Source organism: Streptomyces sp. NPDC030809 (genome assembly GCF_055572195.1).
Window position 1 is genome coordinate 1 of sequence record NZ_JBVIDV010000027.1, and the last position, 56433, is coordinate 56433.

Below are 56433 nucleotides of genomic sequence, written 5' to 3' on the forward strand. Positions count from 1 at the left end.
GCCCCCCCCCCCCCTCCTTGGTGTGGTGTACCCTCCCCCCCACCCCCCAACTCCCTCCGACCTGGGCGGGGCTGGACGTGCCCTCGCCCGGGGCGGAAGCGGAAGGCCCGGCGGCGGGGCCGGTTGTGCCGCCGCCGCCCTGGGCGTGCGGGCCCGCGCCCGATCGCTGGGCCGCGTCGATGTCGGTCAGCATCGCCTCGGCCAAGTCGCGTTCGGCGGTGTAGTAGCGCTCCGCCCAGCGGAGGGTGAGGGCCGGGCCGGACCAGGCGGGGTCGGCGGCGGCGCGGGCCGCGTCCTCGCGGGCGCGGGTGCGCATGCCCTCGGCGAAGTCGCGGTGCCCGGTGAGGACGGCGCGCATCTCGGACGGGTCCAGGAGGTGGGCCAGCCAGAGCCGGAGCATCGGGCCGTGCTTGAGGACCGGCGGGTCCACCGGGCTCTCGCGGGCCCAGGCCCGGACCGCCGCCAGGCCCTCGTCCGTGATCCGGTACGTGCGCTTGCCGCGGCTGCCGGACTCCGGCGCCACCAGCCGGGAACGCGCGTACCCGGCCCGCTCCAGGCGGCGCAGTTCCCCGTAGATCTGGCTGAAGGACGGGCTCCAGTAGAAGAACCCGAGGGAGGCGTCCGCCCACTTCTTCAGGTCGTAGCCGGACAGTTCCCGGCCGAAGGAGAGCAGTCCGAGGACCGCCCAGCTGGTGGCGGGCAGCCCCGCCCCGTCGGCTGCACCCGCCCCGCCCGCCGCACCCGCCCCGCCCGCCGTGTCTGCCACGCGCGCAGTCTACGGCCGGGCCCCGGGCCGGGCACGGGCCTTCCCCTCGTACGCGCGGACTGCTACCTCTATGCCGATTCGGCATACCGGAGGGGGCAGTTGTGGACTCGCTCGACGGCAAGGTCGTGGTCGTCACCGGCGCGGCGCGCGGGCAGGGCGCGGCGGAGGCCCGGGCGTGCGCAGCCGCCGGCGCGCGCGTGGTCGTCACCGACGTGCGCGAGGCGGAGGGGCGGGCGGTCGCGGACGGACTCGGCGGGCAGGGCCTGTTCGTACCCCACGACGTCACCGACCCTGCCGCCTGGCAGACCGTCGTACGGGCCGCCGCCGCGGCCTTCGGCACCGTCTCGGCGCTGGTCAACAACGCGGCCCTGTGGCGCACCGCGCACGTGGAGGAGCAGGACCCCGCCGGGTTCGAGGAACTGCTGCGGGTGAACCTGATCGGCCCCTTCCTCGGCATCCGCGCCGTGGCCCCGCTGCTGCGCGCCGCGGGCGGCGGGTCGATCGTCAACATCTCCTCCACCGCCGGGCTCGTCGGCATCCCCCGCCATGCCGCCTACGGCTCCACGAAGTTCGCCCTCCGCGGGCTGACCCGCTCCGCCGCCCTGGACCTCGCCCCCGACGGCATCCGCGTGAACTCGGTGCACCCCGGGGCCGTGGACACCCCGATGGTGGCCGCGGCGGTGGCCGGCCGGGACTGGTCGCACGTCCCGCTCGGACGGATGGGCCGGCCCCGGGAGGTCGCAGAACTCGTCCGCTTCCTCTGCTCCGACGCCTCCTCGTACATCACCGGCGCGGAGTTCACGGTGGACGGCGGCAGCACAGCGGGGTGACCGGGGGCGGGGGGCCGGGGGTGGGCCCGGGCCCCAGGACGGCCGGGGCCGGGCCGGGGCTCCGGCCCGCGCCGGAGGCCGAGCGCCGCGAGCCGGAGGCGTGCGCCGCGGGCCAGGGCCGGGACGTCGGCCGGAGACCAGGGGGGTGCCGCGACACCGCGGCGGGGCCGGGGAACTAGGCGGAGGCCGACGCCGGGCGCCGGAGGCCGAGCACCGCGAGCCGAAGGCCGAGCACCGCGGGCCGAAGGCCGAGCACCGCGAGCCAGGGCCGGGACGACGGCCGGAGACCTGGGAGGTGCCCGGACACCGCGGCGGGAGCCGGGGGACGAGGTGGAGGCCGGGGCCCCGGGCCGGGGGCCAGGCGCCAGGCGCCACGGGCCAGGCGCCGGGCGCCGGGGAAGGGGGGCCAGGCGCCGGGGAACAGGGGGGCGCCCGGAGACCGGGGCTGGGGTCACGTTACGGCGGCCCGCCCCGGCGGGTAGAAATCCCCTGGCACAGCGATCCGGGGGGCACGCCATGCAGCACCACGTCCTGTCGCAGCTACCACCCATCCCGTGCCCGTTCCCCTCGCTCGTGCATCCGGCGGCGGACCTCGCCGAGGCCCATGTCCGCTACTACGGGCGGCGGTTCGGGCTGGTCACCACGCACGCGTCCGGCGAGCGCTTCGACCGCGCCGGCTACGGCCTGTTCGCCGCCCGCACCTCGCCCACGGCCTGCGACATCGAACTGCTCGCCGAATGGGCGGCCTGGCTGTTCCTCTTCGGCGACGAGTTCGACGAGTCGGGCCGCCCGCACGAGCGCGCCCTGCTCGTCGACGGGGTGGTCGACGAGGTCCGCGCCATCCTCACCCCCGACCTCGGCCCGCCCCCGCTCCGCCCGGCCAACCCCCTCACCGCGGCCCTCGCCGACATGTGGCCGCGCACCGCCCGCCGGATGAGCCACGCCTGGCGGCGCCGGTTCGCCCGGCACCTGTGCGCGTACGTGGGCATCTACCGCACCGAGATCGCGCACCGGCGGTTCGGGGACCCGCCCTCCTTCGAGGACTACCTGCCGTTCCGGCGGGTGGTCAGCGCCGTGGACACCTGCTGGGACATGATCGAAGCGGCCCAGGGGGAGAGCCTGCCCGAGGAGGTCGTGGGCCATCCGCTCTGCCAGGCCGTGCGGACCGCCGCCAACGACGTGACCTGCTGGACCAACGACATCATCTCCCTCAACAAGGAGCACGCCCGCGGGGACATGAACAACATCGTGGCCGTGCTGCGGCACGCCCACAGCCTCGGCTGGCCGGAGGCGGCCGAGCGGGCCGCGGGCATGGTCGCCGTCCGCACCCAGGACTACCTCGCCGCCCGCCGCGCCCTCGCGGAGTCCCCGGTCTCCACCGCGTACCTGGAACGCTGCCTGGACGCCATGTCCCACTGGATGGCCGGCAGCCGCGCCTGGCACCTGTGGTCCCACCGCTACCGCGACATCGAACACGGCCCGCCGCTGGAGGACCCGAGCTACTACGACCCGCTGCTGTGACCTCCTTCCGGGCCTGCCGGACGGTCCAGGAGAACGGCGAGCGAGGCGGCGAGGGCGTCGGCCGCACGGTCCGTGACCCGCTCGGCCAAGGGGCGCCGCAACAGCCCGAAGACCAGCGGCCCGCGGTACTCGGCGGGCTGGTCCGGCATCCGGGGCACCACGTGGAAGTGGACGTGCGCGAAGCCCTCCGCCTCCGCGAACTGCACCACGTACGTCTTCGCGCAGCCGGTCAGCTCCCGCAGCGCCCGCGACAGCCGCACCTGCCAGTGGCCGAGCGCGGCCGCCTCCGCGTCGGTGAGCTCGTGGACGGCGGTCACGTGGCGGCGCGGCAGCAGCACCAGCCAGCCCGGGAGGGCGGTGCCGGTCGCGTGGGCCACGCGCCAATGGGCGTCGAGGGCGATGCGCTCGCGCGGCGGGACGGCGGGGAGGCGGGCTTCCTGGGCGCAGGTGTAGCAGGGGGTGGCCGGAGGCGCGGCCCCGGCTCCCGGCCGGGCTCCGGTGGCGGTCACCGTACGGCCGTCCGGAGGGTCACCGTGTAGTGCTCCTCTACCTCGCCGCGCGGGAACTCCCTGGACAGCAGGGCGTGTTCCGCGATGAGGAAGTCGCGTGCGGCCTCCTGGCCCGGGAGCAGGAACAGGGAATGCGTGGCCAGCTTGGCGAGGTGGACGTCCACCGAGACGCGGCGGGACCAGCGCAGCCGGTGTTCGGTGAACTCCGGCCCGCCGGGCGGCAGGGTGTGGTCGGAGACGTACCAGCCGGGGCCGAAGCGGGCGTGCAGGCGGGCGTCCTGGGCGGCGATCCACGGCACCGCGGTGTCGGGCTCGTTCCAGAACAGGGCGAGGGTCCCGCCCGGGCGCAGCACCCGCAGCGCCTCGGGGACCGAGCGGGCCGGATCGGTCCAGTGGAAGGACTGGGCGTACGTGACGAACTCGGCGGAGCCGGTGGCCAGCGGCAGCCGGTTGCCGTCCCCGCGGACCACCGGCACGCCGGGCAGCCGGCGCCGGAACTCCGCCGCCATGCCGTCACCGGGCTCCACGCCGAGCACGTGCGCGCCGCGGGCGTGCAGGAGGGCCGTGGCGATGCCGGTGCCGGCGCCGATGTCGGCCACGCGGGCACCGCGGAGGGGGCGGGCCGCCTGCTGCTCCAGGGCGTCGAAGAGGGCGGGCGGGTAGGTGGGGCGGTACGCGCCGTACTGTTCGGCGGCGCGGTCGAAGGCGCGGGCGCGGGCGGGGTTCGTCATCCGCCCATCCTGGCGGGCGGGGGCACGCGGGGTGGCCGGATGCGGCCGCACGACCGGATTCCGCTGCGCGTTGCCCTGCGGGGAGGCTCCTCCCCCACCCCGCCCCTCCCCGAACCGGGGCTCCGCCCCGGACCCCGGTCCTCAAACGCCGGACGGGCTGGAATTCGCCGGAGCCGACACACCAACAGAGCCGGACCCCGCGGGGCACCTCAAGCCCCGCCGCCCCTTGAGGCGCGGGGCCCGGGGCGGAGCCCCGAACCCCTCCCAGCCCCGCCGCCCCCTGAAACGCATGGCCCAGGGCAGAACCCCGCACCCCTCCCAGCCCCGCCGACGTTCGAGGCGCGGGGTCCGGGGCGGAGCCCCGAATCTTTCCAGCCCCGCCGGCGCTTGAGGCGCGGGCCCAGGGCAGAACCCCGAACCCCTCCCAGCCCCGCCGACGTTCGAGGCGCGGGCCCAGGGCAGAACCCCGAACCCCTCCCAGCCCCGCCGGCGCTTGAGGCGCGGGGTCCGGGGCGGAGCCCCGAATCTTTCCAGCCCCGCCGGCGTTTGAGGCGCGGGGTCCGGGGCGGAGCCCCGGTTCGGGAAGGGGTGGGTCGGGGAGAGCCCCGCAGGGTCCCGGCCGCGCAGCACGCCCCGCCCCCTCCGGTCGGGTCCAGGTCACCCCCTGGGCGGTATCCGGGCAGCTCATTGCCCGTACACCCACCCCCTGGCCACGCTGAAGCGAACCCGCTCCCGACCGAAGGGAAACCCCATGCGCCTCCGCCTGGCCGCCACCCTCGCGGCCACCACCGCCCTGGCAGCCGCCACTGCCGCCCTCCCCGCCCAGGCCGCGGGCACCGCCCCGCCGCGCCCCACCCGGGACGCAACGGTCGCCGCCCCCGCCCCCCGCCCCGGCGTCCCCCTGGCCAAGAACGCCGTACGCGCCAAGCCGGACGCGCGTCTCGACCGCGAGGCGGCAGAGGCGGCGGATGCGGCGGCCGCCGCCGTCTACGGCTGGGTCCCCAACAACAGCTCCGGCCAGTGCCTCGCCGTACCGGGCGCCAGCCGGGTCCGCGGCACCGGCCTCATCCAGTGGCCCTGCCTCCCGGCCGACAAGGCCCGCGACCACTTCTGGACCGTGGAGCCGTGGGACGTCAACGGCAACCGCGTCTACCGCCTGGTCAACCTGAACCTCGGCGAAGGCAACATCCCGCAGTGCCTGGCGATCCCCGGCGGCAGCGGGTCCTGGGGGGTCCAGGCCATCCAGTGGGACTGCGGCCTCTGGCGGGACCACTTCTGGTGGAAGGTCCCCCGCCCGGGCGGCCAGCGCCTCGTGAACTACAACAGCGGCCTGTGCCTCGGAGTCGAGGGCAACAGCCAGACGCCGGGCGCCAAGGTCATCCAGTGGGGCTGCAAGGGCCCGAACGAGGACTGGCCGGACCACGTCTGGTGGTAGGTGTCCCTCACCCCTGAACCCGCCGCCCCGCGCTTTCATGGGGGCATGACGAGGACGAACAACTGGGCGGCGTTCGAGGCGGCGGAGCCGGAGTTCGCGGCGGTGGTGCGGAAGCGGTTCGGGCTGTACCCGCACCACGTCCTGGCCACCCTGCGCAAGGACGGCTCCCCGCGGGTGAGCGGCCTGAACGTGGAGATCCGCGGCGGCGAACTCTGGCTCGGCATGATGGCCGGCTCCCTGAAGGCCCGCGACCTCCGCCACGACCCCCGCTTCGCCATCCACTCCAACCCCGGCCCCGACGACACCATGCCCGACGGCGACGTCCGCATCTCCGGCACCGCCGTCGAACTCACCGACCCGCCCGAACTCCACCGCCTCGCCGAGGAGTCCCCGGAAAACGCCGACACCCACCCCTCCCACCTCTTCCGCGCCGAGCTCACAGAGGTCGTCCACACCACGGTCGACGGCGACACCCTGCTCATCACCACCTGGCACCCCGGCACCCGCCCCAAAACCCTCCGCCGCGGCAACGACGACGAACCGCCCCAGGAGGCCTGAGGTCCCGGCCGCACACCCGAGGCCGCGCGGCGGGCGGGAACGGGCCGGGCGCCCGCCCTCCCGGCCCGCCGCCCGGCCGTACGCCGCGGCCCGTACCGTGTGCGGAGACGCGGAGGAGCACGGGCACGGGCACGGGCAGGGCACGGGCAGGACACGGGCACGGGACGCGCACGGACACGGGACGCGCACGGCGAACCGCAGCGGACGGCGAGGAGTACTGCATGAGCGGCGAGGGATGGGTCAGCACCTCGGTCCCCTACGTGAAGCCGCAGGCGGAGGGAGCCTCCGACGCCTGGACGCAGGAAGCGGCGGCGCAGGGCCGGCGGGGCGGCCAGCGGATCGTGCGGGCCGGTGAGGAGAACGCCTCGGCGGAAGCCGCCGCGCTGCTCGGACTGGCGGTCGGCGAACCGGTCGTCGCGCGCCGCCGGATCATCGAACTCGACGGCGTGCCGGTCGAGTTGACCGACACGTACTATCCGGCTCGCATCGCCTCCGGGACCCGGCTGGCCGGGACGGCGAAGATCCCCGGCGGTGCCGTCACCCTCCTCGCCGAGCTCGGCCACACCGGTGTCCGCATCACCGAGGAGGTCACGGCCCTCCTCCCCACCGCCGAACAGTGCGAGCACCTGCGGATCGCGGAGACCGAGCCGGTCCTCCGCATCGGCCGCACCACCTCGGACGCCGAAGGCCGTCCGATCCAGGCGGACATCATGATCATGCCCGCCCACCGCCAGCGCCTGCGCTACGAGATGACGATCGGATGATCGCCACCCCGACCCGTGCCGACCACCTCCCCGACACCCACTGCGCCTCGACCCCCGCCTGACCCGAAACGCCACAGCGCCCGCTCCCTGGTCGGGGACAGCGGGCGCTGTGTCGAGTGCCGCACTTCGTTGTGCGGACCGTATGAGGGGTCCTCCCCCGACGGGGAGGGGTGTTGCCTCACGGCGGCGGGGCCACCCACCGACGGCCGGAGGCCGGCGCAGCCGGGCGAAGCCCGGGAGGCCGCCAGCGGCCGAGCGGTGCGAGCACGGCGTCCGGAAATGGTCCAGCGGGCGCTGTGTCGAGTGCCGCACTTCGTTGTGCGGACCGTATGAGGGGTCCTCCCCCGGAGGGGAGGGGTCCTGCGAAGGCCCAGCGGTCGGGCCGGCCGGAGTCAGACCGTCAGGGCGCGGTCCGTCGGCTTGACCGGGTACGGGAGGGTGCTCGCGCCCGTCAGGTAGCGGTCGACGCCGCGGGCCGCGGAGCGGCCTTCGGCGATCGCCCACACGATCAGGGACTGGCCGCGGCCCGCGTCGCCGGCGACGAAGACGCCGTCCACGTTGGTCGCGTACGACGCGTCGCGGGCGATGTTGCCGCGCTCGTCGAGCTCCAGGCCGAACTGCTCGACCAGGCCGTTGGAGCGGTCCGTACCGGTGAAGCCCATCGCCAGGGTGACCAGCTGCGCCGGGATCTTCCGCTCGGTGCCCGCCTGCTGGACCAGCTTGCCGTCCACGAACTCGACCTCGACGAGGTGCAGCCACTGGACGTTGCCGTCCTCGTCGCCCTCGAAGTGGGTGGTGGAGACGGAGTAGATCCGCTCGCCGCCCTCCTCGTGGGCCGAGGTGACCTTGTACAGCATCGGGAAGGTCGGCCAGGGCTGGGAGACCGCGTTCCGCTCCTCGTTCGGGCGGGGCATGATCTCCAGCTGGGTGACCGACAGGGCGCCCTGGCGGTGGGCGGTGCCGACGCAGTCCGCGCCGGTGTCGCCGCCGCCGATGACGACCACGTGCTTGCCCTCGGCCGTGATGGGGGGCGCCACGAAGTCGCCCTCCTGGACCTTGTTCGCGAGCGGCAGGTACTCCATCGCGAAGTGGACGCCGTTCAGCTCGCGGCCGGGGACCGGCAGGTCGCGGGAGACGGTCGCGCCCGCGGCGATGACCACCGCGTCGTACCGCTTGCGCAGCTGCGCGGCGTCGAGGTCGCGGCCGATCTCGACCCCGGTGCGGAACTTGGTGCCCTCCGCGCGCATCTGCTCGATGCGGCGGTTGATGTGCACCTTCTCCATCTTGAACTCGGGGATGCCGTACCGCAGCAGCCCACCGACGCGGTCCGCGCGCTCGAACACCGCCACGGTGTGGCCGGCCCGGGTCAGCTGCTGGGCGGCGGCCAGGCCGGCCGGGCCCGAGCCGATGACGGCGACGGTCTTGCCGGAGAGGCGGTCCGGGGGCTGCGGGGTGACGTTCCCCGAGTCCCAGGCCTTGTCGATGATCGAGACCTCGACGTTCTTGATGGTCACGGCGGGCTGGTTGATGCCCAGCACGCACGCGGACTCGCACGGGGCCGGGCAGAGCCGGCCGGTGAACTCCGGGAAGTTGTTCGTCGCGTGCAGCCGCTCCGACGCCGCGTTCCAGTCCTCGCGGTACGCGTAGTCGTTCCACTCGGGGATCAGGTTCCCCAGCGGACAGCCGTTGTGGCAGAACGGGATGCCGCAGTCCATGCAGCGTCCGGCCTGCTTGCTGATGATCGGCAGGAGGGAGCCGGGGACGTAGACCTCGTTCCAGTCCTTGAGGCGCTCGGCCACGGGACGGGAGCAGGCGGTCTCGCGCGGGGTGGTGAGGAAGCCCTTCGGGTCAGCCATGGGTCGCCGCCTCCATCATCTTCTCGGTGGTCTCGGACTCCGAGAGTCCGGCCCGCTCAGCGGCGTCCTTGGCGGCGAGCACTGCCTTGTACGTGGTCGGAATGATCTTGCTGAAGCGGGCCACCGCGGTGTCCCACTCCGCGAGGAGGGCCCGGGCAACGGTGGATCCGGTCTCCTCGTGGTGGCGGCGCACGACGTCGTGCAGCCACTCCTTGTCCGTGTCGGACAGCCCCTCGATCGCGTCCAGGTTGCCGACGTTGACGTGATCGCGGTTGAGGTCGATCACGTACGCGGTGCCGCCCGACATGCCGGCCGCGAAGTTGCGCCCGGTCTCGCCGAGGACGACCGCCTGGCCGCCGGTCATGTACTCGCAGCCGTGGTCGCCCACACCCTCCGAGACGACCAGCGCACCGGAGTTGCGGACGCAGAAGCGCTCGCCGGTGCGGCCGCGCAGGAACATCTCGCCGCCGGTCGCGCCGTAGCCGATGGTGTTGCCCGCGATGACCGAGTACTCGGCCAGGTGGTCGGCGGCCCGGTCCGGGCGGACGATCACGCGGCCGCCGGAGAGGCCCTTGCCGACGTAGTCGTTGGCGTCGCCCTCCAGGCGGAGGGTGATGCCGCGCGGCAGGAAGGCGCCGAAGGACTGGCCGGCCGAGCCGGTGAAGGTGAGGTCGATGGTGTCGGCGGGCAGGCCCGCACCGCCGAACTTCTTGGTGACCTCGTGGCCGAGCATGGTGCCGACGGTCCGGTTGATGTTCCGGATGGCGACCTGCGCCCGGACCGGCTGCGCCTCCTCGGCGGTCGCCGCGGCGAGCGCGTCGGCGGCCAGCTCGATGAGCTCGTTGTCGAGCGCCTTCTCCAGGCCGTGGTCCTGGGCGACGAGCGCGTGGCGGACCGCGCCCTGGGGCAGGTCCGGCACGTGGAAGAGGGGTTCGAGGTCGAGCCCCTGGGCCTTCCAGTGCGTGACGGCCTTGCTGGTGTCGAGCAGCTCGGCGTGGCCGACGGCCTCCTCGATGGAGCGGAAGCCCAGCTCGGCGAGGAGCTCGCGCACCTCCTCCGCGATGAACTCGAAGAAGTTGACGACGTACTCGGCCTTGCCGGAGAAGCGGTCGCGCAGGACCGGGTTCTGGGTGGCGATGCCGACCGGGCAGGTGTCGAGGTGGCAGACGCGCATCATGACGCAGCCGGAGACGACGAGCGGCGCGGTCGCGAAACCGAACTCCTCGGCGCCGAGCAGTGCGGCGATGACCACGTCGCGGCCGGTCTTGAGCTGGCCGTCGGTCTGGACGACGATCCGGTCGCGCAGGCCGTTGAGCAGCAGGGTCTGCTGGGTCTCGGCGAGGCCGAGCTCCCAGGGGCCGCCCGCGTGCTTGAGCGAGGTGAGCGGGGAGGCGCCGGTACCGCCGTCGTGGCCGGAGATGAGGACCACGTCCGCGTGCGCCTTGGAGACGCCCGCGGCGACCGTGCCGACACCGACCTCGGACACCAGCTTCACGTGGATGCGGGCGGCCGGGTTGGCGTTCTTGAGGTCGTGGATCAGCTGGGCCAGGTCCTCGATGGAGTAGATGTCGTGGTGCGGCGGCGGGGAGATCAGGCCGACGCCCGGGGTGGAGTGCCGGGTCTTGGCGACCCAGGGGTAGACCTTGTGGCCGGGCAGCTGGCCGCCCTCGCCGGGCTTGGCGCCCTGGGCCATCTTGATCTGGATGTCGTCCGCGTTGACCAGGTACTCGCTGGTGACGCCGAAGCGGCCGGAGGCGACCTGCTTGATCGCGGAGCGGCGCTCCGGGTCGTAGAGGCGCTCGGGGTCCTCGCCGCCCTCGCCGGTGTTGGACTTGGCGCCCAGCCGGTTCATGGCGATGGCGAGGGTCTCGTGCGCCTCCTGCGAGATGGAGCCGTACGACATGGCGCCGGTGGAGAAGCGCTTGACGATCTCGGAGACGGGCTCGACCTCGTCCACGGAGATGGCGGGGCGGTCGCTCCTGAAGCCGAACAGGCCGCGGAGCGTCATCAGGCGCTCGGACTGCTCGTTCACCCGGTCGGTGTACTTCTTGAAGATGTCGTACCGGCGGTTGCGGGTGGCGTGCTGGAGGCGGAAGACCGTCTCCGGGTCGAAGAGGTGCGGCTCGCCCTCGCGGCGCCACTGGTACTCGCCGCCGATCTCCAGCGCGCGGTGCGCCGGGGCGATGCCGGAGGCCGGGTACGCCTTGGCGTGGCGGGCGGCCACCTCCTTGGCGACGACCTCCAGGCCGGCGCCGCCGATCTTGGTGGCGGTGCCGTTGAAGTACGTGTCGACGAAGGCCTGGTCGAGGCCGACGGCCTCGAAGACCTGGGCGCCGCGGTAGGAGGCGACGGTCGAGATGCCCATCTTGGACATGACCTTCAGGACGCCCTTGCCGAGGGCGTAGATCAGGTTGCGGATGGCCTGCTCGGGCTCGATGTCCGACAGGAAGGTGCCGGCGCGCAGCAGGTCCTCGACGGACTCCATGGCCAGGTACGGGTTGACCGCGGCCGCGCCGTAGCCGATGAGCAGGGCGACGTGGTGGACCTCGCGGACGTCGCCGGCCTCGACCAGCAGGCCCACGTGGGTGCGCTGCTTGGTGCGGATGAGGTGGTGGTGGACCGCGGAGGTGAGCAGCAGCGAGGGGATCGGCGCGTGCTCGGCGTCCGAGTGGCGGTCGGAGAGGACGATGAGGCGGGCGCCGCCCTCGATGGCGGCGTCGGCCTCGGCGCGGATCTCCTCCAGCCGGGCGGCCAGGGCCTCGGCGCCGCCGCCGACCCGGTACAGGCCGGAGAGGGTGACGGCCTTCATGCCCGGCATGTCGCCGTCGGCGTTGATGTGGATGAGCTTGGCCAGCTCGTCGTTGTCGATCACCGGGAACGGCAGCATGATGTTGCGGCACGCGGCGGCGGCGGACTCCAGCAGGTTGGCCTGGGGGCCGATGTGGGAGCGCAGCGAGGTGACGAGCTCCTCGCGGATGGCGTCCAGCGGCGGATTGGTGACCTGCGCGAAGAGCTGGGTGAAGTAGTCGAAGAGCAGCCGGGGGCGCTCGGACAGGGCCGCGATCGGCGAGTCCGTGCCCATGGAGCCGATCGGCTCGGCGCCGGTGCGGGCCATCGGCGCGAGGATGACCTTGAGCTCTTCCTCGGTGTAGCCGAAGGTCTGCTGGCGGCGGGTGACCGAGGCGTGGGTGTGGACGATGTGCTCGCGCTCGGGCAGGTCCTCCAGCTCGATCTCGCCGCTCTCCAGCCACTCCGCGTACGGGGCGGCGGCGGCCAGCTCGGCCTTGATCTCGTCGTCCTCGATGATCCGCTTCTGGGCGGTGTCGACGAGGAACATCTTGCCGGGCTGCAGGCGGCCCTTGCGGACCACCTTGGCCGGGTCGATGTCGAGGACGCCGACCTCGGAGCCGAGGACGACGAGGCCGTCGTCGGTGACCCAGTAGCGGCCGGGGCGCAGACCGTTGCGGTCGAGGACCGCGCCGACCTGGGTGCCGTCGGTGAAGGTGACGCAGGCCGGGCCGTCCCAGGGCTCCATCATCGTGGAGTGGAACTGGTAGAAGGCCTTGCGGGCCGGGTCCATCGAGGTGTGGTTCTCCCACGCCTCGGGGATCATCATCAGCACCGCGTGGGGCAGCGAGCGGCCGCCGAGGTGCAGCAGCTCCAGCACCTCGTCGAAGGAGGCCGAGTCGGAGGCGTCCGGGGTGCAGATCGGGAAGATCCGCTCCAGCTTCTCCGCCGGGCCGAAGAGGTCCGAGGCGAGCTGGGACTCGCGGGCGCGCATCCAGTTGCGGTTGCCCTTGACCGTGTTGATCTCGCCGTTGTGCGCGACGAAGCGGTACGGGTGGGCGAGCGGCCAGCTCGGGAAGGTGTTGGTGGAGAACCGGGAGTGGACCAGGGCGACCGCGGAGGCGAAGCGGCGGTCGGAGAGGTCCGGGAAGAAGGGCTCCAGCTGGCCGGTGGTCAGCATGCCCTTGTAGACGATGGTGCGCGCCGACAGCGAGGGGAAGTAGACGCCGGCCTCGCGCTCGGAGCGCTTGCGCAGGACGAAGGCCTTGCGGTCCAGCTCGATCCCGGCGCTCCCGCCCCCGGCGACGAAGATCTGGGAGAACGCCGGCATGGTGGCGCGGGCGCCGTTGCCGAGGAGGTCGGGGGTGACGGGGACCTCGCGCCAGCCGAGGACCGTGAGGCCCTCCTCGGCGGCGATCGCCTCGATCTGCGCGACGGCCTGTGCGGAGCCGTCGGCGGGCAGGAAGGCGATGCCGACGGCGTAGGCGCCGGCCTCGGGGAGCTCGAATCCGGCGACCTCGCGGAGGAAGGCGTCCGGGACCTGGGACAGGATGCCGGCGCCGTCGCCCGAGTCGGGCTCGGAGCCGGTGGCGCCACGGTGCTCGAGGTTCCGCAGAACGGTCAGTGCCTGCTCAACGAGGGTGTGGCTGGCCTCGCCGGTGAGGTTCGCCACGAAACCGACGCCGCAGGCGTCCTTCTCGTTGCGCGGGTCGTACATGCCCTGCTGGGCGGGGCGACCGTCCATGGGCGACCAGGCGGTGGTGCTGGGGCCGGTCGCGGAGTGCGTGGATGCGGAACGCATCGGCTCTCCCGTCGTCGTCGTGGCATATGCAAGTGCCGAGGGACGACGTTGGCCCTCTGCGAAAAGTTCGTGCAGGTTACATGATGACCGCAATCCCGGTAACCGGATACTGCATTCCAGCATGCGGACCGCACGAGGCAGGAAAGGGGACCTTCTGCGGACGGATCGCGAGTCTTGGAGGTCCTGAGCGCGAAGTGGGCACCCTTGCCCGCGCGCCTCCGTCTCATGCCCGGCGTACACAGGATTGAAACAGCCGGGTAATGGATTACTTATGTTGCGTACTGCATAGTGTCTCACCTTCACGGCCCGGGGCCTAGGGCGGTACGCCCGGCCCGCCCGGGGCGTACGTCACACGATCCCGCAGTTCCGCGGCCTCGGCGCGGCATACGCGAGCAATGCCCGGTTCCCCCGGAGGTCGCGGGCAGAACCGGAGGCCGCGGCAAGACCGGAGGTCGCGGGCAAGACCGGAGGCCCGGGCCGATCGGCCCGGGCCTCCCCGGTCGTACGTCGCTGCGGCCCGCCCGCGGCGGGGCCGGGCGGTTCAGCCGACCGCGTGCCCGATCAGGGCGCCGATCCCGTACGTCACCGCGGCCGCGGCCCCGCCCAGGGCGAACTGCCGCAGGCCGCTGTACCACCAGGTGGAGGCGGTGACGCGGGCCACGACGGCGCCGCAGGCGAAGAGGCCGAGCAGGGCGAGGAGCACAGCCGGCCACAGGGCGGTCGCCCCGAGCAGGTACGGCAGGAGGGGCAGCAGCGCGCCGAGCGCGAAGGAGCCGAAGGAGGAGACGGCGGCCACCATCGGCGAGGGCAGGTCGTCGGGGTCGATGCCGAGCTCCTCGCGGGCGTGGATCTCCAGCGCCTGCTCCGGGTCCCGGGAGAGCTGCATGGCCACCTCGCGGGCGAGCGCGGGCTCGACCCCCCGGGAGACGTACAGCTCGGCGAGCTCTTCCATCTCGTCGACCGGGTGCTTGCGCAACTGCTGGCGCTCCACGTCGAGTTCGGCGAGGACCAGGTCGCGCTGCGAGGCCACGGAGGTGTACTCGCCGGCCGCCATCGAGAAGGCGCCGGCGGCGAGGCCGGCCAGGCCGGTGATGACGATGGTCTGCGGGGCGACGGCGCCGCCGGCCACACCGGTCATCAGGGCGAGGTTGGAGACCAGGCCGTCCATCGCGCCGAAGACCGCCGGACGCAGCCAGCCGCCGTTCACATCGCGGTGCGTGTGGTTGTCGCGGTGGGCTTCGTGCAGCGGTGCTTCGATGTCGATGATGGACATGTGGCTTTACTCCCCTTTTGCGCATGCGGAGGCCGTGAGGCATCCGGCTCCCCCTCAACACCTCGAAACTACGCACGATTTCCGATCCCCGCCAGCAAGGTAGGCCGTACTTACCTGCGGTTTTGGCCGCTGGCGACCGGGTGACCGGAGCGTTTCGCGCGCACCGACAAACCACATGCCATGGCACAAATCCCCCAAGGGCTCATGATGAGTCCCATCCAAGTGGAGAGGCGCGCCATGGAGCTGATTGCATGCAATCCGCAAGTCCTCCTCGAACGGGCCAGGGGCGCTCTTCTGGGACTGGCGGTGGGTGATGCGCTGGGCGCCCCCGCGGAGAACATGAAGCCGTCGGAGATCCGGGCCCGGTGGGGCCGCATCGAGGGTTTCGTCTCGGACGACCCGGCGGGTACGGACGACACCGAGTACGCCATCTTCTCGGGCCTGCTGCTGGCCCGGCACGGTTCGGCCCTGACGGTCGCGCACGTGGAACGCGCCTGGCACCACTGGATCGCGGACCTGGACGAGGGCCCGTTCCGCGGGGCCGGCTTCTCGGAACGGGGCACGCTGGAGAACCTGCGGCGGGGGCTGGCCGCACCGATCTCGGCCCAGCACCGGCACGCGTGGAGCGACGGCCTCGCGATGCGGGCGGCGCCGTTCGGGGTGTTCGCGGCGGGCCGGCCCGCGGAGGCGGCCCGGCTCGTGGCCATCGACGGCTGCGTCAGCCACGACGGCGAGGGGATCTACGGCGGACAGGCCGTGGCGGCCGGGGTCGCCGCCGCGATGGCCGGGGGCAGCGCGGCCGCGGTGGTGGCCGCCGCCCTGTCCGTGATCCCGTCCGACTCGTGGACGGCCCGCTCGCTGCGGCGGGCGGTGACGGCGGCCCCGCGCGGGGAACGGGCCGTCCGGTCCGCCGTCGTGATCGGCGGCTATCCCTGGACGGACCTGGCCCCGGAGGCGGTGGGCCTGGCCTTCGGCGCGTTCGCGGCGGCCGGCGGCGCGTTCGAGGACTCCGTGCTGACCGCAGTCAACATGGGCCGCGACGCCGACACCACCGCGGCGGTCGCAGGCGCCCTGTCCGGAGCGCTCTGCGGGGTCGCGGCCATCCCCGAGGCCTGGTCCTCGGCCATCGGCCCGGTCCGCGGCAGCTGCCTGCCCTCGATGCGCGGCCACCACGTCCTGGACATCGCCGACCTGCTCACCCCGGAAAGCGAGCCCGTCCGATGACCGGGCCCCTCGACCTGCCGCCACCGCGGCCCACGGCCACCCCGGACCCGGCACCGGCCCGGGACTCCGCGCCCCAGGCACCGGCGGGGCCGGAAAAGCTCCGGGGGCTCCGCCCCCGCACCCCCGCGCCCCCGTCGCCGGCGGGGCTCGAACGCGCCCCGCAGCATCCGGCCCCCGAGCCGGGCCGCGGCTTCCGGCCGGAGCCGGCGCTTCAGGCCCGTCCCGGGGGGCTTGAGGACCGGGGGCCGGGGCGGAGCCCCGGAACGGACGGCGGGCCGCGCCGGATCGAGGGCCTGCTGCTCGGCCTCGCCGCCGGTGACGCCGCCGGCTGGCCCGCCGCCCGGCACCGCGCCTCCCGCATGCCCGAGTGGACCCGCCGCCTCACCCGCGAACTCGACACCTTCGCCGAGCACAACGCGACCACCACCCTCCCGGTCCCGATCGCCCTCAACCAGCCCCCCGAGCCGCTCCGCCTCGGCCCCTCCGACGACGCCGAATGGGCCGCGTTCGTCGCCGAGTCGGTGCTGACCGCCGCCGGTTCGCTGCTCAGCGACCTGTCCCGGTCGCGTCGGATGCGCGCGGCGATCGACCTCGCCTGGAACGCCCTCGCCAGCGAGGTCGCCGCCGCCGCGGAACGCGCCCCCGAGGTGGAGTCCGCCGTACTGCCGCTGCGCGCGCGGATCTCCGTACGCGCCGGGCTCGGGAATCTCGCCGCCGGGCTGCGGCCGCCCGCCACCGGCCACGACAACCCGCACTACTTCGACGACGCGGCCTGCGTACGGGCCTGCGTCCTCGCGGTCGTGCACCCCGGCGACCCCCGGGCCGCGGCCGAACTGGCCGAGTTCGACGCCCGTTACACCCAGGACGGGGACGGGGTGCACGGTGCGCGGGCCATGGCCGCGGCCGTGGCGGCCGCACTCGGCGGGGCCGGGGTGGACGAGGCCGTGGCCGCCGCCCTCGCCCAGCTGCCCGAGGCCACCGAGATCGGCCGCAACGGGCGGCACGCGGTGCGGCTCGCGCGCGCCCTGCCCCCCGACGGCGGCGCGTTCGCCCTGGTCCCCACCCTGGAACACGAGATCGTCGACCACGTCTACAGCTACGGCATCGCCGCCGCAGAGACCGTGCCCGTGGCCCTGGCCCTGGCCACCGCCGCCCGGGGCCGGGTCACCGAGGCGGTGCCGGCCGCCGCCTGCCTGTCCCGGGTCGCCGACTCCGCCCCGGCCCTGGCCGGTGCGCTGACCGGTGCGCTCGGCGGCGGGGACGCCGTCCCCGCCGGCTGGCGCAACGCCTGCCGGACCCTGTCCGGCTGCGCGCTCCCCCGGCTCGCCGGTACCGACCTCGTGGAGCTCGCCGGACTGCTCGCCCGCTCCGAACTCACCTCACCCAAGGGATGATTCAGACATGACGCTCACTCTGGAGGAAAGGGTGGCCGGGAGTCTCGTCGGGGCCGCCGTCGCGGACGCGCTCGGCGGCCCGGTGGAGGGCTGGACCCCCGAGCAGATCGCCGAACGGCACGGCGGCCGGGTGCGCGGCATCGTCGGCCCCTTCCACGAGGACTGGCGTACGGCCCGCCCGATCGCCCCGTACCACAAGGGCGACGGGCACGTCACCGACGACACCCTCATGACGCACGCCCTGGTGCGCGTGTACGAGAAGGTGCGCGACCACCTCGACGCGTACGCCGTGGCCGACCACCTGGTGCCGGACCTGATCTCGGTCCCGCGCTGGATCCCGGAGCTGGAGGCGGAGGCCCTGCCCCTCCAGCGGATCTTCCTCGCCGAGAAGTGGATCGTGGCCCGCCTGCACTACGGGCACGTGGACCCGCGCGAGGCGGGCGCCGGCAACATCGTCAACTGCGGTGCCGCGATGTACATGGCGCCCGTGGGACTGGTCAACGCGGGCAATCCGGCGGGGGCGTACGCGGAGGCCCTGGACCTGGCCGGGGCGCACCAGTCCTCGTACGGGCGGGAGGCGGCCGGGGTGTTCGCCGCCGCGGTGGCGGCGGCCTGCGTGCCGGGGGCGACGGCGGGCTCGGTGGTGGACACCGTCCTGGCGCTGGCCAAGGACGGGACCCGGGCGGCGGTGGAGGCGGTGTGCGAAGAGGCGGCCCGGCACCGGGGGTTTGAATCGGCGCTGGCCCCGCTGCGGGCGGCGGTCGCGCCGTTCGACACGGTCGGGCCGGACTACCGCAACCCGTCCCTGGCCGCCCGACGGCCCTCTCGGCTGCACTCCGTCGAGGAGCTGCCGGTCGCCCTCGGGATGCTGCTGATCGCGGACGGCGCGTACGAGCCCGCCGTGCTGGGCGCGGTCAACTACGGCCGGGACTGCGACTCGATCGCCACGATGGCCGGGGCGGTGGCGGGGGCGCTGGGCGGGGAGGCCGGGATCCCGGAGGGCTGGTCGAAGCAGGTCGCGGAGGCCAGCCGGCTGGACCTGCACGCTCCGGCCGCGGCCCTGGCCGCGGTCGCCCGCGAGGTCTTCGCGCGGGACCTGCGGCGGCGGCGGGCCCACGAGTCGGCCTTCACGGCGATCGCGGTCCCTCGGTGAACGCCCTGCGGCTGACCTGGGCGCAGCCGGAGGACCTGGTCGGGCACGAGCTGCGGCAGGCGGCGGAGGACGGCCGGGACGCGGAGGGCATCCGCCGGGCCTGGCTGTCGGCGGGCGGGCACCCCGCCCCGCCGCGCGCCGGGGCCTCCCCCGCCGCCCCGACGCCGGAGCTGCGCGCCCTGGCCCTGCGCCTGCTCACCGAACTCGACGCGCTCCCCTCGGAGTTGGCGGAAAACGAACCTTCCACCCTGGGCGGGGTCGTGGCCTCCTGCCCCGACTGGCCCCCTGCGGTCCCCGCCGCCGCTGCCGTCCCCGCCGGGCCCGTCCCGGTTGCTGCCGCCGGGGCCGCGCCCGGCCCCGGGCCCGCGCTGGTGGCCCGGCTGGAGGCCGCGTGGGCCGGGCGGGCGGCCGGGTGCGTGCTGGGGAAGCCCGTGGAGAAGCTGCCGCTGGAGGCCATCCGGGCGCTCGGGCGGGCGGCCGGGAACTGGCCGCTGTCCTCCTGGTTCACCGAGAAGGGCGTGCCCGCAGCCCTGCTGGCCGCCCATCCCTGGAACCGGCGCAGCGCCGCCACCTCCCTCGCCGAGAACATCGACGGCGCGCCCGAGGACGACGACCTCAACTATCCGCTGCTGGGCCTGCGGCTGCTCCAGCGCCACGGCAAGGGGTTCACCACCCGCGACGTGGCACGGGTCTGGCTGGACGAGCTGCCGGCCGGGCGCACCTTCACCGCCGAGCGGATCGCGTACCGCAATCTGCTGCTCGGTCTGGAGCCCCCGCTGACGGCCACCCACCACAACCCGTTCCGGGAGTGGATCGGCGCGCTGATCCGCGCCGACGTCCACGGCTGGACCAACCCCGGGGACCCGGCGGCCGCCGCCCGGCAGGCGTACCGGGACGCCCGCCTGACGCACACGGCGAACGGGGTGTACGCGGCGATGTTCGCGGCGGCCGCCCTGGCGGAGGCCGCTTCGGGCACGGCCGACGTGCACACGGCGCTGCGCTCGGGGCTGGCGGTGGTGCCGCCGCGCTCCCGGCTGGCCGCGGCGGTCCGCTTCGGCATCGACGCGGCCTGCGCCCACGAGGACTTCGACCGGGTCGCGGACCTGCTGCACGCCCGTTACGGCCACCACCACTGGGTGCACGCCATCCCGAACACGGCTCTGATCGCGGCCGCCCTCACGCACGCCGACGGGGAGTTCGGCGCGTCCGTCTGCCGGGCCGTGTCCGGCGGCTGGGACACCGATTCGAACGGGGCCACCGCGGGCTCCCTCGCCGGGCTGCTCGCCGGTTCCGTGCACGCCCTCCCCCGGCAGTGGACGGCCCCGCTCCGGAACCGTCTCGCCACGACCGTGCCGGGTTTCGACGGCATCGGCTTCGACACCCTGGCCACCCTCACCGCACAGGAGGCAGCGACACCATGACACCGACACCGCCCGCTTCACCCGCCCCCGGCCCGGCCGCGGCCCCGGCCCCGGCCCGCGCGCCCGGCGGCGGCCCCGCCCGGATCGCCGTGCTGGGCAGCGCGAACATGGACCTGGTCGCCTACGTGGCGAAGGCGCCGCGCCGCGGGGAGACCGTCACGGGCCGGGAGTTCCGCACCGTCCCCGGCGGAAAGGGGGCCAACCAGGCGCTGGCCGCGGCCCGTTCGGGCGGCTCGGTGACCATGGTCGGGGCGGTCGGGGCGGACGGGTTCGGCGTACGGCTGCGGGCCGTGCTCGCCGAGGCCGGAGTGGACACGGCCGGGCTGCGGACCGTCGAGGGGGCGAGCGGCACGGCCCACATCACGGTGGACGACGAGGGCGGGAACGCGATCGTGGTGGTGCCGGGGGCGAACGGCACGGTCACCGGCCTGGAGGCCGGGGACGAGGACCGCATCGCGGCGGCGGGAGCCCTGCTGCTCCAGCTGGAGCTGCCGATGGCGGGGGTGCTGGCCGGGGCCTGCGCGGCGCGCGCCCGCGGGGTCCGTACGGTGCTCACCCCCGCTCCCGCCCAGCCGCTGCCCGCCGAACTGCTGGCGCTGACGGACCTGTTGGTGCCGAACGAGCACGAGGCGGCGGCGCTGACGGGGTGCACGGACCCGCGGCAGGCGGCGGAGGCGCTGCTGCACGACGTGCCGGAGGTGGTGATCACCCTGGGTGCGGCGGGCTGCCTGTACGCGGCGCGCGGGGCGGATCCGTACACCGTCGCGGCGCCGCGGGTGCGGGCGGTGGACACGACGGCCGCCGGGGACACGTTCACGGGGGCCCTGGCGGTGGCGCTCGGCGAGGGGCGGCCGGTGCGGGAGGCGCTGGGCTGGGCCTGTGCGGCCGCGGCGCTGTCGGTGCAGCGGCCTGGGGCCTCCGCCTCGATGCCGGAGCGTGCCGAGATCGATGCTCTCGCCTCGGAGCAGCGCTCATGAGCACTGCTCCGCACCCCGCGCCTGCCCCGTCGGCCGCCCCGCCGGCCGGATCGCCCGCCGGCCCGCCCGCCGGTCCCCTCGCCGGGCTGCGGGTCCTCGACCTCGCCACGCTGTTCGCCGGACCGCTCGCCGCCACCCTGCTCGGCGACTTCGGCGCCGAGGTGGTCAAGATCGAGCACCCCCGCCGCCCCGACCCCTCCCGGGGCCACGGCCCCGCCAAGGACGGCATCGGCCTGTGGTGGAAGCTGCTCGGCCGCAACAAGCGCACGATGACCCTGGACCTGTCCGCCCCCGGCGGCCGCGAGGTGCTCCTCCGGCTGGCCGCCTCGGCCGACGTGGTCATCGAGAACTTCCGCCCCGGCACCCTGGAGAGATGGGGCCTCGGCTGGCCGGAGCTGTCGGCCGCCAACCCCCGCCTGGTGCTGGCCCGCGTGACCGGCTTCGGGCAGTTCGGCCCGTACGCGCACCGCCCCGGGTTCGGCACCCTCGCCGAGGCCATGAGCGGGTTCGCGGCGATGACGGGCGAGCCGGAGGGCCCGCCCACCCTGCCGCCGTTCGGCCTGGCCGACTCCATCGCCGCGCTGGCCACGGCGTACGCCGTCATGACCGCACTCGCGGCCCGCACCGGCACCGGCCGCGGGCAGGTGGTGGACCTGGCGATCATCGAGCCGATCCTCACCGTGCTCGGCCCGCACCCGCTCTGGTACGACCAGCTCGGCTACGTCCAGCCGCGGACCGGGAACCGGTCCACCAACAACGCCCCGCGCAACACGTACCGCACGATCGACGGCCGCTGGCTCGCCGTCTCCACCTCGGCCCAGTCCATCGCGGAGCGGGTGCTGCGCCTGGTGGGGCGGCCCGAGCTGATCTCCGAGCCCTGGTTCGGCACGGGCACCGGCCGGGCCCAGCACTCCGCCGTGCTCGACGAGGCGGTCGGCGGCTGGATCGCCCGGCACAAGGCCGACGAGGTGGTGGCCGCCTTCGAAGAGGCCGAGGCGGCGGTGGCCCCCGTCTACGACGTCCGGGACGTCATGGCGGACCCGCAGTTCGAGGCCCTCGGCACGATCACGGAGGTGCCCGACCCCGAGCTGGGTCCGCTGCGGATGCAGAACGTGCTGTTCCGGCTGTCCGAGACCCCCGGGGCCATCCGCTGGGCGGGCCGCCCGCACGGTGCGGACACCGACGCGGTCCTCGCCGAGCTGGGCCTCGCCCCGGCCGAGGTCGCCGCCCTGCGGGAAGGCGGCGTGCTGTGACCCGCACCCTGCCGCTGACCTGGCTGTACGCGCCCGGAGACCGGCCGGAGGTGGTGGCCAAGGCGCTCGGCGCGGGGGCGGACGTGGTGATCGTGGACCTGGAGGACGCGGTCGCCCCGGACCGCAAGGAGTACGCCCGCTCCGCCACCGCCGAACTCCTCGCCGCGCGGCCGGCGGTGCCGGTGCACGTGCGCGTCAATGCACCGGGCTCCCCCTGGGCGGAGGAGGACCTGCGGGCACTGGCCGGGCTGCGCGGGCTCTCCGCCCTCCGGCTGCCGAAGATCACCGGCCCGGCCGAGGTGGTCCGGGTCGCCGACCGCACCGGCGGCACCGCCCTGTACGCCCTGCTGGAGTCCGCGCTCGGCATCGAGCGGGCGTACGAGATCGCCCGGGCCCATCCGGCACTGCGCGGTCTGGCGCTGGGCGAGGCCGACCTCCGCGCGGACCTGGGGGTGACCGCCGAAGCGGGGCTGGACTGGTCGCGCTCGCGGGTGGTCGTGGCGGCCCGGGCGGCCGCCCTGCCCCCGCCGACGCAGTCCGTCTTCCCCGACGTGCGCGACCTCGACGGGCTCGCGGGCTCCTGCGCACGGGGGCGGGCGCTGGGCTTCCTGGGGCGGGCGGCGATCCACCCCCGGCAGCTGCCGGTGATCGAACGGGCCTTCCTGCCCTCGGCCGCGGAGGTGGACGCGGCGCGGGAGGTCCTGGACGCGGCCCGGGACTCGCCGGGGGCGGCGGCCCTTCCGGACGGGCGGTTCGTGGACCCGGCGGTGGTAGCGGCCGCGCGGCGGGTGCTGGCGCTGTCGCTGCGGGAGGGATAAGCCGTTGCCGCGGGGCGGGGCGGGGCGGATCATGGCGGGCATGCCAGGACAGCGCAAGCGCAAGCAGCAGCGGTTACGGGAGGCCAGGGCGCGGGATGCGGCGGCTGCCGAGCGGGCCGGGCGGTGGGAGGTGCTCTTCCGGACGGAGGATCCGGGCGAGTACCGGGAGTTCGTGCGGACGCTGCGCGGGATGCGGCCGGGGATTGCGGCCGACGATCTGCGCGGGGACGTGTTCTGCGGGCGCCTCGCCCACCCCACGGTGTACCGGCTGAGCGTGTTCGTCCCGACCGGTTCCGACGTCCCGGAGCTCCGGCCCGCACCCCGCGCCTCAAACGCCGGCGGGGCTTGATTCCGCCCCGCCGGATCCCGCACCCGGGCGGAGCCGGAACACGCCCCTCGTGATCCGGCAGCGGAGCGCGGGACGCCCCGGGCACGCGAAGAGGCCGGCCACCCTCGGATGGCCGGCCTCTTCGCTGCGTCAGAGCTTCTTCGCCTCGGCGGGCTCGCCGGCCTCGGCCTTCGGCTCGGCGGCCTTGGTCAGGACGGCCTTGCCGGTCTCGGGCTCGTCCGCCTCGGCCGGGGCGGCCTCTTCGGCCTTCGGCTCGCCGGCCTCGGCCGTCGCGGACTCGGGGGCGGACTCGTCTCCGCCGTCCTCGGCCTCGGCGGCTTCGGAGGCGGACTCGTCTTCGCCGCCCTTGGCCTCGGCGGGCTTGTCGCCCTCCCCGTCGTCCGCGGCTCCGGAGGTCTCCGGGCGCTCCGGTTCCACGATCTCCTCGCGGCCCGGGCGGAAGCGGGCGGAGAGGACGAAGTACGTGACGGCCAGGAGGAAGACCACGATCGCGGTCCACACGTTCAGGCGCAGGCCCAGGACGTGGTGGGCCTCGTCCACGCGCAGGTACTCGGTCCAGACGCGGCCCGCGCAGTACCCGGCGACGTACACCGCGAAGGCGCGGCCGTGGCCCAGCTTGAAGCGGCGGTCGGCCCAGATCACCAGGACGGCGACGAACACGCACCACAGCGACTCGTACAGGAAGGTCGGGTGGTAGGTGCCGGCCACCCGGTTCGGGCCGTCGCTGATCTCCAGGGCCCACGGCAGATCGGTGGCCCGGCCGTACAGCTCCTGGTTGAACCAGTTGCCCCAGCGGCCGATGGCCTGCGCCAGCGCGATGCCCGGGGCCAGGGCGTCGGCCCAGGCCGGCAGCGGGATCCCGCGCCGGCGGCAGCCGATCCAGGCACCCACCGCACCGAGCGCGATGGCGCCCCAGATGCCGAGGCCGCCCTCCCAGATCTTGAAGGCGTCGACCCAGTTCTCACCCTCGCTGAAGTACAGCTGGTAGTCGGTGATCACGTGGTACAGGCGCCCGCCGACGAGGCCGAAGGGCACCGCCCAGACGGCGATGTCGGCGACCGTGCCCGGCTTGCCGCCGCGCGCGATCCAGCGCTTGTTGCCGAGCCAGACGGCGACGAAGACGCCGATGATGATGCAGAACGCATAGCCGCGCAGCGGGATCGGTCCGAGGTGGACCACGCCGGTCGACGGGCTGGGGATGAAGGCAAGTTCCATGGCAGCACCGACGGTACCTTGCCGGACCGTGGCGAGGGCAAGCCGCCCGGCAAGGTGAAACCAAATCCACACAGCGCGCACACCTGCGCACCGGCCTCAGCCCTTGGCGGCGGCCTCCACCTTCTCCTTCAGCTTCGCGGGGGTGAGCGGATTGGCCTGGTCCGCGAAGATGTCCTTGCCGTCGAGCTGCACGGTGGGGGTGCCGCGGAACTGTCCGGCCCGGAACGCCTCGTACGACTTGGCGACCCACGCGTTGTGCGTGCCGTCCTCCAGGCACTTCCGGAAGGCCGGGGTGTCCAGCCCGGGCACCTTGGCCGCCAGCTCGGTCAGCCTGGTGTTCTTCGCGTAGGCGTCGTCGGTCTCCTGCGGCTGGTTCACGAAGAGCACGTCGTGGTACGCGGGGAACTTGCCCGCGTCCTGCGCGCAGGCCGCCGCGTTGGCCGCCTTCAGCGAGCCGCTGCCGCCCATGTTCCCGTCGATCAGGGTGACCAGGTGGTATTCGACCTTGAGCAGGCCCTTGGCCTCCAGCTCGTGGATCGTGGACCGGTAGCCGTCCTCGAAGGACTTGCAGGCGGGGCAGCGGAAGTCCTCCCACACCGTCAGGGTGGACTTCGCGGAGTCCTTGCCGGTCCGGATGGCGAGGGCGTCCTTGCCGGTGGCGCCGGAGGGGGCGACGACCGGGCCGGCCGTGGACTTCCCGCCGTCCTTCCCCGCATTCGCCGCGATCAGGCCGACGACGGCCGCCAGACCGAGCACTCCGACCACGGCGCCGGCCACCACGAGGGTCCGCCGGCGCTTGTCCTTGGCCTTCTGCCGCTCGCGCTCCACAAGGAGCCGCTCCCGGGCCGACCGCTTCGCTTCAGGGTTCTTCTCACTCACGTCCCGCAAACGAACCGGGGAGGCACTCGCGTGCCTCCCCGGTCCCGGTTCCACCCGATCGGACTACAGAACCCCGCAGCCCGTCACGGTGCGCTCAGCCGCGCCGCACGCCCTGCGCGAGCTCGGCGGCCAGTGCCCGTACGGATTCCAGCCCGGAGGGCAGGTCCTCGGCGTCGAGCAGCCGCTGCACGAAGGCCGAGCCGACGATCACACCGTCGGCGAAGCCCGCGACCTCCTTGGCCTGCTCGGCGTTGGACACCCCCAGGCCCACGCAGACCGGCAGGCCGCGGCGGGCGGCCGGGGTGGCCCGGGTGCGCTCGACGAGGTCCTGGGCCTGGGCGCCGACCGAGGCGCGGGTGCCGGTGACGCCCATCAGGGAGGCCGCGTACACGAAGCCGCTGCCGGCCTCGGTGATGGTGGCCAGGCGCTCGTCCTTGCTGCTCGGCGCCACGACGAAGACGGTCGCCAGACCGTGCTTCGCGGCGTGCTCGCGCCACAGCGCGGACTCCTGGACCGGCAGGTCGGGCAGGATGCAGCCGGCCCCGCCGGCGGCGGCCAGCTCGGCGGTGAAGCGCTCGACGCCGTACCGGTCGATGGGGTTCCAGTACGTCATGACGAGGACCGGCGCGCCGGTGGCCTCGTGGGCCTCGCGCACCGTGCGCATGACGTCGGCGATCTTGACCCCGCCGCGCAGGGCGATGTCGTCGGCGGTCTGGATGACCGGTCCGTCGAGGACCGGGTCGCTGTGCGGCAGGCCGACCTCCACCACGTCGGCGCCGCCCTCGATGACGGCCTTGATCGCCTCGATGCCGCCCTCGACGGTCGGGAAGCCGGCCGGGAGGTAGGCGACCAGGGCCGCGCGGTCCTCGGACTTGGCCTTCGCGAGCGTGTCGCTCAGCAGCTGGATGTTCCCGCTCACTTGCTCTCCCCCTTGGCCTCGTCGTCGTACAGCCCGAAGTAGCGGGCTGCGGTGTCCATGTCCTTGTCCCCGCGGCCGGACAGGTTGACCACGAGCAGCCCGTCCTTGCCCAGCTCCCGGCCGAGTTCGAGCGCGCCGGCCAGGGCGTGGGCGCTCTCGATGGCCGGGATGATGCCCTCGGTGCGCGACAGCAGGCGCAGGGCCTGCATGGCCGCGTCGTCGGTCACGGCGCGGTACTCGCCGCGGCCGGTGTCCTTGAGGTAGGCGTGCTCGGGGCCGATGCCGGGGTAGTCGAGTCCGGCCGAGATCGAGTACGGCTCGGTGATCTGGCCCTCCTCGTCCTGGAGGACGTACGAGCGGGAGCCGTGCAGGATGCCGGGCTCGCCGGCGGTGAGGGTGGCGGCGTGCTCGCCGGTCTCGACTCCGTGGCCGGCGGGCTCGAAGCCGACGAGGCGCACGTCCGCGTCGGGCACGAAGGCGTGGAAGAGGCCGATGGCGTTGGACCCGCCGCCGACGCAGGCCGCGACCGCGTCGGGGAGGCGGCCGGCGCGCTCCAGGATCTGGCGGCGGGCCTCGACGCCGATCACCCGGTGGAAGTCGCGGACCATGGCGGGGAAGGGGTGGGGGCCCGCGACGGTCCCGAAGAGGTAGTGGGTGCGGTCCACGTTGGCGACCCAGTCCCGGAAGGCCTCGTTGATGGCGTCCTTCAGGGTCCGGGAGCCGGACTGCACGGCGACGACCTCGGCGCCCAGCATCCGCATGCGGGCCACGTTGAGGGCCTGGCGCTGGGTGTCGATCTCGCCCATGTAGATCACGCATTCGAGGCCGAAGAGGGCGCAGGCGGTGGCGGTGGCCACGCCGTGCTGCCCGGCGCCAGTCTCGGCGATCACGCGGGTCTTGCCCATGCGCTTGGTGAGGAGGGCCTGGCCCAGCACGTTGTTGATCTTGTGCGAGCCGGTGTGGTTGAGGTCCTCGCGCTTGAGGAAGATCCGGGCCCCGCCGGCGTGCTCGGCGAACCGGGGCACCTCGGTGAGGGCGCTCGGGCGGCCGGTGTAGTTGACCATCAGGTCGTTGAGCTCGGCGGCGAAGGCGGGGTCGTTCTTGGCCTTCTCGTACTCGACCGCGACCTCGTCGACGGCGGCCACGAGGGCCTCGGGGATGAACTTGCCGCCGAAGCCGCCGAAGTAACCCTCGGAGTTCGGGACGTGACCCTGGTGGTCGGGGATGAAGAACTCGCTGGACATGCCAGTACCAGTACCTCTCGGGAGCAACGGGTGATGTCACCGTATGCGCCGGGTGCCCGGCGGGCGCGTACCTCGGGTACGGGCCGCGGCCGGGTCGCGCGGAGGCGGGGTGCCGCCGGTGCACGGGTCCGGGCGGCGGACCCACGGGGCGCGGCCGGGCACCCGCCGGCGGGCCTGCGCACCGCGCGGGGCGGTGCGGGCCGGGGAGCCGACGGGGCGGGCCGGGGCCGTGGGGCCGCGGCGGACACTGCGGGGGCGGACGGCAGGGCCGCCCGGGCGGGCTCGGGGTCAGCCGAGTGCCGGGGCGCCTTCCACGCGCGGCGCAGCGTGAGCGCGCCATCGCATGCCGTTGACCTGTCCCGGCTCCGAGCCGAGGATGTAGCGCACCCGGCGGCCGAGGACGCGGCGGGCCGGGGCGCGGCAGCCGCGCGGGCGGCAGCCGCGGGCGAGCGGGGCGTGCGGATCGCGCGCCGAGGCCGCCGCGGGCACGCCGACGGCCCCCGAGCGCAGGCTCGGGGACGGGCGGCGGACGCGGCGGCTGCTGGTCACGGCGGGGTCAGCTCCGGCCGTGGCGCAGGGCGGGGTGGGCACCCGCGGCGACCAGGTCGGCCACGGCGGCCTTCGGGTCGCGGCCGGTGACCAGGGACTCGCCGACCAGGACGGCGTCGGCGCCCTCGTTGGCGTACGCGATCAGGTCGTGGGGTCCGCGGATGCCGGACTCGGCGACCTTGACGATCCCCGCGGGGATCTCGGGGGCGACCCGCTCGAAGGTCGAGCGGTCCACCTTCAGGTCCTTCAGATTGCGCGCGTTGACACCGATGATCTTGGCGCCGGCGGCGACGGCCCGCTCCACCTCTTCCTCGTCGTGGACCTCGACCAGCGGGGTCAGGCCGATGGACTCGGCCCGCTCGATGAGGGAGACGAGGGCCTCCTGCTCCAGGGCCGCGACGATGAGCAGCGCGAGGTCGGCGCCGTAGGCGCGGGCCTCCCACAGCTGGTACGCCGTGACGATGAAGTCCTTGCGGAGGATCGGGACGTCGACCCGGGCCCGTACTGCTTCCAGGTCGGCCAGGGACCCGCCGAAGCGGCGCTGCTCGGTGAGGACCGAGATGACGGCCGCACCTCCCGCTTCGTAGTCGGCGGCGAGTCCGGCCGGGTCGGCGATCGCGGCCAGCGCGCCCTTGGAGGGGCTGGAGCGCTTGACCTCGCAGATCACCTTGACGCCGTCGCCGCGCAGGGCCGCGACGCCGTCCTTCGCCTGGGGCGCCTTGGCGGCGCGCTCCTTGAGCTCCTCGAGGCTGACGCGCGCCTGCCGCTCTGCGAGGTCGGCGCGGACCCCTTCGATGATCTCGTCGAGCACACTCACGCGAGCGGCCCCCTTCCGGGTCGGTGACGATGGTCGGCCGACTCCGCCGTCGCCGGAACGACAGCAAGGTCGGCACTCAAATGGTATCCGCAGGAGGGCTTGCCCTCCGCATGCGGTTGACGTCGTCCCAGCACCTGGACATTCGGAAGGTGACGTTCGGGTAGGGCGCCCGGTTGCGGCGGCGGGCCGGTACGGGCCTCAGGGGGCCAGGGCGCTGCCGAAGGGCAGGTTCCGGACCACGGTGAAGACGAGGGCGGCCGAGCCCACGGCCCACCAGAGGGCCGGTTTCAGGACCAGGACCGGTTTGGGGCGGCCCTGCCAGGCGCGGACCAGCCACAGGGCGGTGAACCCGGCGAAGACGAAGTAGGCGAGGACCCCGAGGGCGTTGTCCCCGAGGGCGGTGACCAGGTCCCCGTGGGCGAAGGCGTGGGCGCTGCGCAGCCCGCCGCAGCCGGGGCACAGGATCCCGGTGAGCCGCAGCAGCGGGCAGACCGGGTAGTGGCCGGGTTCGTTCGGGTCCACGGTGCCGACGTACGCGAACGCGGCGACGACCCCCGACAGGGTGAGCAGCGGCGCACCCAGCCGGCGTACGCGGGCGCCCACGGGCCCTGCGGGCGGGGCGGCGGGGGCCGGCGGGCCCTGGGGGGCGGGCGCGGCGGGGCCGGGGGGTACGGGCTGGGCAGAGGAGGGGTCCACCCGGTGATTGTCCCCCGTCCCCGGTGACCCGGAAAGGCGCAGCCCGCGGGCTGCGCCTTTCCGGGAACGTGCAGGGGAGGCCGCTCAGGCCTTGGCGCCCGCCTCCGTGAGGGTGCGGGCGGGCTTCTTGGCGCCGTAGCCGGCGGCCCTCATCGCCAGGCCGACGACACCGCCGAGGGCGACGACGACCATGCCGGCCCAGAAGCCGAGCGGGTTGGCCATGACCATGAAGGCGCCTGCGACGCAGAAACCGATGAAGGCGATGGTGACACCGGTCCAGGCGGCCGGGGTGTGTCCGTGGCTGCTGCCCGCCATGAGTTGCTCCTCGTTGCTCTGTCGAACGTGCTGTGTCGAACGCTCGAGTCCCATTGTCCCGCACCCGCGAACCCGGAATCGGCCGGGGTCGGGTGGGCGGTGGTGCTCCGGCCGCAGGCCGGGGCGGTGGCCGGGCCGGTGGTTCGGCCGGCGGCCGGGCCGGCGGTTCAGCCGGTGGGGTCCTCGCCGCGGTCGAGGGCCTTCCAGAGGTCCTCGGGCCGGTCGGGGTCCACCCGTACGGGGGCGGTGCGGGCCCGCGGGGCCCCGTCGCGCTCGTACCGGCCGCCCATGGCGGGCCAGCCCTTGCCGTACCGCAGCGCGAGCAGGCCCGCCAGCAGGATCAGCAGCCCGCCGGCGGCCGTCACGTACGGCCAGGCGGTGTGGGTCAGGCCCGCGACGGAGGCGGCGGTGTCCGCGGTGGTGCGGGCGGCCTCGGAGTCGAGCGCGGACCGGTCGGCGGCGCCGAGCACGGCCGCCGTGACGGCTCCCGCACCGCTGAGCGCGAGCACTCCGGAGACGATCCGGCGGCCGGTGCCGCGGACCGCGAAGACGGCGACGAGGGCCGCCAGGCCGACGATGGCGAGGGCGGCGGGCACGCCGGTGACGGCGGTGCCCTCGGCCGACAGCGGAAGCGTTCCGCCACCCGCCTCGGCGGTGCCCCTGGCCCAGGTCCGGCCCGAGGCGAGCAGGACGACGGTGGCGCCGAGCGCCCCCGTCAGCAGGGCGACGGCGACGCTGCGGCGGCTGCCGCGGACGGCGGCGGACTCGCCGCTGCCGGCCGCGGTCTCGGCATCGGTACGGGGCTTCGGTACAGCACTCACGTACACCACTATCCCCTACCGGCCCGCGCGGCCCCCGAGCAGGTGCCCGGGGCCGCCGGCCCCGGCCCCGGGACGGCGGTCAGCCCCGGCGCAGGCGGTTGGCCGCGCCCACCGCGCGGAGCACGGCCGCCGCCTTGTTCCGGCACTCGTTGTCCTCGGCCACGGGGTCGGAGTCCGCGACCACCCCCGCGCCCGCCTGCACGTACGCGGTGCCGTCGCGCAGCAGGGCGGTGCGGATGGCGATGGCGGTGTCCGAGTCGCCGGCGAAGTCGAGGTAGCCCACGCAGCCGCCGTAGAGGCCGCGGCGGGAGGGCTCCAGCTCCTCGATGATCTGCATGGCGCGGGGCTTGGGGGCCCCGGACAGGGTGCCCGCGGGGAAGCAGGCGGTGAGCACGTCGAAGGCGGTGCGGCCCTCGGCGACCTTGCCGGTGACGGTGGAGACGATGTGCATGACGTGCGAGTACCGCTCGATCGACATGAAGTCGACGACCTCGACGGAGCCGGGCTCGCAGACCCGTCCGAGGTCGTTGCGGCCGAGGTCCACGAGCATGAGGTGCTCGGCGCGCTCCTTGGGGTCGGCGAGCAGCTCCTCGGCGAGGTCGTGGTCCTCCTGCGGGGTGGCCCCGCGGTGCCGGGTGCCGGCGATGGGGTGGACCATGGCCCGCCCGTCCTCGACCTTGACGAGGGCCTCCGGGCTGGAGCCGACCACGTCGAAGCCGTCGAAGCGGAAGAGGTACATGTACGGGGACGGGTTGGTGGCCCGCAGCACCCGGTAGACGTCGAGCGCGGAGGCCTCGCAGGGGGTCTCGAACCGCTGCGAGGGCACGACCTGGAAGGCCTCGCCCGCGCGGATGCGCTCCTTGACCTCCTCGACGGCCCGCTGGTACGACTCGCCGCCCCACAGGGCGCTGTACTCGGGCAGCTCGGAAGGCGGCAGCGGGGCGGGGGCGTAGGGGGCCGGGGTCGCGAGGTCGGCCTCCATGGCGTCCAGGCGGGCCACGGCGTCGGCGTGGGCCTCGTCCACGCCGGAGTCGAGGGCATTGTGGTTGATCGCGTTGGCGATCAGGAGGACCGAGCCGTCCCAGTGGTCGAGCACCGCGAGGTCGGAGGTGAGCAGCATCGTCAGCTCGGGCAGCCGGAGGTCGTCGCGGCCGTGCTCGCCGATGCGCTCCAGGCGGCGGACGATGTCGTAGCCGAGGTAGCCGACCATGCCGCCGGTGAAGGGGGGCAGGCCGGGGGCGAGGTCGCGCGGGGTGTGCAGGGCGGCGACGGTGTGCCGCAGCGCCTCCAGCGGGTCCCCGTCCACGGGTACGCCGACGGGCGGGGTGCCGATCCAGTGGGCCTGCCCGTCCCGGGCGGTCAGCGTGGCGGCGCTGCGGACGCCGATGAACGAGTAGCGGGACCAGGAGCGGCCGTTCTCGGCGGACTCCAGCAGGAAGGTGCCCGGGCGCTCGGCCGCGAGCTTCCGGTACAGGCCGACGGGGGTGTCTCCGTCGGCCAGCAGCCGGCGGACGACCGGGATGACCCGGCGGTCGACGGCGAGCTTGCGGAACGTCTCAAGATCCATGTCCTGGGACCTCACCTAGTTCGAGAGCGGAAGCTGGTCGGCGTCGAAGCACGTCCGGGCGCCGGTGTGGCAGGCGGCGCCCACCTGGTCCACCTTGACGAGGACGGTGTCCGCGTCGCAGTCCAGGGCGACCGACTTCACGTGCTGGTAGTGGCCGGAGGTGTCGCCCTTGACCCAGTACTCCCTGCGGCTGCGCGACCAGTAGGTGCACCGTCCGGTGGTGAGGGTCCGGTGCAGGGCCTCGTCGTCCATCCAGCCGAGCATGAGCACCTCACCGGTGTCGTACTGCTGGGCGATGGCCGGAATCAGGCCGTCCGGGGAACGCTTGAGGCGGGCGGCGATCGCCGGGTCCAGGCTGCTGGGAGTCTCGGGCGTGCTCATGGGTGACATTGTGCCGCGCCGTCAGGTGCGGCCGGGCCCGCTGTCCGGCAGGTGGGCAGGCATCCGCCGGGTTTCCGCCGTAGGGTGGCGGCCATGTCTACCCATGCGAAGCGTGAACGACTGCTCCTGGCCGACCTGTTGGAACAGGCCGGGCCCGACGCCCCGACACTGTGCGACGGCTGGACCGCGCGCGAGCTGGCCGCCCACGTGGTCGTGCGGGAGCGCAGGCCGGACGCGGCGGGCGGACTGCTGCTCGGGGTCCTGAAGGACCGGCTGGACAAGGCGATGGCGGAGTACTGCGCCAAGCCGTACGAGGAGCTGATCCAGCTGATCCGCACGGGGCCGCCGAAGATGTCCCCGTACGCGCTGAAGCAGCTGGACGAGGCGGCGAACGCGGTGGAGTTCTACGTCCACGCCGAGGACGTGCGCCGGGCGCAGCCGGACTGGACCCCGCGCGAGCCGGACCCGGTCTTCTCGGACTCGCTGTGGGCGCGGCTGGAGCGGCTGGCCCGGATCACGGGGCGGCGCTCGCCGGTGGGTGTGGTGCTGCGGCGGCCGAACGGGCAGACGGCGGTGGCGCGCAAGGGGACGCCGGTGGTGACGGTGACCGGCGAGCCGGGTGAGCTGACCCTGTTCTGCTTCGGCCGGCAGGCTGCGGCGAAGGTGGAGCTGGACGGGGAGAAGGCGGCCGTCGCCGCCCTGACCGAGGCGAAGCTGGGCATCTGACCCCCGGGCTCCGCCCCGCACCCCCGGTCCTCAACCGCCGGACGGGCTGGAGAGACAGCCTCGCCGGCGGTTGGGGCGCGGGGTCCGGGGCGGAGCCCCGGGACGGGGCGGTCAGCGGACCGGGTGGCCCGCTTCCCGCAGCGTGTCCTTGACCTGGCCGATGCGCAGGTCACCGAAGTGGAAGACCGACGCGGCCAGGACCGCGTCCGCGCCGGCGGCGATCGCGGGCGGGAAATCGGCGAGGCGGCCCGCGCCGCCCGAGGCGATCACCGGCACCGTGACGTGCTTGCGGACCGCCGCGATCATCTCGACGTCGTAGCCGTCCTTCGTGCCGTCCGCGTCCATCGAGTTCAGCAGGATCTCGCCGGCGCCGAGCTCGGCGGCCCGGTGGGCCCACTCGACGGCGTCGATGCCCGTGCCGCGGCGGCCGCCGTGGGTGGTGACCTCGAACGAGCCGGATCCGGTGCGGCGGGCGTCCACGGACAGCACCAGCACCTGGCGGCCGAACCGCTCGGCGATCTCCTGGATCAGCTCGGGGCGGGCGATGGCGGCGGTGTTGACGCCGACCTTGTCCGCGCCGGCCCGCAGCAGCCTGTCCACGTCGTCCGCGGTGCGCACCCCGCCGCCGACGGTGAGCGGGATGAAGACCTGCTCGGCGGTGCGGCGCACCACGTCGTAGGTGGTCTCCCGGTTCCCGGAGGAGGCGGTGATGTCGAGGAAGGTCAGCTCGTCGGCGCCTTCGGCGTCGTACAGCTTGGCCATCTCGACGGGGTCGCCGGCGTCGCGCAGGTTCTGGAAGTTGACCCCCTTGACCACGCGGCCGTTGTCCACGTCGAGGCAGGGGATCACGCGTACGGCGAGGGTCATGCCGCACCTCCTCGGTAGGCCTCGACCTCGACCTCGACGACCAGGTTGGGGTCCACGAGGCCGGCGACGATGACCATGGTGCTGGCGGGCCGCGCGGCGTCGAAGAGCTCCTTGTGGGCGCGGCCCACCTCCTCCACGTCGCGGGCGTGGGTCAGGTACATGCGGGTGCGGACCACGTCGTCGGCGCCGAGGCCGACCTGTCCGAGGGCCTTGAAGGCCACGTTGAAGGCGTTGACGGTCTGCTCGAACGGGTTGCCGTAGACGACGGCCCCGTCCACGACCGAGGTGCAGCCGGAGACCAGCACCATGCCGTTCGGCAGCTCGACGGCACGGGAGTACGCGATCACGTCCTCCCAGGGGCCGCCCGAGGAGATGCGCTTGACCTCGCTCATGCGGAGACCACCTCCAGCGCCTCCTGGAGGGTGAAGGCCTTGGCGTAGAGGGCCTTGCCGACGATGGCGCCTTCGACGCCCTCGGGGACGAGGCCGGAGAGGGCGCGCAGGTCGTCGAGGGAGGAGACCCCGCCGGAGGCGACGACCGGGCGGTCGGTGGCGGCGCAGACGTTCTTCAGCAGCTCCAGGTTGGGGCCGGTGAGCGTGCCGTCCTTGCCGATGTCGGTGACGACGTAGCGGGCGCAGCCCTCGGAGTCGAGGCGGGCGAGGGTCTCGTAGAGGTCGCCGCCCTCGCTGGTCCAGCCGCGGCCCTTGAGCGTGGTGCCGACCACGTCGAGGCCGACGGCGATCCTGTCCCCGTGCTCGGCGATGACCTTGGCCACCCAGTCGGGGGTCTCCAGGGCGGCGGTGCCCAGGTTGACGCGGGTGCAGCCGGTGGCGAGGGCCTTGGCGAGGGAGGCGTCGTCGCGGATGCCGCCGGACAGCTCCACCTTGATGTCCATGGCGCGGGTGATCTCGGCGACCAGTTCGCGGTTGTCGCCGGTGCCGAAGGCGGCGTCGAGGTCGACCAGGTGCAGCCACTCGGCGCCGGCGGCCTGCCAGGCCAGGGCGGCCTGGAGGGGGGAGCCGTACGAGGTCTCGCTGCCGGACGCACCGTGCACGAGGCGGACCGCCTGGCCGTCGCGGACGTCCACGGCGGGGAGGAGTTCGAGCGTCTTCACGGTCATCAGAGGGTCTCGATCCAGTTGGTGAGCAGCTGGGCGCCGGCGTCGCCGGACTTCTCGGGGTGGAACTGGGTGGCCCACAGGGCCCCGTTCTCCACCGCCGCGACGAAGGGCTCGCCGTGCGTGGCCCAGGTGACCTTGGGCGCGCGGATGTTGGGGTTGCCGACCTCCAGCGTCCACTGGCGGACCGCGTAGGAGTGCACGAAGTAGAAGCGGGCGTCGGCGTCCAGGCCGGCGAAGGCCTGGGTGTCGGCCGGGGCCTCGACGGTGTTCCACCCCATGTGCGGGACGATCGGGGCGCGCAGCGGCTCGACGGTGCCGGGCCACTCGTCGAGGCCCTCGGTCTCGACCCCGTGCTCGATGCCGCGCTCGAAGAGGATCTGCATGCCGACGCAGATGCCCATGACGGGGCGGCCGCCGGAGAGCCGGCGGCCGACGATCCAGTCGCCGCGGGCGTCCTGGAGGCCCTTCATGCAGGCGGCGAAGGCGCCGACGCCGGGGACGAGGAGTCCGTCGGCGTCCATGGCCTTGTCGTAGTCGCGGGTGATCTCCACGTCGGCGCCGACGCGGGCGAGGGCCCGCTCGGCGGACCGTACGTTGCCGAAGCCGTAGTCGAAGACGACGACCTTCTTGGTGGGGCTGGCAGTGCTCATTCCCAGATTCCTTGGAGGCGCAGGACTCCGGCGGCCAGACACATGGCGGAGCCGATGGCGAGGAGCAGGACGACGCTGCGGGGCATCTTCTGCTTCTTGAAGGAGTACACGCCGCCGGCGAGGAAGAGGCCGACGACGATGAGGATGGTGGAGAGGCCGGTCACGGTCAGAGGGCGCCCTTCGTGGAGGGAAGGATGCCGGCGGCGCGCGGGTCGCGCTCGGAGGCGTAGCGCAGGGCGCGGGCGAGGGCCTTGAACTGGCACTCCACGATGTGGTGCGCGTTGCGGCCGTACGGGACGTGCACGTGCAGGGCGATCTGCGCCTGGGCGACGAAGGACTCCAGGATGTGCCGGGTCATCGTGGTGTCGTACTGGCCGATCATCGGGGCCATGTTCTCGGGCTCGGTGTGCACGAGGTACGGGCGGCCGGAGAGGTCCACGGTGACCTGGGCGAGGGACTCGTCCAGGGGCACGGTGCAGTTGCCGAAGCGGTAGATGCCGACCTTGTCGCCGAGGGCCTGCTTGAAGGCGGCGCCGAGGGCGAGGGCGGTGTCCTCGATGGTGTGGTGCGAGTCGATGTGCAGGTCGCCGTCGGTCTTGACCGTGAGGTCGAAGAGGCCGTGGCGGCCGAGCTGGTCGAGCATGTGGTCGTAGAAGCCGACGCCGGTCGACACGTCGACCTTGCCGGTGCCGTCCAGGTCTATCTCGACGAGGACCGAGGTCTCCTTGGTCGTGCGCTCGACCCGTCCGATGCGGCTCATGCCTGCTGCTCCTTCTTCAGTGCGCGAACCGCTTCCAGGAACGCGTCGTTCTCCGCCGGCGTGCCTGCGGTGACCCGCAGCCAGCCGGGTACTCCGTTGTCCCGGACCAGGACACCCCGGTCGAGGATCTTCTGCCAGGCGGTGTGGGAGTCGGCGAACTTCCCGAACTGCACGAAGTTCGCGTCGGACTCGGTGACCTCCCAGCCGATCGCGCGCAGTTCGGCGACCAGCCGGTCCCGCTCGGCCTTGAGCTGTTCGACGTAGCCCAGGAGGGTGTCGGTGTGCTCCAGGGCGGCCAGTGCGGTGGCCTGGGTGACGGCGGACAGGTGGTACGGCAGGCGGACCAGCTGTACGGCGTCCACGACGGCCGGGTGGGCGGCCAGGTAGCCCAGGCGCAGTCCGGCCGCGCCGAAGGCCTTGGACATGGTGCGGGAGACCACCAGGTGCGGCCGGCCCTCGATGAGGGGCAGCAGGGAGGCGCGGTGGCTGAATTCGACGTAGGCCTCGTCGACGACCACCAGGGACGGCTTGGCGGCCTGGGCGGCCTCGTACAGGGCGAGGGCGGTGTCGGCCGCGACCGCGGTGCCGGTGGGGTTGTTGGGGGAGGTGATGAAGACGACGTCGGGGGCGTGCTCGGCGATCGCCGCGGCGGCCGCGTCCACGTCGATGGTGAAGTCCTCGTTGCGCGGGCCGGAGATCCAGCCGGTGCCGGTGCCGCGGGCGATGAGGCCGTGCATCGAGTACGAGGGCTCGAAGCCGATGGCGGTGCGGCCGGGGCCGCCGAAGGTCTGGAGCAGCTGCTGGATGACCTCGTTGGAGCCGTTGGCGGCCCAGACGTTCTCCTTGCCGACCGGGTGCCCGGCGGTGCGGGTGAGGTAGCGGGCCAGCTCGGTGCGCAGCTCGACGGCGTCCCGGTCGGGGTAGCGGTTGAGCCCGCGGGCCGCCTCGGCCACCCGTTCGGCGATGCGCCGGACGAGGGGCTCGGGCAGCGGGTAGGGGTTCTCGTTGGTGTTCAGCTGGACGGGCACGTCGAGCTGGGGGGCGCCGTACGGGGACTTGCCGCGCAGTTCGTCCCGGATGGGGAGGTCGTCGATGCCGAGGTCCGCGGTGCGGTCGTACGAGGTCACTTGCCGGGCACCTTCCATCCGAACCGGGCCTTCAGGGCGGCGCCGTGGGCGGGGAGGTCCTCGGCCTCGGCGAGGGTCACCACGTGGTGGGTGACCTCGGCGAGGGCGTCGCGGGTGTAGTCCACGATGTGGATGCCGCGCAGGAAGGACTGCACGGACAGGCCCGAGGAGTGGCAGGCGCAGCCGCCGGTGGGCAGCACGTGGTTGGAGCCGGCGCAGTAGTCGCCGAGGGAGACCGGGGACCAGGGGCCGACGAAGACCGCGCCGGCGTTGCGGACCCGGGCGGCCAGGGCGGCGGCGTCGGCGGTCTGGATCTCCAGGTGCTCGGCGCCGTACGCGTCGACCACCTTGAGGCCGTCCTCCAGGTCGTTGACCAGGACGATGGCGGACTGCCGGCCGGCGAGGGCGGGCCGGATCCGGTCCTCGACGTGCTTGGTGGCCGCGACCTGCGGCTCCAGCTCCTTCTCGACGGCGGCCGCGAGCTCCTCGGAGTCGGTGACGAGGACGGCGGCGGCCAGCGGGTCGTGCTCGGCCTGGCTGATCAGGTCGGCGGCGACGTGCACGGGGTCGGCGGTGGAGTCCGCGAGGACCGCGATCTCGGTGGGGCCGGCCTCGGTGTCGATGCCGATCCTGCCGGTGAAGTAGCGCTTGGCGGCGGCCACCCAGATGTTGCCGGGGCCGGTCACCATGTTGGCGGGGGCGCAGCCGTCGGGGCCGTCGGTCCCGTACGCGAACATCGCCACGGCCTGGGCGCCGCCGGCCGCGTACACCTCGTCCACGCCGAGCAGGGCGCAGGCGGCGAGGATCGTGGGGTGCGGCAGGCCGCCGAACTCGGCCTGCGGCGGGGAGGCGAGCGCGACGGAGCCGACGCCGGCCTCCTGCGCGGGCACGACGTTCATGACCACGGAGGACGGGTAGACCGAGCGGCCGCCTGGGGCGTAGAGGCCGACGCGCTCGACGGGGACCCACTTCTCGGTGACGGTGCCACCGGGGACCACCTGGGTGGTGTGCTCGGTGCGGCGCTGGGCGGCGTGGACGATGCGGGCCCGCCGGATGGACTCCTCCAGGGCGGCGCGGACGGCCGGATCGAGCTGCTCCAGGGCGTCGTGCAGGGCCTCCGCGGGGACCCTGACCTGCTTGAGGGTGACCCCGTCGAACTTCTCCGCGTACTCGATCAGCGCCGCGTTGCCCCGATGGTGCACGTCCTCGCAGATCGGCCGCACCTTGTCCAGGGCGGCTTCCACGTCGAATTCGGCACGGGGCAGCAGAGCGCGCAGGGCCGCGCCCTCGGGGAGGGCGTCGCCGCGCAGGTCGATACGAGAGATCACACCCCGATTCTCTCAGACCGCCTCCCGCCACCGGTCGTCCGTATCACTGGCTGATACGCGCCCCGGACGCCACCCGTGACCACTAGCGTTCGCAAGGACGACCGATGGGGAAGGGGGGCCTCTTCGTGGACGAGGCACGAGCGGTGCAGCCCGACGGGCTGGACGGCGCACCGGCGGATCTCCGGGCGCCGGAGCTGCGGCTGTGGCGGGCCTTCCGCACGGGGACGGTCTGCGACCTGAGCGCGCACGCGGCCGACCGGGACGATCCGATGGCGGACCGGGCCTGGGGGCCGGAGCGCAGCGTGCGGGCGGAGGTGCTGCACCGGCTGCTGCTGGGCGGGCCGGAGCCGGTGCCCGGCCGGGTGGCCTCGCTGAAGCTGCGCGGGGCGCGGATCACGGGGCGGCTGGAGCTGTCGGGCGGCACGGTGGGCCCGTACGTGGAGCTGACCTCGTGCCGTTTCGACAGCGAAGTGCAACTGTCGGAGACCCGGTTCTCCACGCTGCGGATGGTGAACTGCTCGGTGCCGCGGATCGAGGCGTCCCGCCTGCACACGGAGGGGGACCTGCACCTGCCGCGCTGCCGGGTGGCCCGCGGGATCCGGCTCACGGACGCGCAGATCGGCACGGACCTGCTGGTCAGCCAGGCGGTGGTGCAGCGGGACAGCAAGGGCCGGGCGATCGCCGCGGACGGGCTGTCGGTGGGCCAGGACTTCCAGGCGGAGCTGCTGGAGACGTACGGGGAGGTGAGCCTGCGCGGGGCGAAGGTGGGGGTGTCGATGAGCCTGCGCGGGGCGCGGCTGCGCAATCCGTACGGGCGGCGGGCGCTGAACGCCCCGCAGCTGACGGTGGAGCGCACCCTGTACCTGACCTCGGTGGCGCTGGACCCGGGCGGGGAGCCGGGCTCCACTCCCCCGTACGGGCTGGGGAGCACGCCGGTGCGCGGGGGCCGGGTGCAGCGGTTCGAGTGCCGGGGCGGGCTGCGGCTGGACGACGGGCGGTTCGGGGACGCGGTGGACTTCTTCGGGGCGCGGTTCGTGCTGGCCGCGGACCAGGAGGTGTCGCTGCGCCGGATCCAGACCCCGGAGCTGCGGTTCGTGGGCGAGCGGCCGGAGCAGGGGCGGCTGGTGCTGTCGGGATCGAAGGTGGTGAAGCTGGTGGACCAGGCCACGAGCTGGCCGGGCCCGGGCATGGTGTCGATGGACGGCTTCAGCTACGAGTTCCTGGTGCCGCGGGGGCTGTTCCCGCTGGCGCGGCGGCTGGAGTGGGTGGAGGCGGCGACCCCCGAGTACTCGCCGGAGCCGTACGAGCGGCTGGCGGCGGTGCTGCGGGCGGGCGGGGAGGACGCGGAGGCGCGGGAGGTGCTGCTGGCGAAGCAGCGCCGGCGGCGCGAGACGCTGCCGCTGGCGGCGAAGGCGTGGGGGTACCTCCAGGACTGGACGGTGGCGTACGGCTACCGGCCGGGGCGGGCGGCGGTGTGGATGCTGGTGCTGTGGGCGGCGGGGGCGGTGGCCTTTTCCCGCCATGATCCGGTGGCGATCAAACCGGGTGAGACCCCGCTGTGGAATCCGGTGCTGTACTCCCTGGACCTGCTGCTGCCGGTGATCGATCTCGGCCAGGACGGCTACTGGCGGATGGAGGGCGGCTGGCAGTGGGGGGCCGCGGTGCTGGTGCTGGCGGGCTGGGTGCTGGCCACGACGGTGGCCGCGGGGGCCTCCCGGCTGCTGCGGCGGGGGTGAGCGGCGGGGGCGGGGGCGGCCGGGGGTGACGGGGGCGGTCCCCCGGCCATTACGCTGACCGTCGTGACCACCGTTCGCCTGCCGCTCTTCCCCCTCAACTCGGTGCTGTTCCCGGGGCTCGTCATGCCCCTGAACGTCTTCGAGGAGCGCTATCGCGCCATGATGCGCGATCTGCTGAAGTCCGGCGACGAGGAGCCCCGCCGCTTCGCCGTCGTCGCGATCCGCGACGGCCGCGAGGTGGCGCCGAGCGCACCCGGGATGCCCGACCCGACGGCGCTGCCCGAGAAGGGTCCGGCCGCGGGCTTCGGCAGCGATCCGGCGCAGGCCTTCCACCGGGTGGGCTGCATCGCCGACGCGGCGACCATCCGGGAGCGCGAGGACGGCAGCTTCGAGGTGCTGGCCACGGGCACGGTGCGGGTGAAGCTGCTGTCGGTGGACGCGAGCGGGCCCTACCTGACGGCCGAGCTGGAGGAGCTGCCGGAGGACTCGGGCGAGGGGGCCGGGGCACTGGCCGAGGGGGTGCTGCGGGCCTTCCGGGCGTACCAGAAGCGGCTGGCGGGGGCCCGGGAGCGGTCCCTGAGCACGGGGGCCGACCTGCCGGACGAGCCCTCGGTGGTGTCGTACCTGGTGGCCGCGGCGACCGTGCTGGACGTCCCGTCGAAGCAGCGGCTGCTCCAGGCCCCGGACACCGCGACCCGGCTGGCCGAGGAGCTCAGGCTGCTGCGCACCGAGACGGCGGTCATCCGCCACCTGCCCTCGCTGCCCATGGTGGACCTGACCCGGAATCCGACCAGCCAGAACTGAGGGGACCCGCGCACGCATGGCGAAGAAGGCGAAGCAGGGAGCGGGCGGCACCCCGGCGACGGTCGCGCTGACGGCGGCCGGGCTGCCGTTCACAGTGCACGCGTACGCCCACGACCCGGCGGCCGCCTCGTACGGGGCGGAGGCCGCGGAGGCGCTCGGGGTCTCCCCGGAGCGGGTCTTCAAGACGCTGGTCGCGGAGGTGGACGGGGCGCTGACGGTGGCCGTGGTCCCGGTCGCGGGCTCGCTGGACCTGAAGGCGCTGGCCGCGGCGGTCGGCGGCAAGAAGGCGGCGATGGCCGACCCGGCGGCGGCCGAGCGCTCCTCGGGGTACGTGCGGGGCGGGATCTCCCCGCTCGGGCAGCGGCGCGCCCTGCCGACCGTGCTGGACTCCTCGGCTTCGGCGCACGGCACGATCTGCGTGTCGGCGGGCCGGCGGGGGCTGGAGGTCGAGCTGTCCCCGGCTGATCTGGCGGCCCTGACGGGGGCGGTCCTGGCACCGATCGCCCGGCCGTAGCCGGCGGAGCCGGGCGCACGGTCCTCGCGGCCGGTCGCGGCGGGCCTGACCGGGCGTGCCGGCCTGACGGGGCGTGCCTGCCTGACCGGCGTGCCGGCCTGACCGGCGTGCCGGTCGCGGCCTGGCGTGTCGGGCCGGCCGGGTCGGCCGGCCGCGCCGGTCAGCCGCCCGGCGGCGGGCCCGCGGGGGCCATCTCCTCCATCGGCTGCATCGTGTCCTCCAGGCCCGGCAGCAGCCAGTTCGGGAAGGGCAGGAGGGCGGCGAGGACGGCGAGGACGAGGAAGACCGCGCCCACCGCCGTGGAGAACAGCGGGCCGAGCCGCCACAGCTTCTCCACGAAGATCACCACCGCCACCGCGGCCATGGCCGGCACGTTCATGACGCCCAGCGGCACGAGGACGATCATCAGCCCCCAGCAGCAGCCGACGCAGTACAGCCCGTGGTGCAGTCCCACCCGCAGGTCGCGGGCCGGGCTGCGGAAGCCCGCGTAGCGCACCAGCTGGCCCATGGGGCTGCGGCAGTGCCGCAGGCAGACGTCCTTGAGCGGGCCGAGCTGCTGGAGGCCGGCGAGGAGGAAGGCCCCCGCCCCGATCCAGCGCCCGGCACCGGGGTGCTCGCGCACCGCCGGCCCGGTGACGGTGAGGATCCCGTAGACGAGCAGCCCGAACGCCGTCCAGGCCAGCAGGTAGCCGCAGACGAACAGGGCGGTGCGGGCCGCGCGGACGGCTCCCGTCGACTGCCGGCCGATGCTGCGGGCCCAGGTCAGCGCCACCGGGGCCACGGACGGGAACATCATGGCGATCATCATGATCAGCCACATCGCCAGGAACAGGGCCGTGCCCATGCCCATGGTGCCGGGCCCGTTGCCCATGCCGCGGGCCTGGTCCAGCACCAGGATCCAGGCGAGCAGGGCCAGGCCCGCCAGCAGCGCCCAGGCCGCCGCGAGCTGCCGGGGGGACAGCAGGTTCGCCGGCCGCAGCGGTGGTGCGAGGTCCTTCCGGTCGTGCCGCACGCTTCCAGCACACCACGGCGGCGCGCTGCGGGCCCGTTGCCGGGATGGCGCCCGGCCGGGTGGGGGCGGAGACTTGGAGGGGAGACCCGTGCGACCGGAGGTGCGCCGGCGGGGTGGTCCGGGGGATGTGCCGGGGTGGGCGTCGGCGTCGAGAGACCGGCCGTCCGGTCACCGGGTCGCGAGGAGGCGCGGCATGTCCGAGACGGCTACGGCGACGGTGCCGAAGTGGTACGCGAAGGGCGACTGGTTCGACACGTGCAGGTGCAATGTCCCCTGCCCGTGCTCCTTCGCCCAGCTGCCCACCTTCGGGGCCTGTGACGGCATCCTGGTCTGGCACATCCGGGACGGGCGGTACGGGGACGTGCCGCTGGACGGACTGAACGTGCTGATGCTCGGCTCGTTCACGGGCAACGTGTGGGGCGAGCACACCGACGCCTACGCGGCGGTGTTCTTCGACGAGCGGGCCGACGCGGCCCAGCGCGAGGCCCTCCAGATGGTCTTCGCGGGCCAGGCGGGCGGCTGGCCGGCGCAGCTGGGCGAGACGTTCGGCGCGGAGATGCGCGGCATGGACTTCGCCCCCGTCGAGATGGAGGTCGAGGAGGACCTCTCCGCCTGGCGGGCCTCGGTCCCGGGGCGGGTGGAGGCGCGGGCGGAGGCCCTCACCGGGCCCACCACCCCGGAGGGCGCGCGCGTGCAGTCGGCCAACCTGCCGGGCTGCGAGACGGGCCCGGGCCAGGTCGCGACCTGGGGCCGGTCGACCGTGGACCGCGCCGACGCCTTCGGCTTCGAGTGGAACCGCGAGGGCCAGTCCAGCAAGCACATCCCGTTCGACTGGACCGGCCCCTGAACGACGGCGGGGCGGCGGGAACCGCGGGGGCTCAGGCCCGCGGTGCGGGCGGGGTGTCGGCCGGCGGCGCCTCGGCGGGCGCAGGCGCGGACGCGGGTCCGGCGTCCGCCGCGGGTGCGGCCACCGGGTGCGCGTAGGGGGGCGGGTAGCCCGCCTCCATCCAGTCCGGCTTCACCTCGGGATCGCGCGGGCCGAACAGGCCGATCAGGCCCAGGTGCGAGGCCACCGCGGCCACCGGCCACACGAGCAGCACCCCGTACGCGAGGAGCTGGAGCGGCGCGTCGAACGGGACGCCCTTGCCCGCGGCCTTGGCGGCGGCCACCACGTCCCGGGCCGGGCCGAGCTGGATGCCGAGCCGCCACCCGAGCACGGAGGCGAGCACCGAACCGAGGGCCAGGCCGATCACCACGGCCGGGCCGCCGGAGCGCCGGAAGAGGAAGGCCAGGCCCCCGCTGAGCAGGCCGAGGCCCAGGGCGATCAGCAGGAACGTGCCGTCGGCGCCGATCCGGCCCTCGTTCTCGGTGTTGCCGAGGAAGACCGCCTGCCCGTCGGAGACGTACTGCACCCGCGGGGCCAGCCAGGCCCAGAGCACGCCGAGCAGGGCTCCGGAGAGGGCGACGGCCAGCATGACCGCCGCACCGGCCTTGAGGTCCTCGGCGAGGGACGGCGTCGGCGGCAGGTCCGGGTCCTCCGGGGCGGGGAGGGGCGGCGGCGGGGCGAAGGCTTCGGTCACCCCCACATCGTGCCAGGTGGTGCCCGGCCCGGCGTCAGCGGACCGCGGCCCGCCGGTAGGCCCAGGTGGCGAGGGCCAGCGAGATCGCACCCACGGCCGCGCAGACGGCCAGGTCGGCGGCGACCGCAGCCCAGTCCGGGTGCGGGGCGAAGGTACGGGCGAAGGCCTCGACCCCGTACGTGGAGGGCAGCAGGTCGCGGGCCCAGGTGATCGGGGCGGGCATCCGCTCGGGCGGCAGCACTCCCAGCAGCAGCGCGGCCGACATGCCGAGCTGCCCGGCCAGGGTGGCCAGCTCCTGGCGGGGGGCCAGCAGCCCGAGGGCCGCGCCGAGGCCGGCCAGGGCCGCCCCCGCCAGCGGGACCACGGCCGCCAGCACCCACAGCCCGCCCATGGGCAGCCCGAAGAGCACGCAGCCGAAGACGGCCGTCACCAGGGTGCCCGGCACGGTGAAGGAGGCGTACGCGCCCGCCGCACCGAGGACCACGGCCGCGGGCGGCACCGGCAGGGTCGCGTAGTGGTCGAGGCCTCCGGAGGCGCGCAGCTGGCCGAAGTACTGGGCGAGCAGGTTGAGGGCGACGAAGGCGACGACGAGGACGGAGGAGCCGGCGACGACCGCGCGGGCCTCGCTGCCCCCGTCGACGACCCCGCGCATCAGGACCATGATCCCGACGGACTGGAAGGTGGCCACGAAGAGCAGGGGGATGCGCGCCACCCGGGCGCGGGACAGCTGCGCCCGGTAGACCGCGGCGAGCGCGGGCAGCAGCCGGGCCCGCGGGGCGAGGGCCGCAGGTGCGGCGGCCGGTACGGGGGTGCTCGCGGAGCTCACGTCTTGACCAGGCCCTTCGTACGGCCGCCGAGCGCGAGGTAGACGTCCTCCAGGCTCGGGGTGGCCAGCGTGAAATCGTCGAGGGCGGCGAACGCGGGTCCGCCGGTGACGGCGGCGACCGCCGCCCGGGCCTCGTCCGGGCCGGTGCGCAGCACCCAGCGGCGGCCGGACTCGGTGGCCGCGGCGCGCAGCGCTGCCACCTCGGGCACGTGCAGCGGCGGGGCCTCGCGCCACACCAGCTCCAGCCGGACCTCGTCGGCGACCTGCGCCTTGAGTCCGGCGGGGGTGTCGCAGGCGATGACGCGGCCGCGGTCCACCACGGCCACCCGGTCGAGCACGGTCTCCGCCTCGATGACGTTGTGGGTGACGAGGACGACGGTGGTGCCGTGCCGGGCGCGCCGGCGGTCCACCGCCTCCCAGACGGCCCGCCGGGCCACCGGGTCCATGCCGGTGGTGGGTTCGTCGAGGACGAGGACGGGCCGTTCGCCGACGAGGGCGGCGGCGAAGCAGGCGAGCCGCCGCTGCCCGCCGGACAGCTTCTTCAGGGGGCGGCCGGCGATCCCGGTCAGGCCGAGCTCCTCCAGGACCGCGTCCCGCTCGGCGCGGGCGGTGCGGGCGTCGAGTCCGCGCAGCCGGCCGGTGGTCTCGGCGGCGAGGGAGACGGTGAGCTCGTCGAGGGCGGTGGACTCCTGGCCGAGGTAGGCGAGGAGCCGCGCGGCCCGTTCGGGGTGGCGCACCAGGTCGTGGCCGAGGAGCTCGACGGAGCCCTCGTCGGGGCGCATCAGGCCGGTGAGCTGGCGGACCAGGGTGGACTTGCCGGCTCCGTTGGGCCCGAGGAGGCCGAAGATCTCGCCGCGCCGGATCTCCAGGGAGATGCCGTCGGTGGCGCGTACCGCGGGGAGGGCCGGGGTGCCCCGGCTGCCGCGCGCCGGCGGGTACGTCTTGACCAGGCCGGACACCGTACAGACCACGGCGAAGGGGGCGGCGGCCCCTGCCATGGGGGTCCGGTCGCCGTGTTCCGCGGCGTGTCCCGCCTGTGCTGTGCCCGTGCTCACGAGGGAGCAGCCTACGGGGTTCGGCCGCCCGCGACGTCTCCGGGGGCGCACCGCGGCCCCACTCCGGCTAGTCGGTGATGCGCTCGGCGGGCCGGTCCGCGGTCCGTTCGGCGGGCACGGTGGCGGAGCCGGACGCGCCGCCGGGCAGGGCGGCGGCGGCCGTGCGGACGTCGATCTCCCGCCAGAACCCGGCCCGGATCGCGTAGCGGTCGTGCTCGTCGATCTGGTCGTCCTTGTGGGCGAGGAGGCCGAAGCGGGCGGCGTAGCGCAGCAGCTCGCCGTCGATGCGGTGCGGGATCCGCGGGTACATGCCGGCGAGCTTCGGCAGGTGGCCGGTTTCGGGCAGGCGTTCCATCCAGCGGCGCGCGAAGACCTGGCCGACCTCGAAGGGGTCGCCGCCGACGGTGGTGATGTCCTCTTCGCGGTCGGCCCAGCGCTGCTCGGCGGAGGTCAGCTGGGCGAGGGTGGGCAGCGAGGCGGTCTCGGCGGGTTCGCCGAGGGGGCCGCTGCGCTCGATCCAGCCCCGGTCGGAGGACCAGCGCAGGGTGGCCGCGGGGCTGGGCTGCGGGGCCTGGGGGCCGGGGACGGGGGCGTGGGCGCGCAGTCCGGCGAGGTCCTTGGGGGTGGGGACGCCCTTGGCGGCGCCGGTCGCGGGGGCCGGGTCGGGGGTGCCGTCGGCGGGGTCGGGGGCGGGCACGGCGCCGTTGCGGGCGGCTTCCGCGAGGGCGGCCTCGGGCAGCGGGGCGGAGAGGATGGCGGCGATCTCGGGCCGGGGTGCGGGGGGCGGTGCGCAGATGCCGCCGAGGTCCTTGGGGCGGACCGCGCGGGTGATCCAGGTGCGGTCGAGGACCCGGCGCTCGTCGGCTTCGGCGACGAGGTCCTCGGACTGGTTGTAGTCCCCGTCGGCGGCCTGTACGGCCCACAGGTGGACGGCGACGCCGTGTTCCTTGGCGGACATCAGGCCGGGCAGGAGGTCCCCGTCGCCAGTGACGAGGACCACGTCGGAGCAGGCGCGGTTCCTGGCCAGCTCGGTGAGCTCGGCGTGCATGGCGGCGTCGACGCCCTTTTGGGCCCACCGGCCGTCGCTGCGGGTCAGGGCGCCCAGCCGGACGGTGACCCGGGGCATGACGCGCAGCCGCCGGTGCTCGGGCTGGGGCACCCGGTCGGGTGCGCCGTCGAACCAGTAGATCCGCAGCAGGGGCCGCTCGGTGTCGGCCTCGGCGCGCTCGCGCAGCCCCTGGATGAGGGCGGAGTGGTCGACGGTGATGCGGGAGCGGGAGGGCTCTCCCGCAAGGAGGCTCGCGGCGGCGCCCAGCAGGTAGCCGGCGTCCACCAGGACGACGCAGCGGTCCACGCGTTCCACCCTCTTCCGGGGAGCGATCCAGGTTTTCCCCGAGTCTGCCCGAACGCAAGGGGGTTGACGGCCGGAACTCGATCATCGGCGTGGCGGATCCCGCGGTTCCACCGGCTACGCACAGTAAAGATCCAAAATGCGCGAGTTGTGGGGGTGTGTGAGTGTGAAGGCGGCCCTGGCCCCTACACCCCCCACGGAGGCATCACCATGGCCAAGAACAAGGACCGCCGCCACGAGACCAAGTCCCAGCCGGCCCGCTCGTCCGCGCCGTCGCAGCACAAGGCCACGGAATCCGTCTCCGAGCCCTCCGGTTCGGCACCGAGTCCCATGGACATGGCGCGCAAGGGCAAGCAGAAGAAGTTCGGCCACAACTGACGCCGGAGCAGTGCATCGCGCGAGGGGCGCGCCCGCAGGTGCGGGCGCGCCCCTCGCGGCGGCTGCGGACGGCGGCGCCGGGCGGGCGGCCGGTCAGCCCGCCAGGCAGGACGGGCCGAGGAGCACCTTGAGGTCGCCGAAGAGGGCCGGGTCGGGCTGCACCCGGTGCCGGTCGAGGCGGAGCACGGTGGTGGTGCGCGGCCCCTGGAGCTTGATCCGGACCTCGGTGTTGCCCTTGTGGTGCCGCAGGATCTCGCCGAGGCGGCTGACCATGGGCGGGGTGACCTTGACGGTGGGGATGGTGAGGACCACCGGGGCGTTGGTGCCCGCGGAGGACAGGTCGGGGACCATCATCTCCATGGCGACCAGGCGGGGGACGTCCTCGCGCTTGTCGAGGCGGCCCTTGACGAAGACCACCGTGTCCTCGACCAGCTGGGTGGAGACCAGCTGGTAGGTGGCGGGGAAGAACATGCACTCGATGGAGCCGGCGAGGTCCTCGACGGTGGCGATGGCCCAGGCGTTGCCCTGCTTGGTCATCTTGCGCTGGAGGCCCGAGATGATGCCGCCGATGGTGACGACCGCCCCGTCGGAGTGCTCGCCGCCGGTCAGCTGGGAGATGCCGGCGTCGGTCTTGTCGGACAGCACGTGCTCCAGCCCGAAGAGCGGGTGGTCGGAGACGTACAGGCCGAGCATCTCGCGCTCCTGGGCGAGCAGGTAGGACTTCTCCCACTCCACGTCGGAGAACTCCACGTCCAGCCCGAAGCCCGGCTCGCTGCTGTCCTCGTCGCCCATTCCGCCGAACAGGTCGAACTGGCCCTCGGCCTCCTTGCGCTTGACCGCGACCACGTTGTCGATCATCGACTCGTGGTGGGCGACCAGGCCCTTGCGGGTGTGGCCCATCTCGTCGAAGGCGCCGGCCTTGATCAGCGACTCGACGGTGCGCTTGTTGCAGACCACGGCCTCGACCTTGTCCAGGAAGTCGGGGAAGGAGCTGTACTTCCCCTTCGACTTCCGGCACTTGATGATCGAGTCCACCACGTTCTGGCCGACGTTGCGCACCGCGGTGAGGCCGAAGAGGATCACGTCGTCGCCCTGGGCGGCGAAGTTCGACTCCGACTCGTTGACGTTCGGCGGGAGCACCTTGATGCCCATGCGCCGGCACTCGTTCAGGTAGATCGCGGACTTGTCCTTGTCGTCCTTGACCGAGGTGAGGAGTCCGGCCATGTACTCGGCCGGGTGGTTGGCCTTGAGGTAGGCGGTCCAGTACGAGACCAGGCCGTACGCGGCGGAGTGGGCCTTGTTGAAGGCGTAGCCGGCGAAGGGGACCAGCACGTCCCACAGGGCCTGGATGGCCTCGTCGCTGTAGCCGTTCTTCCGGGCGCCCGCCTGGAAGATCGTGAAGTTCTTCGCGAGCTCCTCGGGCTTCTTCTTGCCCATGACGCGGCGCAGGATGTCGGCCTCGCCGAGGGAGTACCCGGCGATGATCTGGGCGGCCTTCTGCACCTGCTCCTGGTACACGATGAGGCCGTAGGTGACGTCCAGGACCTCCCGCAGCGGCTCCTCCAGCTCCGGGTGGATCGGGGTGATCTCCTGCTGCTTGTTCTTGCGCAGGGCGTAGTTCGTGTGCGAGTTCATGCCCATCGGGCCCGGCCGGTACAGGGCGGACACGGCGGAGATGTCTTCGAAGTTGTCGGGCTTCATCAGCCGCAGCAGGGACCGCATGGGGCCGCCGTCGAACTGGAAGACGCCGAGGGTGTCGCCGCGCTGGAGCAGCTCGAAGGTCTTGGGGTCGTCGAGCGGGAGGGCCAGGAGGTCGATGTCGATCCCCTTGTTGGCCTTCACCATCTTGACGGCGTCGTCCATGATCGTGAGGTTGCGCAGGCCGAGGAAGTCCATCTTCAGCAGGCCGAGCGACTCGCAGCTCGGGTAGTCCCACTGGGTGATGGTGACCCCGTCGGTGTGGCGCACCCAGACCGGCACGTGGTCGGTGATCGTCTCGCTGGACATGATCACGCCGGCGGCGTGCACGCCCATCTGGCGGACCAGGCCCTCGACGCCGCGCGCGGTGTCGATGACCTTCTTCACGTCGGGCTCGTTCTCGTACATCGAGCGGATCTCGCCGGCCTCGCTGTAGCGCGGGTGGCTGGGGTCGAGGATGCCGGAGAGCGGGATGCCCTTGCCGAGGACGTCGGCGGGCATGGCCTTGGTGAGCCGGTCGCCCATGGCGTACGGGTAGCCCAGGACGCGCGCCGAGTCCTTGATCGCGTTCTTGGCCTTGATGGTGCCGTACGTGCCGATCATGGCCACCTTGTCGGCGCCGTACTTCTCGGTCACGTACCTGATCACCTCCACGCGCCTGCGCTCGTCGAAGTCGATGTCGACGTCGGGCATGGAGATGCGCTCGGGGTTGAGGAACCGCTCGAAGATCAGGCCGTGCGGGATGGGGTCGAGGTCGGTGATGCCCATGGCGTACGCCACGATCGAGCCGGCCGCGGAGCCTCGGCCGGGGCCCACCGCGATGCCCTGCTTCTTGGCCCACATGATGAAGTCGGCGACCACGAGGAAGTAGCCGGGGAAGCCCATCGAGATGATCGTGTCCATCTCGTACTCGACCTGCTTCATGCGGTCCTCGGGGATCCCGTTCGGGAAGCGGCGGTGCATGCCCCGCATGGTCTCCTCGCGGAACCAGGTGACCTCGGTGTAGCCCTCCGGGATGTCGAACTTGGGCATGAGGTTCTTCTCGACGAACATGCCCGTCATGTCGATCTGCTCGGCGACCAGCCAGGTGTTGTCGCAGCCCTCCTGCCAGGCGTCCGAGGAGTCGACCGCGTACATCTCCTCGGTCGACTTCAGGTAGTAGCCGGAGCCGTCGAAGCGGAAGCGGTCCGGGTCGGAGAGGTTCTTGCCGGTCTGGATGCACAGCAGGGCGTCGTGCGCCCCGGCCTCGTGGGCGTAGGTGTAGTGCGAGTCGTTCGTCACCAGCGGCGGGATGCCGAGCTTCTTGCCGATCTCCAGCAGCCCGTCGCGGACCCGGCGCTCGATCTCGATGCCGTGGTCCATCAGCTCCAGGAAGTAGCGGCCCTCGCCGAAGATGTCCTTGTAGTCGGAGGCCGCCTTGAGGGCCTCGTCGAACTGGCCCAGGCGCAGCCGGGTCTGCACCTCGCCGGAGGGGCAGCCGGTGGAGGCGATCAGGCCCTCGGACCACTTGGAGATGGTCTCCTTGTCCATCCGCGGCCACTTGGTGAGCCAGCCCTCGGCGTACGCGTCGGAGGACAGCCGGAAGAGGTTGTGGAGGCCCGTGACGTTCGACGCCCAGATCGTCTTGTGGGTGTAACCGCCGGAACCCGAGACGTCGTCCCGCTTCTGGTGCGGCTGGCCCCACTGGATCCTGCGCTTGTTGCGCCGGGACTCGGGGGCGACGTACGCCTCGATCCCGATGATCGGGGTGATCCCCGCCTTCTTCGCGGAGTGGAAGAAATCGAAGGCGCCGTGCAGGTTGCCGTGATCGGACATGGCGATGTGCGTCATGCCCATCTCGTTGCACGCGCTGAACATGTCCTTGAGCCGCGCAGCCCCGTCCAGCAGCGAGTACTGGGTGTGTACGTGCAGGTGCGTGAACGGCTTCTTGGCCACGGCGCTGGACCTCCGAAAAGGGTGGGGACGAGGGGGCCGGCGCGGAGCGCCACGGCCCGAGGTGCTGGTCGGGTGACGGGTGGGAGACGGGACGGGGGGACAGCGTTGAAGTCTACGTCGGGCGGGTGACAGACCCGGGGCACTGACCGGTACGGTCGGGCGTTGCACGAACAGGAGCACTCCGGGCACAGGGCCCGGCGCGCCCGCAAGCCCGGCCGGACCCCGGCCGGGACACCGCACCAGCCCGCACCAGGAGGCACCTGCCATGGCGGTCCCCGCGACGACGACCGAGCACCGCGCCGAGCAGATCCTCGACGTGTTCGAGACGGCCTTCGGCGAGCTGATCGCCGCCGACCCCGCGGCCTTCCGGGTGAAGTACCGCAAGATGGCCGCCTCCGCCTTCGCCTTCTACCGGGGCACGGCCTGCCTCTTCTACGCGGACCTGGAGCGGGAGCGCCACGGCGGCCCGTACCTGGACGACCGGACCGGACGGGTGTGGATCCACGGGGACCTGCACGCGGAGAACTTCGGCACGTACATGGACGCCCACGGCCGCCTGGTCTTCAACGTCAACGACTTCGACGAGGCGTACGTCGGCCCCTTCACCTGGGACCTCAAGCGCTTCGCCGCCTCGGTGGCCCTGATCGGCTACACGAAGGCCCTCAGCGACGACCAGATCGGCGAGATGGTCGGGATATACGCCGCCGCGTACCGGGAGCGGATCCGCCGCCTGGCCTGCGGGGCCAAGCACGAGGAGGTGCCCTCCTTCACCCTGGAGACCTCCTCCGGCCCGCTGCTGGGCGCCCTGCGCGCGGCCCGCGCCCGGACCCGGTTCGGGCTGCTGGACTCGATGACGGAGGTACGGGACCACGAGCGCCGGTTCTCGGCGGGCGGCGGCGCCGTCGAGCTGGACGCGGCCACCCGGTACAAGGTGCTGGCGGCGTTCGACGCCTACCTGGAGACCCTGCCGGAGGAGAGCCTCGTGCGGCCGGACTCGTACCGGGTCAAGGACGTGGTGGGGCGCCGCGGGGTGGGCATCGGCTCCGCGGGGCTGCCCTCGTACAACATCCTGCTGGAGGGGCACAGCGACGCCCTGGAGAACGACGTCGTGATCTACCTCAAGCAGGCCCAGACCCCTGCGGTCTCCCGGCACGTCACGGACCGGGCGGTGCGCGAGTACTTCCGGCACGAGGGGCACCGCACGGTGATCTCGCAGCGGGCCCTGCAGGCGCACGCGGACCCGTGGCTGGGCTGGACGGAGATCGAGGACGGCGGCCGCCGGATCGGGCAGCTGGTGGCCGAGGTCTCCCCGTACGCGGTGGACCTCGACTGGTCGGACATCGACGACGTCGACGAGATAGCGGCGGTGGTGGCCGACCTGGGCCGGGCCACGGCCACCATGCACGCGGCGGCGGACGCGGACGAGAGCGGGCACTCGCTGGTGCCGTTCTCGACCGAGCGGGCCATCGACGCGGCGATCGCGGCCGACGAGGAGGGCTTCGCCCCGATGCTGGTGGACTTCGCCCACGCGTACGGGGCCCGGGCGCGGGCCGACCACCAGATCTTCGTGGACCTGTTCCGCAACGGGCGGCTGAGCGTCTGAGGCGGGGGCCCAGCCCCAGGTCAGCGGCCCTGCGGGGCCGGGATCACGCTTTCACAGGCAGGCATGGCACACTTCCGGGCGATGGACATGTGGGGAATCGGATTCAGAGCACTGCGGGCGGCGCTGTTCAGCGCCGCCGTCGTGCTGCTCTCGGCCGCTTCCCACGTGCTGACCTCGCGCACGCCGCTGCCGGCCGCACTGGTCGCCGCGCTCGGCGGCGCCGTGTTCGCCCTGGCGTACGGACTGGCCGGGCGGGAGCGCGGGTACGGGCGGATCGCCGGGCTGCTGGTCCCCCTGGAGCTGGCCGCCGACACCGTCTTCACCACCGGTCAGCACGTCTGCTACGGGCCCGCCGGCGGGCCGGTCGCCGGCCCGCTGCGCGCCCTCGGCCTGGACGTGCTGTGCGGCGGGGGCCCGGTGGGCACCCCGCTGGCGCAGGTCGCCGGGCGGGCCGGGGAGCCCGCGGCGGCGCTGCTGGCCTCCGCCGATCCGCTGGCCCCGTGGCTGCTGCTGGCGGGCCACCTCGCGGTGGGCCTGGCGGCCGCCTTCTGGCTGTGGCGCGGGGAGCGGGCGCTGGGCCGGCTGCTGCGCGCGGTGGCCGCGTGCGCCTTCCGGCCGCTGCTGCTCGTGGCGGCCGCGGCCGGCTGCGCGGTCCGGACGCCGCGCCGCGCCGTGCGGGCGGCCCGCGGCGGCGGCGCCGCGGCCCGCAGCCGCTTCCCGGTGCACTCCGTGGGCCTGCGGGGACCTCCCGTGCCGGCGCCGTTCGGCGCCTGAGCAGGTACGGCAGTCCCCCCATCCCTTTTGTGACACCCACGGAGTCCTCCCATGAGCAACCGCAACAGCAAGGCCAACAAGGACGCGGCCCGCGAGCGCCTGCGCGCGGAGCGCGAGCGGCAGGCGAAGAAGGACAAGGCCCGCCGCCAGGTCATCGTGGCCGGCTCGGTCGTCGCGGTCCTCGCGCTGGCCGGCGGCATCGGCTACGGGGTCATGCAGGCCAACCAGCCCGACGAGTGGGAGAAGGCGCCGAAGGCGCAGCTCGTCACCCCGAAGAACACCGAGGGCGAGAACGGCACGACCGTGGTCATCGGCAAGCCGGCCGCGAAGAAGACCCTGGAGCTGTACGAGGACCCGCGCTGCCCGATCTGCTCGACCTTCGAGGAGACCGCGGGCGAGCAGATCAGGAAGGACGTGGACGCCGGCAAGTACAAGCTGAAGTTCATCGGCGCCACCTTCCTGGACAAGGGCTTCCCGGGCACCGGCTCGAAGAACGCGCTGAGCGCCCTGGGCGCGGCCCTGAACGTGAGCCCCGACGCGTTCCTCGCGTACAAGTCGGCGCTGTACGCGAAGGCGAACCACCCGGCGGAGAACGAGGACAAGTTCGCCAAGGACGACTACCTGCTCAAGCTGGCCGACCAGGTGCCGGCGCTGAAGGGCAACGCGGAGTTCAAGAAGGCCGTCACCGACGGCACGTACAACCGCTGGGCCATCGAGATGTCGAAGGCCTTCGACGCGAGCGGGGTCACGGGCACCCCGACGCTGAAGATGGACGGCAAGAAGATCGACGTGCCGCAGACCCTCGACGCGTTCAACGCCGCGATCGACAAGGCCCTGAAGGGCTGACATCGGGGCAATCCCGGGCAACGGGCGGGCGAACTTCAGGGTTTCGCCCGCCTGTTGTGCGTCCGAGGTCTGTCACTGGCTCAATACCGGTCAGTAATATGATCATTCGTGACCAGTCTTCACTCCTCTTCTCCCGCAGCGCCGCGCCGCCGCACGGTCGTCAAGGCCGCAGCCGCCACCGCCGCGTTCGCTCCTCTCGCCGCACAGGCCGCCCTGGGGACAGCGACCGCCCACGCGGCCGGGGCAGGCGCTCCCGCCTTCCTCCACGGGGTCGCCTCCGGCGACCCGCTTCCCGACGGGATCCTGCTCTGGACCCGCGTCACCCCGCTCCCCGAGGCCGTCCCGGGCTCGGGCATCGGCCCCGACACCGAGGTGGCCTGGGAGGTCGCCGAGGACAAGGGCTTCTCCCGGATCGTCGCGCGCGGCACCACGGTCGCCTCGGCGGGCTCCGACCACACCGTCAAGGCCGATGTCCGCGGGCTCGCCCCGGCGACCTCGTACTGGTTCCGCTTCTCCGCCGGCGGCACGGTCTCCGCCGCCGGCCGCACCCGCACCGCACCGGCGCACGACGCGGCGGCCCCGGGGATCCGCTTCGGCGTGGTCTCCTGCGCCAACTGGGAGTCGGGCCACTTCGCGGCGTACCGGCACCTGGCGGCCCGCTCCGACCTGGACGCGGTGCTGCACCTCGGCGACTACATCTACGAGTACGCCACCGGCGGTTACCCGGAGCCGAAGTACGTCGTCCGGCAGCACGAGCCGAAGAACGAGATCGTCACCCTCGCCGACTACCGCACCCGGCACGGCAAGTACAAGACGGACGAGGACCTCCAGGCCCTGCACGCGGTCCACCCGGTCGTCGCGATATGGGACGACCACGAGTTCGCCAACGACGCCTGGTCGGGCGGCGCGGAGAACCACAC

At 73.8% G+C, this 56433-nt stretch carries 54 protein-coding genes (1 of these 54 only partly in view); 23 read left to right on the forward strand and 31 right to left on the reverse strand.

Going from position 1 to position 56433, the window contains the following annotated elements; translation table 11 throughout:
* The coding region (locus ACZ407_RS29225) for a PadR family transcriptional regulator (protein WP_468133448.1) at positions 1–766 on the reverse strand (766 nt) is incomplete at its 3' end.
* A 101-nt stretch (positions 767–867) separates the two neighbouring features.
* Here ACZ407_RS29225 and ACZ407_RS29230 point away from each other — a divergent pair.
* Together ACZ407_RS29230 and ACZ407_RS29235 are read left to right on the forward strand one after the other, a co-directional pair.
* Positions 868–1596: an SDR family NAD(P)-dependent oxidoreductase gene (locus ACZ407_RS29230; protein ID WP_468133450.1), complete on the forward strand. Its 729-nt coding sequence runs from the start codon at positions 868–870 to the stop codon at positions 1594–1596.
* A gap of 516 nt (positions 1597–2112) precedes the next feature.
* Positions 2113–3117 (forward strand): terpene synthase family protein, encoded by a 1005-nt coding sequence (locus ACZ407_RS29235; protein ID WP_468133452.1) that lies wholly within the window; start codon positions 2113–2115, stop codon positions 3115–3117.
* Here ACZ407_RS29235 and ACZ407_RS29240 read toward each other — a convergent pair.
* Together ACZ407_RS29240 and ACZ407_RS29245 are read right to left on the reverse strand one after the other, a co-directional pair.
* Positions 3099–3626: an HIT family protein gene (locus tag ACZ407_RS29240; RefSeq protein ID WP_468133454.1), complete on the reverse strand. Its 528-nt coding sequence runs from the start codon at positions 3624–3626 to the stop codon at positions 3099–3101. The genes ACZ407_RS29235 and ACZ407_RS29240 overlap by 19 nt on opposite strands.
* On the reverse strand, positions 3623–4357 hold the full coding sequence (locus tag ACZ407_RS29245) for a class I SAM-dependent methyltransferase (RefSeq protein ID WP_468133456.1): 735 nt from the start codon (positions 4355–4357) through the stop codon (positions 3623–3625). The genes ACZ407_RS29240 and ACZ407_RS29245 overlap by 4 nt, the downstream gene beginning before the upstream one ends.
* A gap of 751 nt (positions 4358–5108) precedes the next feature.
* On the opposite strand from ACZ407_RS29245, the gene ACZ407_RS29250 reads away from it, so the two are divergent.
* The 3 genes from ACZ407_RS29250 (at position 5109) to ACZ407_RS29260 (ending at position 7114) form a co-directional block, all read left to right on the forward strand.
* Positions 5109–5792, forward strand: a complete 684-nt coding sequence (locus ACZ407_RS29250; protein WP_468133458.1) for an RICIN domain-containing protein — start codon at positions 5109–5111, stop codon at positions 5790–5792.
* A 45-nt stretch (positions 5793–5837) separates the two neighbouring features.
* Positions 5838–6350: a pyridoxamine 5'-phosphate oxidase family protein gene (locus ACZ407_RS29255; RefSeq protein ID WP_468133460.1), complete on the forward strand. Its 513-nt coding sequence runs from the start codon at positions 5838–5840 to the stop codon at positions 6348–6350.
* Positions 6351–6571: 221 nt separating this feature from the next.
* Complete coding sequence (locus tag ACZ407_RS29260) at positions 6572–7114, forward strand: UTRA domain-containing protein (RefSeq protein ID WP_468133462.1); 543 nt, start codon at positions 6572–6574, stop codon at positions 7112–7114.
* 392 nt (positions 7115–7506) lie between these two features.
* Here ACZ407_RS29260 and ACZ407_RS29265 read toward each other — a convergent pair whose 3' ends face one another.
* The 3 genes from ACZ407_RS29265 to ACZ407_RS29275 all read right to left on the reverse strand — a co-directional run bounded on the left by ACZ407_RS29265 (position 7507) and on the right by ACZ407_RS29275 (position 14831).
* Entirely contained in the window at positions 7507–8970 is a 1464-nt protein-coding gene (locus ACZ407_RS29265) for a glutamate synthase subunit beta (RefSeq protein ID WP_468133464.1), read from the reverse strand.
* A complete protein-coding gene (gene gltB / locus ACZ407_RS29270) occupies positions 8963–13501 on the reverse strand; it encodes a glutamate synthase large subunit (RefSeq protein ID WP_468133612.1) in 4539 nt (1512 codons plus the stop codon). Before gltB ends, ACZ407_RS29265 begins: the two co-directional genes overlap by 8 nt.
* A 598-nt stretch (positions 13502–14099) precedes the next feature.
* Positions 14100–14831 (reverse strand): VIT1/CCC1 transporter family protein, encoded by a 732-nt coding sequence (locus ACZ407_RS29275; protein ID WP_468133466.1) that lies wholly within the window; start codon positions 14829–14831, stop codon positions 14100–14102.
* A 237-nt stretch (positions 14832–15068) separates the two neighbouring features.
* On the opposite strand from ACZ407_RS29275, the gene ACZ407_RS29280 reads away from it, so the two are divergent.
* The 8 genes from ACZ407_RS29280 to ACZ407_RS29315 are packed head-to-tail and all read left to right on the forward strand — an operon-like array spanning position 15069 to position 23420.
* Positions 15069–16055: an ADP-ribosylglycohydrolase family protein gene (locus ACZ407_RS29280; RefSeq protein ID WP_468133468.1), complete on the forward strand. Its 987-nt coding sequence runs from the start codon at positions 15069–15071 to the stop codon at positions 16053–16055.
* Positions 16052–17449: an ADP-ribosylglycohydrolase family protein gene (locus ACZ407_RS29285; protein ID WP_468133470.1), complete on the forward strand. Its 1398-nt coding sequence runs from the start codon at positions 16052–16054 to the stop codon at positions 17447–17449. Before ACZ407_RS29280 ends, ACZ407_RS29285 begins: the two co-directional genes overlap by 4 nt.
* A 7-nt stretch (positions 17450–17456) precedes the next feature.
* Positions 17457–18602: an ADP-ribosylglycohydrolase family protein gene (locus ACZ407_RS29290; RefSeq protein WP_468133472.1), complete on the forward strand. Its 1146-nt coding sequence runs from the start codon at positions 17457–17459 to the stop codon at positions 18600–18602.
* Positions 18599–20023, forward strand: a complete 1425-nt coding sequence (locus ACZ407_RS29295) for an ADP-ribosylglycohydrolase family protein (protein WP_468133474.1) — start codon at positions 18599–18601, stop codon at positions 20021–20023. The genes ACZ407_RS29290 and ACZ407_RS29295 overlap by 4 nt, the downstream gene beginning before the upstream one ends.
* Positions 20020–21000, forward strand: coding sequence for a ribokinase (gene rbsK, locus ACZ407_RS29300; RefSeq protein ID WP_468133476.1), 981 nt, complete (start codon positions 20020–20022; stop codon positions 20998–21000). Before ACZ407_RS29295 ends, rbsK begins: the two co-directional genes overlap by 4 nt.
* Positions 20997–22253, forward strand: coding sequence for a CaiB/BaiF CoA transferase family protein (locus tag ACZ407_RS29305; RefSeq protein WP_468133478.1), 1257 nt, complete (start codon positions 20997–20999; stop codon positions 22251–22253). Before rbsK ends, ACZ407_RS29305 begins: the two co-directional genes overlap by 4 nt.
* A complete protein-coding gene (locus tag ACZ407_RS29310; RefSeq protein ID WP_468133480.1) occupies positions 22250–23071 on the forward strand; it encodes an HpcH/HpaI aldolase/citrate lyase family protein in 822 nt (273 codons plus the stop codon). Before ACZ407_RS29305 ends, ACZ407_RS29310 begins: the two co-directional genes overlap by 4 nt.
* A 40-nt stretch (positions 23072–23111) precedes the next feature.
* Complete coding sequence (locus ACZ407_RS29315; RefSeq protein ID WP_468133482.1) at positions 23112–23420, forward strand: hypothetical protein; 309 nt, start codon at positions 23112–23114, stop codon at positions 23418–23420.
* Positions 23421–23549: 129 nt separating this feature from the next.
* On the opposite strand, the gene lgt is transcribed toward ACZ407_RS29315, so the two are convergent.
* The 11 genes from lgt to hisI form a co-directional block, all read right to left on the reverse strand.
* A complete protein-coding gene (gene lgt, locus ACZ407_RS29320; RefSeq protein ID WP_468133484.1) occupies positions 23550–24635 on the reverse strand; it encodes a prolipoprotein diacylglyceryl transferase in 1086 nt (361 codons plus the stop codon).
* 96 nt (positions 24636–24731) lie between these two features.
* Positions 24732–25514 (reverse strand): DsbA family protein, encoded by a 783-nt coding sequence (locus ACZ407_RS29325; RefSeq protein WP_468133486.1) that lies wholly within the window; start codon positions 25512–25514, stop codon positions 24732–24734.
* Positions 25515–25608: 94 nt separating this feature from the next.
* Positions 25609–26433 carry a tryptophan synthase subunit alpha gene (trpA, locus tag ACZ407_RS29330; RefSeq protein WP_468133488.1) on the reverse strand — a complete coding sequence of 275 codons (825 nt, stop codon included), beginning with the start codon at positions 26431–26433 and terminating at the stop codon, positions 25609–25611.
* Complete coding sequence (gene trpB / locus ACZ407_RS29335; protein WP_468133490.1) at positions 26430–27677, reverse strand: tryptophan synthase subunit beta; 1248 nt, start codon at positions 27675–27677, stop codon at positions 26430–26432. The genes trpA and trpB overlap by 4 nt, the downstream gene beginning before the upstream one ends.
* Before the next feature lie 288 nt (positions 27678–27965).
* Complete coding sequence (gene trpM / locus ACZ407_RS29340) at positions 27966–28187, reverse strand: tryptophan biosynthesis modulator TrpM (protein ID WP_468133614.1); 222 nt, start codon at positions 28185–28187, stop codon at positions 27966–27968.
* Between the two features lie 46 nt (positions 28188–28233).
* A complete protein-coding gene (trpC, locus tag ACZ407_RS29345) occupies positions 28234–29043 on the reverse strand; it encodes an indole-3-glycerol phosphate synthase TrpC (RefSeq protein ID WP_468133492.1) in 810 nt (269 codons plus the stop codon).
* A 198-nt stretch (positions 29044–29241) separates the two neighbouring features.
* Positions 29242–29739 (reverse strand): DUF2752 domain-containing protein, encoded by a 498-nt coding sequence (locus ACZ407_RS29350; protein WP_468133494.1) that lies wholly within the window; start codon positions 29737–29739, stop codon positions 29242–29244.
* Positions 29740–29823: 84 nt separating this feature from the next.
* The gene (locus ACZ407_RS29355) at positions 29824–30054 is read right to left on the reverse strand and encodes an HGxxPAAW family protein (protein WP_468133496.1); all 231 of its coding nucleotides are present in this window, start codon (positions 30052–30054) and stop codon (positions 29824–29826) included.
* Positions 30055–30221: 167 nt separating this feature from the next.
* A complete protein-coding gene (locus ACZ407_RS29360; RefSeq protein ID WP_468133498.1) occupies positions 30222–30884 on the reverse strand; it encodes a TIGR02234 family membrane protein in 663 nt (220 codons plus the stop codon).
* Between the two features lie 70 nt (positions 30885–30954).
* Entirely contained in the window at positions 30955–32442 is a 1488-nt protein-coding gene (locus tag ACZ407_RS29365; RefSeq protein WP_468133500.1) for an anthranilate synthase component I, read from the reverse strand.
* A gap of 15 nt (positions 32443–32457) precedes the next feature.
* Positions 32458–32832 (reverse strand): phosphoribosyl-AMP cyclohydrolase, encoded by a 375-nt coding sequence (hisI, locus tag ACZ407_RS29370; RefSeq protein ID WP_468133502.1) that lies wholly within the window; start codon positions 32830–32832, stop codon positions 32458–32460.
* Between the two features lie 84 nt (positions 32833–32916).
* On the opposite strand from hisI, the gene ACZ407_RS29375 reads away from it, so the two are divergent.
* Positions 32917–33549: a TIGR03085 family metal-binding protein gene (locus tag ACZ407_RS29375; RefSeq protein ID WP_468133504.1), complete on the forward strand. Its 633-nt coding sequence runs from the start codon at positions 32917–32919 to the stop codon at positions 33547–33549.
* 111 nt (positions 33550–33660) lie between these two features.
* On the opposite strand, the gene hisF is transcribed toward ACZ407_RS29375, so the two are convergent.
* Genes hisF through hisD form a run of 8 tightly spaced genes read right to left on the reverse strand, consistent with a single transcriptional unit; the run spans position 33661 to position 39401 of the window.
* Positions 33661–34416, reverse strand: coding sequence for an imidazole glycerol phosphate synthase subunit HisF (gene hisF, locus ACZ407_RS29380; protein WP_468133506.1), 756 nt, complete (start codon positions 34414–34416; stop codon positions 33661–33663).
* A complete protein-coding gene (locus tag ACZ407_RS29385) occupies positions 34413–34808 on the reverse strand; it encodes a RidA family protein (RefSeq protein WP_468133508.1) in 396 nt (131 codons plus the stop codon). Before ACZ407_RS29385 ends, hisF begins: the two co-directional genes overlap by 4 nt.
* On the reverse strand, positions 34805–35536 hold the full coding sequence (gene priA / locus ACZ407_RS29390) for a bifunctional 1-(5-phosphoribosyl)-5-((5-phosphoribosylamino)methylideneamino)imidazole-4-carboxamide isomerase/phosphoribosylanthranilate isomerase PriA (protein WP_468133510.1): 732 nt from the start codon (positions 35534–35536) through the stop codon (positions 34805–34807). Before priA ends, ACZ407_RS29385 begins: the two co-directional genes overlap by 4 nt.
* Positions 35536–36186 carry an imidazole glycerol phosphate synthase subunit HisH gene (gene hisH / locus ACZ407_RS29395; protein ID WP_468133512.1) on the reverse strand — a complete coding sequence of 217 codons (651 nt, stop codon included), beginning with the start codon at positions 36184–36186 and terminating at the stop codon, positions 35536–35538. The genes priA and hisH overlap by 1 nt, the downstream gene beginning before the upstream one ends.
* A complete protein-coding gene (locus ACZ407_RS29400; RefSeq protein WP_468133514.1) occupies positions 36183–36350 on the reverse strand; it encodes a hypothetical protein in 168 nt (55 codons plus the stop codon). Before ACZ407_RS29400 ends, hisH begins: the two co-directional genes overlap by 4 nt.
* 2 nt (positions 36351–36352) lie before the next feature.
* Positions 36353–36946 carry an imidazoleglycerol-phosphate dehydratase HisB gene (hisB, locus tag ACZ407_RS29405; RefSeq protein WP_468133516.1) on the reverse strand — a complete coding sequence of 198 codons (594 nt, stop codon included), beginning with the start codon at positions 36944–36946 and terminating at the stop codon, positions 36353–36355.
* Positions 36943–38073 (reverse strand): histidinol-phosphate transaminase, encoded by a 1131-nt coding sequence (locus ACZ407_RS29410; RefSeq protein ID WP_468133518.1) that lies wholly within the window; start codon positions 38071–38073, stop codon positions 36943–36945. The genes hisB and ACZ407_RS29410 overlap by 4 nt, the downstream gene beginning before the upstream one ends.
* Entirely contained in the window at positions 38070–39401 is a 1332-nt protein-coding gene (gene hisD / locus ACZ407_RS29415) for a histidinol dehydrogenase (protein WP_468133520.1), read from the reverse strand. The genes ACZ407_RS29410 and hisD overlap by 4 nt, the downstream gene beginning before the upstream one ends.
* Before the next feature lie 104 nt (positions 39402–39505).
* Here hisD and ACZ407_RS29420 point away from each other — a divergent pair, with 104 nt between their 5' ends.
* The 3 genes from ACZ407_RS29420 (at position 39506) to ybaK (ending at position 42455) form a co-directional block, all read left to right on the forward strand.
* The gene (locus tag ACZ407_RS29420) at positions 39506–41137 is read left to right on the forward strand and encodes an oxidoreductase (protein WP_468133522.1); all 1632 of its coding nucleotides are present in this window, start codon (positions 39506–39508) and stop codon (positions 41135–41137) included.
* A gap of 63 nt (positions 41138–41200) precedes the next feature.
* Entirely contained in the window at positions 41201–41941 is a 741-nt protein-coding gene (locus tag ACZ407_RS29425) for an LON peptidase substrate-binding domain-containing protein (protein WP_468133524.1), read from the forward strand.
* 16 nt (positions 41942–41957) lie between these two features.
* Positions 41958–42455, forward strand: coding sequence for a Cys-tRNA(Pro) deacylase (gene ybaK, locus ACZ407_RS29430; RefSeq protein ID WP_468133526.1), 498 nt, complete (start codon positions 41958–41960; stop codon positions 42453–42455).
* Between the two features lie 160 nt (positions 42456–42615).
* On the opposite strand, the gene ACZ407_RS29435 is transcribed toward ybaK, so the two are convergent.
* Entirely contained in the window at positions 42616–43467 is an 852-nt protein-coding gene (locus tag ACZ407_RS29435) for a DUF2182 domain-containing protein (protein ID WP_468133528.1), read from the reverse strand.
* A gap of 193 nt (positions 43468–43660) precedes the next feature.
* On the opposite strand from ACZ407_RS29435, the gene ACZ407_RS29440 reads away from it, so the two are divergent.
* Positions 43661–44314, forward strand: a complete 654-nt coding sequence (locus tag ACZ407_RS29440; protein WP_468133530.1) for a DUF1326 domain-containing protein — start codon at positions 43661–43663, stop codon at positions 44312–44314.
* Between the two features lie 31 nt (positions 44315–44345).
* Here the strand turns inward: ACZ407_RS29440 and ACZ407_RS29445 are convergent, their stop codons facing one another.
* The 4 genes from ACZ407_RS29445 to ACZ407_RS29460 form a co-directional block, all read right to left on the reverse strand.
* Positions 44346–45047 carry a hypothetical protein gene (locus ACZ407_RS29445; protein ID WP_468133532.1) on the reverse strand — a complete coding sequence of 234 codons (702 nt, stop codon included), beginning with the start codon at positions 45045–45047 and terminating at the stop codon, positions 44346–44348.
* Between the two features lie 34 nt (positions 45048–45081).
* Positions 45082–45873 carry an ABC transporter permease gene (locus ACZ407_RS29450; protein WP_468133534.1) on the reverse strand — a complete coding sequence of 264 codons (792 nt, stop codon included), beginning with the start codon at positions 45871–45873 and terminating at the stop codon, positions 45082–45084.
* Positions 45870–46871, reverse strand: coding sequence for an ABC transporter ATP-binding protein (locus ACZ407_RS29455; protein WP_468133616.1), 1002 nt, complete (start codon positions 46869–46871; stop codon positions 45870–45872). The genes ACZ407_RS29450 and ACZ407_RS29455 overlap by 4 nt, the downstream gene beginning before the upstream one ends.
* Positions 46872–46995: 124 nt before the next feature.
* Positions 46996–48291 carry an NYN domain-containing protein gene (locus tag ACZ407_RS29460; RefSeq protein WP_468133536.1) on the reverse strand — a complete coding sequence of 432 codons (1296 nt, stop codon included), beginning with the start codon at positions 48289–48291 and terminating at the stop codon, positions 46996–46998.
* Between the two features lie 198 nt (positions 48292–48489).
* On the opposite strand from ACZ407_RS29460, the gene ACZ407_RS29465 reads away from it, so the two are divergent.
* On the forward strand, positions 48490–48657 hold the full coding sequence (locus ACZ407_RS29465; RefSeq protein WP_468133538.1) for a hypothetical protein: 168 nt from the start codon (positions 48490–48492) through the stop codon (positions 48655–48657).
* A 93-nt stretch (positions 48658–48750) separates the two neighbouring features.
* On the opposite strand, the gene dnaE is transcribed toward ACZ407_RS29465, so the two are convergent.
* A complete protein-coding gene (gene dnaE, locus ACZ407_RS29470) occupies positions 48751–52290 on the reverse strand; it encodes a DNA polymerase III subunit alpha (protein ID WP_468133540.1) in 3540 nt (1179 codons plus the stop codon).
* Positions 52291–52555: 265 nt separating this feature from the next.
* Between dnaE and ACZ407_RS29475 the strand changes: the two genes are divergently transcribed.
* The 4 genes from ACZ407_RS29475 to ACZ407_RS29490 form a co-directional block, all read left to right on the forward strand.
* Positions 52556–53893 (forward strand): DUF2252 domain-containing protein, encoded by a 1338-nt coding sequence (locus tag ACZ407_RS29475; protein WP_468133542.1) that lies wholly within the window; start codon positions 52556–52558, stop codon positions 53891–53893.
* Between the two features lie 81 nt (positions 53894–53974).
* Entirely contained in the window at positions 53975–54667 is a 693-nt protein-coding gene (locus ACZ407_RS29480; RefSeq protein WP_468133544.1) for a hypothetical protein, read from the forward strand.
* 51 nt (positions 54668–54718) lie between these two features.
* Positions 54719–55513 (forward strand): DsbA family protein, encoded by a 795-nt coding sequence (locus ACZ407_RS29485; protein ID WP_468133546.1) that lies wholly within the window; start codon positions 54719–54721, stop codon positions 55511–55513.
* A gap of 108 nt (positions 55514–55621) precedes the next feature.
* A protein-coding gene (locus ACZ407_RS29490) for an alkaline phosphatase D family protein (RefSeq protein ID WP_468133548.1) crosses the window boundary here: on the forward strand, positions 55622–56433 show its start. It continues 856 nt past the right edge of the window; the window shows 812 of its 1668 coding nt (coding positions 1–812); it begins with the start codon at positions 55622–55624; its stop codon lies beyond the right edge, outside the window.

Bases quoted from the DNA above. Each gene is read 5' to 3' on its own strand.
- ACZ407_RS29290 (WP_468133472.1), top strand. From the start codon at position 17,457: ATGACGCTCACTCTGGAGGAAAGGGTGGCCGGGAGTCTCGTCGGGGCC.
- ACZ407_RS29475 (WP_468133542.1), top strand. From the start codon at position 52,556: ATGGCGGTCCCCGCGACGACGACCGAGCACCGCGCCGAGCAGATCCTC.
- hisH (WP_468133512.1), bottom strand. From the start codon at position 36,186: ATGAGCACTGCCAGCCCCACCAAGAAGGTCGTCGTCTTCGACTACGGC.
- ACZ407_RS29480 (WP_468133544.1), top strand. From the start codon at position 53,975: ATGGACATGTGGGGAATCGGATTCAGAGCACTGCGGGCGGCGCTGTTC.
- hisI (WP_468133502.1), bottom strand. From the start codon at position 32,832: ATGTCACCCATGAGCACGCCCGAGACTCCCAGCAGCCTGGACCCGGCG.
- ACZ407_RS29235 (WP_468133452.1), top strand. From the start codon at position 2,113: ATGCAGCACCACGTCCTGTCGCAGCTACCACCCATCCCGTGCCCGTTC.
- ACZ407_RS29420 (WP_468133522.1), top strand. From the start codon at position 39,506: ATGGGGAAGGGGGGCCTCTTCGTGGACGAGGCACGAGCGGTGCAGCCC.
- ACZ407_RS29465 (WP_468133538.1), top strand. From the start codon at position 48,490: ATGGCCAAGAACAAGGACCGCCGCCACGAGACCAAGTCCCAGCCGGCC.
- priA (WP_468133510.1), bottom strand. From the start codon at position 35,536: ATGACCGTGAAGACGCTCGAACTCCTCCCCGCCGTGGACGTCCGCGAC.
- ACZ407_RS29245 (WP_468133456.1), bottom strand. From the start codon at position 4,357: ATGACGAACCCCGCCCGCGCCCGCGCCTTCGACCGCGCCGCCGAACAG.
- ACZ407_RS29275 (WP_468133466.1), bottom strand. From the start codon at position 14,831: ATGTCCATCATCGACATCGAAGCACCGCTGCACGAAGCCCACCGCGAC.
- ACZ407_RS29280 (WP_468133468.1), top strand. From the start codon at position 15,069: ATGGAGCTGATTGCATGCAATCCGCAAGTCCTCCTCGAACGGGCCAGG.
- hisB (WP_468133516.1), bottom strand. From the start codon at position 36,946: ATGAGCCGCATCGGACGGGTCGAGCGCACGACCAAGGAGACCTCGGTC.
- ACZ407_RS29485 (WP_468133546.1), top strand. From the start codon at position 54,719: ATGAGCAACCGCAACAGCAAGGCCAACAAGGACGCGGCCCGCGAGCGC.
- ACZ407_RS29285 (WP_468133470.1), top strand. From the start codon at position 16,052: ATGACCGGGCCCCTCGACCTGCCGCCACCGCGGCCCACGGCCACCCCG.
- gltB (WP_468133612.1), bottom strand. From the start codon at position 13,501: ATGGACGGTCGCCCCGCCCAGCAGGGCATGTACGACCCGCGCAACGAG.
- ACZ407_RS29265 (WP_468133464.1), bottom strand. From the start codon at position 8,970: ATGGCTGACCCGAAGGGCTTCCTCACCACCCCGCGCGAGACCGCCTGC.
- ACZ407_RS29365 (WP_468133500.1), bottom strand. From the start codon at position 32,442: ATGGATCTTGAGACGTTCCGCAAGCTCGCCGTCGACCGCCGGGTCATC.
- ACZ407_RS29250 (WP_468133458.1), top strand. From the start codon at position 5,109: ATGCGCCTCCGCCTGGCCGCCACCCTCGCGGCCACCACCGCCCTGGCA.
- ACZ407_RS29455 (WP_468133616.1), bottom strand. From the start codon at position 46,871: ATGGCAGGGGCCGCCGCCCCCTTCGCCGTGGTCTGTACGGTGTCCGGC.
- ACZ407_RS29260 (WP_468133462.1), top strand. From the start codon at position 6,572: ATGAGCGGCGAGGGATGGGTCAGCACCTCGGTCCCCTACGTGAAGCCG.
- ACZ407_RS29255 (WP_468133460.1), top strand. From the start codon at position 5,838: ATGACGAGGACGAACAACTGGGCGGCGTTCGAGGCGGCGGAGCCGGAG.
- ACZ407_RS29375 (WP_468133504.1), top strand. From the start codon at position 32,917: ATGTCTACCCATGCGAAGCGTGAACGACTGCTCCTGGCCGACCTGTTG.
- ybaK (WP_468133526.1), top strand. From the start codon at position 41,958: ATGGCGAAGAAGGCGAAGCAGGGAGCGGGCGGCACCCCGGCGACGGTC.
- ACZ407_RS29385 (WP_468133508.1), bottom strand. From the start codon at position 34,808: ATGAGCGAGGTCAAGCGCATCTCCTCGGGCGGCCCCTGGGAGGACGTG.
- ACZ407_RS29305 (WP_468133478.1), top strand. From the start codon at position 20,997: ATGAGCACTGCTCCGCACCCCGCGCCTGCCCCGTCGGCCGCCCCGCCG.
- lgt (WP_468133484.1), bottom strand. From the start codon at position 24,635: ATGGAACTTGCCTTCATCCCCAGCCCGTCGACCGGCGTGGTCCACCTC.
- trpB (WP_468133490.1), bottom strand. From the start codon at position 27,677: ATGTCCAGCGAGTTCTTCATCCCCGACCACCAGGGTCACGTCCCGAAC.
- ACZ407_RS29440 (WP_468133530.1), top strand. From the start codon at position 43,661: ATGTCCGAGACGGCTACGGCGACGGTGCCGAAGTGGTACGCGAAGGGC.
- ACZ407_RS29355 (WP_468133496.1), bottom strand. From the start codon at position 30,054: ATGGCGGGCAGCAGCCACGGACACACCCCGGCCGCCTGGACCGGTGTC.
- hisF (WP_468133506.1), bottom strand. From the start codon at position 34,416: ATGACCCTCGCCGTACGCGTGATCCCCTGCCTCGACGTGGACAACGGC.
- ACZ407_RS29315 (WP_468133482.1), top strand. From the start codon at position 23,112: ATGCCAGGACAGCGCAAGCGCAAGCAGCAGCGGTTACGGGAGGCCAGG.
- rbsK (WP_468133476.1), top strand. From the start codon at position 20,020: ATGACACCGACACCGCCCGCTTCACCCGCCCCCGGCCCGGCCGCGGCC.